Source organism: Halorubrum halophilum (assembly GCF_000739595.1).
GTDB classification, from domain to species: Archaea; Halobacteriota; Halobacteria; order Halobacteriales; family Haloferacaceae; genus Halorubrum; species Halorubrum halophilum.
In genome coordinates this window covers 1-44,587 of sequence record NZ_BBJP01000050.1, presented here as the reverse complement: position 1 = coordinate 44,587, position 44,587 = coordinate 1, and the positions used below count along the sequence as shown (strand labels likewise).

At 58.0% G+C, this 44,587-nt stretch carries 37 protein-coding genes and 4 pseudogenes; 23 read left to right on the top strand and 18 right to left on the bottom strand.

What is annotated here, in order from left to right:
- Positions 1 to 196: 196 nt before the first annotated feature.
- A complete protein-coding gene (locus ACP96_RS20050; RefSeq protein ID WP_449272143.1) occupies positions 197 to 388 on the top strand; it encodes a DUF7342 family protein in 192 nt (63 codons plus the stop codon).
- 66 nt (positions 389 to 454) lie between these two features.
- Here ACP96_RS20050 and ACP96_RS18805 read toward each other — a convergent pair whose 3' ends face one another.
- Complete coding sequence (locus ACP96_RS18805) at positions 455 to 1,513, bottom strand: DUF6166 domain-containing protein (protein ID WP_154020481.1); 1,059 nt, start codon at positions 1,511 to 1,513, stop codon at positions 455 to 457.
- Positions 1,514 to 3,255: 1,742 nt separating this feature from the next.
- Between ACP96_RS18805 and ACP96_RS13970 the strand changes: the two genes are divergently transcribed.
- From ACP96_RS13970 to ACP96_RS18800, 3 genes are all read left to right on the top strand, one after another.
- The gene (locus tag ACP96_RS13970) at positions 3,256 to 5,625 is read left to right on the top strand and encodes an ATP-binding protein (RefSeq protein ID WP_050033770.1); all 2,370 of its coding nucleotides are present in this window, start codon (positions 3,256 to 3,258) and stop codon (positions 5,623 to 5,625) included.
- A gap of 466 nt (positions 5,626 to 6,091) precedes the next feature.
- Positions 6,092 to 7,276, top strand: a complete 1,185-nt coding sequence (locus ACP96_RS13965; RefSeq protein ID WP_050033769.1) for an orc1/cdc6 family replication initiation protein — start codon at positions 6,092 to 6,094, stop codon at positions 7,274 to 7,276.
- A gap of 72 nt (positions 7,277 to 7,348) precedes the next feature.
- Complete coding sequence (locus tag ACP96_RS18800) at positions 7,349 to 7,567, top strand: hypothetical protein (protein WP_154020479.1); 219 nt, start codon at positions 7,349 to 7,351, stop codon at positions 7,565 to 7,567.
- A 638-nt stretch (positions 7,568 to 8,205) separates the two neighbouring features.
- On the opposite strand, the gene ACP96_RS13960 is transcribed toward ACP96_RS18800, so the two are convergent.
- Together ACP96_RS13960 and ACP96_RS13955 are read right to left on the bottom strand one after the other, a co-directional pair.
- Positions 8,206 to 8,544, bottom strand: a complete 339-nt coding sequence (locus ACP96_RS13960) for a HepT-like ribonuclease domain-containing protein (RefSeq protein WP_050033768.1) — start codon at positions 8,542 to 8,544, stop codon at positions 8,206 to 8,208.
- Positions 8,541 to 8,831 (bottom strand): nucleotidyltransferase family protein, encoded by a 291-nt coding sequence (locus ACP96_RS13955; RefSeq protein WP_050033767.1) that lies wholly within the window; start codon positions 8,829 to 8,831, stop codon positions 8,541 to 8,543. The genes ACP96_RS13960 and ACP96_RS13955 overlap by 4 nt, the downstream gene beginning before the upstream one ends.
- Positions 8,832 to 8,914: 83 nt before the next feature.
- Between ACP96_RS13955 and ACP96_RS18065 the strand changes: the two are divergent.
- Positions 8,915 to 9,082, top strand: a pseudogene (locus ACP96_RS18065) (zinc ribbon domain-containing protein); the annotation flags it as partial.
- A 46-nt stretch (positions 9,083 to 9,128) separates the two neighbouring features.
- Here ACP96_RS18065 and ACP96_RS18060 read toward each other — a convergent pair.
- Positions 9,129 to 9,629, bottom strand: a pseudogene (locus ACP96_RS18060) (RNA-guided endonuclease InsQ/TnpB family protein); the annotation flags it as partial.
- 182 nt (positions 9,630 to 9,811) lie between these two features.
- Here ACP96_RS18060 and ACP96_RS13945 point away from each other — a divergent pair.
- The 10 genes and pseudogenes from ACP96_RS13945 to ACP96_RS13910 all read left to right on the top strand — a co-directional run bounded on the left by ACP96_RS13945 (position 9,812) and on the right by ACP96_RS13910 (position 15,660).
- Positions 9,812 to 10,183, top strand: coding sequence for a MarR family transcriptional regulator (locus ACP96_RS13945; protein ID WP_050033765.1), 372 nt, complete (start codon positions 9,812 to 9,814; stop codon positions 10,181 to 10,183).
- Positions 10,180 to 10,509 (top strand): annotated as a pseudogene (locus ACP96_RS18055) (type II toxin-antitoxin system PemK/MazF family toxin); the annotation flags it as partial. The gene ACP96_RS13945 and the pseudogene ACP96_RS18055, both read left to right, overlap by 4 nt.
- A 96-nt stretch (positions 10,510 to 10,605) precedes the next feature.
- Complete coding sequence (locus ACP96_RS13940) at positions 10,606 to 11,139, top strand: DUF7342 family protein (protein ID WP_050033774.1); 534 nt, start codon at positions 10,606 to 10,608, stop codon at positions 11,137 to 11,139.
- 8 nt (positions 11,140 to 11,147) lie between these two features.
- Positions 11,148 to 11,582: a hypothetical protein gene (locus tag ACP96_RS19940; protein WP_082222570.1), complete on the top strand. Its 435-nt coding sequence runs from the start codon at positions 11,148 to 11,150 to the stop codon at positions 11,580 to 11,582.
- A gap of 915 nt (positions 11,583 to 12,497) precedes the next feature.
- Positions 12,498 to 13,118, top strand: a complete 621-nt coding sequence (locus ACP96_RS18050; RefSeq protein WP_161785365.1) for a hypothetical protein — start codon at positions 12,498 to 12,500, stop codon at positions 13,116 to 13,118.
- 178 nt (positions 13,119 to 13,296) lie between these two features.
- Complete coding sequence (locus tag ACP96_RS13925) at positions 13,297 to 13,599, top strand: hypothetical protein (RefSeq protein WP_050033772.1); 303 nt, start codon at positions 13,297 to 13,299, stop codon at positions 13,597 to 13,599.
- Positions 13,600 to 14,112 (top strand): hypothetical protein, encoded by a 513-nt coding sequence (locus tag ACP96_RS18045; protein WP_082222568.1) that lies wholly within the window; start codon positions 13,600 to 13,602, stop codon positions 14,110 to 14,112. It begins immediately after the preceding gene.
- Positions 14,113 to 14,285: 173 nt separating this feature from the next.
- Complete coding sequence (locus ACP96_RS13920; RefSeq protein WP_050033763.1) at positions 14,286 to 14,552, top strand: hypothetical protein; 267 nt, start codon at positions 14,286 to 14,288, stop codon at positions 14,550 to 14,552.
- 140 nt (positions 14,553 to 14,692) lie between these two features.
- Positions 14,693 to 15,220 (top strand): winged helix-turn-helix domain-containing protein, encoded by a 528-nt coding sequence (locus ACP96_RS13915; RefSeq protein ID WP_050033762.1) that lies wholly within the window; start codon positions 14,693 to 14,695, stop codon positions 15,218 to 15,220.
- Positions 15,220 to 15,660 carry a hypothetical protein gene (locus tag ACP96_RS13910; protein WP_050033761.1) on the top strand — a complete coding sequence of 147 codons (441 nt, stop codon included), beginning with the start codon at positions 15,220 to 15,222 and terminating at the stop codon, positions 15,658 to 15,660. The genes ACP96_RS13915 and ACP96_RS13910 overlap by 1 nt, the downstream gene beginning before the upstream one ends.
- Positions 15,661 to 15,997: 337 nt before the next feature.
- On the opposite strand, the gene ACP96_RS19620 is transcribed toward ACP96_RS13910, so the two are convergent.
- A complete protein-coding gene (locus ACP96_RS19620) occupies positions 15,998 to 16,426 on the bottom strand; it encodes a type IV pilin (RefSeq protein WP_082222567.1) in 429 nt (142 codons plus the stop codon).
- Between the two features lie 245 nt (positions 16,427 to 16,671).
- On the opposite strand from ACP96_RS19620, the gene ACP96_RS13905 reads away from it, so the two are divergent.
- Positions 16,672 to 17,439: a hypothetical protein gene (locus tag ACP96_RS13905; RefSeq protein ID WP_050033760.1), complete on the top strand. Its 768-nt coding sequence runs from the start codon at positions 16,672 to 16,674 to the stop codon at positions 17,437 to 17,439.
- 126 nt (positions 17,440 to 17,565) lie between these two features.
- Here the strand turns inward: ACP96_RS13905 and ACP96_RS13900 are convergent, their stop codons facing one another.
- From ACP96_RS13900 to ACP96_RS13880, 5 genes are all read right to left on the bottom strand, one after another.
- The gene (locus tag ACP96_RS13900; protein WP_050033759.1) at positions 17,566 to 18,939 is read right to left on the bottom strand and encodes an ATP-binding protein; all 1,374 of its coding nucleotides are present in this window, start codon (positions 18,937 to 18,939) and stop codon (positions 17,566 to 17,568) included.
- Between the two features lie 367 nt (positions 18,940 to 19,306).
- Positions 19,307 to 20,905: a right-handed parallel beta-helix repeat-containing protein gene (locus ACP96_RS13895; RefSeq protein WP_050033758.1), complete on the bottom strand. Its 1,599-nt coding sequence runs from the start codon at positions 20,903 to 20,905 to the stop codon at positions 19,307 to 19,309.
- 414 nt (positions 20,906 to 21,319) lie between these two features.
- Positions 21,320 to 22,276: a glycosyltransferase family 2 protein gene (locus ACP96_RS13890; protein WP_050033757.1), complete on the bottom strand. Its 957-nt coding sequence runs from the start codon at positions 22,274 to 22,276 to the stop codon at positions 21,320 to 21,322.
- A gap of 115 nt (positions 22,277 to 22,391) precedes the next feature.
- Complete coding sequence (locus ACP96_RS13885; protein WP_082222566.1) at positions 22,392 to 24,164, bottom strand: asparagine synthase-related protein; 1,773 nt, start codon at positions 24,162 to 24,164, stop codon at positions 22,392 to 22,394.
- A 40-nt stretch (positions 24,165 to 24,204) separates the two neighbouring features.
- Positions 24,205 to 26,748, bottom strand: a complete 2,544-nt coding sequence (locus tag ACP96_RS13880; protein ID WP_154020478.1) for a hypothetical protein — start codon at positions 26,746 to 26,748, stop codon at positions 24,205 to 24,207.
- A 744-nt stretch (positions 26,749 to 27,492) separates the two neighbouring features.
- On the opposite strand from ACP96_RS13880, the gene ACP96_RS18035 reads away from it, so the two are divergent.
- Complete coding sequence (locus ACP96_RS18035) at positions 27,493 to 27,960, top strand: DUF5518 domain-containing protein (RefSeq protein ID WP_082222565.1); 468 nt, start codon at positions 27,493 to 27,495, stop codon at positions 27,958 to 27,960.
- A gap of 171 nt (positions 27,961 to 28,131) precedes the next feature.
- Here the strand turns inward: ACP96_RS18035 and ACP96_RS13875 are convergent, their stop codons facing one another.
- Positions 28,132 to 29,265: an FG-GAP repeat domain-containing protein gene (locus tag ACP96_RS13875; protein WP_050033754.1), complete on the bottom strand. Its 1,134-nt coding sequence runs from the start codon at positions 29,263 to 29,265 to the stop codon at positions 28,132 to 28,134.
- A gap of 219 nt (positions 29,266 to 29,484) precedes the next feature.
- Here ACP96_RS13875 and ACP96_RS13870 point away from each other — a divergent pair, with 219 nt between their 5' ends.
- The 5 genes and pseudogenes from ACP96_RS13870 to ACP96_RS13855 all read left to right on the top strand — a co-directional run bounded on the left by ACP96_RS13870 (position 29,485) and on the right by ACP96_RS13855 (position 35,075).
- The gene (locus ACP96_RS13870; protein WP_050033753.1) at positions 29,485 to 30,615 is read left to right on the top strand and encodes a glycosyltransferase family 4 protein; all 1,131 of its coding nucleotides are present in this window, start codon (positions 29,485 to 29,487) and stop codon (positions 30,613 to 30,615) included.
- A gap of 354 nt (positions 30,616 to 30,969) precedes the next feature.
- Positions 30,970 to 31,296, top strand: coding sequence for a DUF7344 domain-containing protein (locus ACP96_RS20045; RefSeq protein WP_449272142.1), 327 nt, complete (start codon positions 30,970 to 30,972; stop codon positions 31,294 to 31,296).
- Positions 31,289 to 32,024 (top strand): annotated as a pseudogene (locus ACP96_RS13865) (RNA-guided endonuclease TnpB family protein); the annotation flags it as partial. The gene ACP96_RS20045 and the pseudogene ACP96_RS13865, both read left to right, overlap by 8 nt.
- Positions 32,025 to 32,301: 277 nt before the next feature.
- On the top strand, positions 32,302 to 33,363 hold the full coding sequence (locus tag ACP96_RS13860; protein ID WP_050033752.1) for a glycosyltransferase family 2 protein: 1,062 nt from the start codon (positions 32,302 to 32,304) through the stop codon (positions 33,361 to 33,363).
- Between the two features lie 200 nt (positions 33,364 to 33,563).
- The gene (locus ACP96_RS13855) at positions 33,564 to 35,075 is read left to right on the top strand and encodes a lipopolysaccharide biosynthesis protein (protein ID WP_050033751.1); all 1,512 of its coding nucleotides are present in this window, start codon (positions 33,564 to 33,566) and stop codon (positions 35,073 to 35,075) included.
- 125 nt (positions 35,076 to 35,200) lie between these two features.
- Here the strand turns inward: ACP96_RS13855 and ACP96_RS13850 are convergent, their stop codons facing one another.
- Together ACP96_RS13850 and ACP96_RS13845 are read right to left on the bottom strand one after the other, a co-directional pair.
- Positions 35,201 to 36,466: a nucleotide sugar dehydrogenase gene (locus tag ACP96_RS13850; RefSeq protein ID WP_237561670.1), complete on the bottom strand. Its 1,266-nt coding sequence runs from the start codon at positions 36,464 to 36,466 to the stop codon at positions 35,201 to 35,203.
- Between the two features lie 185 nt (positions 36,467 to 36,651).
- On the bottom strand, positions 36,652 to 37,686 hold the full coding sequence (locus tag ACP96_RS13845) for a DUF354 domain-containing protein (protein WP_050033749.1): 1,035 nt from the start codon (positions 37,684 to 37,686) through the stop codon (positions 36,652 to 36,654).
- 421 nt (positions 37,687 to 38,107) lie between these two features.
- Here ACP96_RS13845 and ACP96_RS13840 point away from each other — a divergent pair, with 421 nt between their 5' ends.
- Positions 38,108 to 39,094, top strand: coding sequence for a DUF1616 domain-containing protein (locus tag ACP96_RS13840; protein ID WP_161785364.1), 987 nt, complete (start codon positions 38,108 to 38,110; stop codon positions 39,092 to 39,094).
- A 21-nt stretch (positions 39,095 to 39,115) separates the two neighbouring features.
- Here the strand turns inward: ACP96_RS13840 and ACP96_RS13835 are convergent, their stop codons facing one another.
- From ACP96_RS13835 to ACP96_RS18025, 5 genes are all read right to left on the bottom strand, one after another.
- Positions 39,116 to 41,032: a hypothetical protein gene (locus tag ACP96_RS13835; protein WP_050033747.1), complete on the bottom strand. Its 1,917-nt coding sequence runs from the start codon at positions 41,030 to 41,032 to the stop codon at positions 39,116 to 39,118.
- A gap of 97 nt (positions 41,033 to 41,129) precedes the next feature.
- A complete protein-coding gene (locus ACP96_RS13830) occupies positions 41,130 to 42,104 on the bottom strand; it encodes a glycosyltransferase (protein ID WP_050033746.1) in 975 nt (324 codons plus the stop codon).
- An 839-nt stretch (positions 42,105 to 42,943) separates the two neighbouring features.
- Positions 42,944 to 43,294, bottom strand: coding sequence for a DUF7344 domain-containing protein (locus ACP96_RS13825; protein WP_050033745.1), 351 nt, complete (start codon positions 43,292 to 43,294; stop codon positions 42,944 to 42,946).
- A gap of 340 nt (positions 43,295 to 43,634) precedes the next feature.
- Complete coding sequence (locus ACP96_RS19935; protein ID WP_237561669.1) at positions 43,635 to 43,844, bottom strand: pentapeptide repeat-containing protein; 210 nt, start codon at positions 43,842 to 43,844, stop codon at positions 43,635 to 43,637.
- A gap of 346 nt (positions 43,845 to 44,190) precedes the next feature.
- A partial coding sequence (locus tag ACP96_RS18025; RefSeq protein ID WP_154020477.1) for a zinc ribbon domain-containing protein occupies positions 44,191 to 44,587 on the bottom strand: 397 nt, incomplete at its 5' end.

The window sequence follows — 44,587 nt, the reverse complement described above, 5'->3', positions numbered from 1 at the left end:
AGAGTGGACAACTAGCGATTATGAGAAAGTCCTGATTAAGACTAACGACCGCGTGGCATATCCGACTGGAATGTCGCCGGTGGATTGTCGGTCAAAATGTCGGATTCATCCCGCGCCTAGAGGCGCGGGTATTCTCCTTGCCCTCTATAATTTGCGTGGGAGTAGAACTATTTCTGTCGATCTAGTACCATAGCGTATGTCACCTGCGAACCCACCCGACGACCCGGACTGGATGGAGACCTGGAAAGAACACACATCGGCGTTTGATCGAGTGAAGTCAGTGACGATGATGCTCTCGGAGCCGCAATCCGCATCGTGGATCGCGGAGCAGGCTGCCGTTTCCCCGAATACGGCACGGGATCATCTCTGCCGGCTTGTCAATCTCTGAGTTGTGACAGCAACCGATGACAAACTACAACACCTGGACAGCTGACCACAGCAGAAAGAACATCACTTAAGGAGGGTCTTCTTCGGAATATTCATTGTACCACTCTAAAATCTCATCTTCGACGATGCGCCATTGATCACTCTCTCCCATCTTTTTGTTACAAAACTTTCTAAAGCTTATAATCATGTCGTGATTAACCTGATTCGCACCAATTACATCAGAGAGCATCGCTGCTGCCAATTGCGTTGGGCCTGCACCACGATACCCCCAACTTAGACTGCCGGATGATGAATAATCATACAGGTCAGTCCGTGGATCTAAGTGGTGACCATTCACTGAAACTATGCGCCGGTTTTCTGTTGTATATCGGCCGTCATACACCGATTTGAAATAGTGATCGGCGTCAAATTCAAGGCTGCTACTATCTCTGTTGATACGTTCTGTGGCTTTTTCGATGTTCTTCCGAATCGTCTGTGTTGATTTCTCTCGTTCTGTCGCCCAGTTTGGAATGGTCTTGTTTTGAATTTCGACCATCCAATAATCAAGCGCCTGTGTTGGGGAAATTCCTTTTTTGATCAATTCAGTTAGTAGTGTCTCCATGGACTGGGTCGCATGAGCCCAGTGTTGTGGTACGTTGATTATCCATGTATCTCCCTCTCGGGGGGGTTTCTCAGTGAAGCTCCTGAAAATCTTATTTGCCATTCTAGAATGGAGCTTGTGAATAAGTGAGAGATCACATTCAAAATTAATGTTGTCACTGAGCCCTTCAGTGAGTATTCCATCACGATCGTCAAAAATAACATAACTCGATGACTGCCAGAGAAGGTGAATATCATCACTGCCAGTCATCGTACACCCGAGAATATACTTCAGATTTTTTTGGAGTGTCTTTTGAGTATCTTTCAAATCACTGTTGACCACCTGTGATTCGTTGTTTAATTCCGTTTTAATACCCAGATCTGGATCTTCGGTGATGTCTGTGATGTGTTGACGAAGCGTATTCATGAGTGTCTCTTCGTCAATTGGATGATTTACATTCATACTCTCATCTTCTTTTCCACCTCCAAAAATATCGACGGTACGGTGGTTGAGTACAACAAGAAGAAGCCCCAGATATAAATACATATTTTATAGCATAAAATCAAGTACAATTCCGAACGAGAAAGGTGATTTTAATACTATTTCTGTATCATTCCCCTGCAAAAGAACTATAAGCCATACTGTAGTACGCATCTACTGCAAGAATGCAACAGGAGCATAATGCGTCAGTCGACACTGGATGTACAGTCAGCTCTGGGTCTCTCACAGATCCGGATCAAACAACCACGAGGAGCAATCCGACAGTAATCAATCCTCATCAGTCCACTCGGATCTGGTGCAATCAGGGAGAGTCAGATGAGTAGCACGGATGAAAGCGGACTGCCCCACTGGTTAAAAAACATCCCACCAGAGGTGGTTCTGCTGGGACTAGAACTCCTGATCTTGTGGATGGTGATACCCAGCACTGGCCTGTGGATCCTGTCCAAAAAGGCTCTCATTATCGTGGTGCTGGGGCTGAGTATTCTCCTAGCATCCGTGGTGTACGTCTATGCTGAGCTCATTCTGTGGCGGGGTGTCGGATTTATCACCTTGATTGGGCACGCAAAGCGCAAGAATCTGGCCCACCGGCGCAAAAATCCTAACCAGCCGTCACTCTTGGACGCATGCGTCAGCCGGGGTGTCTCGTGGGCACGTCACATCCGAGACAGAACCAACGCCGTGTGGACGAAGACTCGGCGTCGGATCACTCCAAACGATGAGTAACTCCCCCACATCTCTCAACCCACCGGTCGTACAGCTCAAGCCGGAGAAGCTCGCTGACTACTCGCTACACGACTTGATATTCAAGCAAGGGAGTTGTAACCTGCCGGGGAATTTGGCCGTTACACTCGGGTTTCACGCACCGCCGGGAGCTGGTCCGACCCCCGGCCAAACAACGACGGGAGTCGCACAGGTCATCCCCGAACAGAGTGACACCGCAGCCCACCAGTCGATCACCGCGGAGTCACCGCTCATCGACACTGCTCAGCGTCAAGACATCACTCATCCAGTCTCGCTGCAAAAGTCACTCGGTGACATTATCGCTGCCAGAACACTGACAGTCAAAACAACCCAGTCACCGCCGTCACGCATCCCTATTCCCGGCGGCTCCGAATCACTCGAGACACACATTGATTCCGCCGCGGGCACAATCGGTGAGGCCGTCTCGCGAATGCGTACCAGTCCGCATGACATCTATCTACAGGTGCTGATCGTATCACTGGGCACCACAGATGTCCCGGTACGGGAGACAAACCACGCTACGGAAGAGCACGGCCCAACACCGACACACGAGCAGTCCATTGACGAGGACGGTGACCGTGTCCGCACCACAGAAGAACGTATCTACGGTGTTGGCGTCACAGCCGCAGTCGGCCAACCAACCACGCAATCGGCACGGCAAGCCCGTCTGTCCCCGGATCGCACGGCAGCAAACGTGCTTGCTCCGTTTGGGACTAAACGGTCGGAAACCGGCTTCATTACGGTTGCGCGCGAACCAGCACATGTTCGTGAACGGCTGGAGAACCCGGATACGAGAGCGTTCGGAACTGGAATGTGGAGCGTGATACAGGCATCCAAAATCGCTCCAACAGAGATGCTCCAACGGTATTTTTCGCTGTCAGGAAGACCGGGAATGCCACGCGTCTGTGAGTCAGATCTGGGCTGGTTCATCGGTGGAGCAAGATAGATACATGACTGATAACGTGACGGTTGATTCACTACGCCATCAGACTCCCTCACCTGACACGTTAGCGCCGTATTTAGACGCTCCGTTACAGATCGGTGAGGTGTACACTGCAGACAGCGGGTCTCCTGTTTCAATCGGCGTCCCGCTCGACCGCCAACGCCGGCATATCGCCCACATCGCTGCTGCGGGCACCGGCAAAACCATCACCGCCCAGCGGGCAGTCCTCTCGAATATGCAAGCGACCGACGGGATCGACATCGTCGTCGACCCGAAGGGTGGCTTTGCTGATGGGTTCTTGCCGATGGCGTATCACGAGACGGGGACACTTGAAGACGTCACGGTGATCACAGCGTCGACCGAGATGCTGCGACTTCCCTTATGGGATTTGCGGCCGTTTCTCGACGCTGACCTCGATATCGGGCGCTCGCGGCTGATCGAGATCGTCGTCAACGCCGGCATGGAGGTGCTGAAGAGTGCAGCCGACTCTCCGGAGTCCTTCGAGAGTGCCGGGCAATCACTGGAACTGATCCAAACGTTACTGACGGCATCGTTCAGGGCTGGTGCTGATACCGTCTCGCTTCAGGACCTACTCGAACGGCTCGGTGATGTCGAAAACAGGGCGCTCTCACTATCAGTCTCCGACCCACTGTTCGCAGCGTATCTCGAGGCAGAGACAAGCGCCGATGCACGGACGCGTCGGGCGATCGTCGGTGGGGCTCGCCGCCGACTTGCGCCGTTGATTCGTGATGAGCTGCTGGCGAACGCCGTTGGCACGCCGCCTGATGACCCCACCCACCAGTTCGATGTCGTCGACGCGCTCGACCGCGATGCGGTCATCATCATCGATACGGCCGGGCTTGATGCGCCCCACCGGGAACTAATCATTCGGACGATCACCGCCCGCGTCTTCGCTGCCGGGCGCTTGCGGCAACTCGATCAGGGACGCGACGACCAGCCGCTCGCAAACATCTACCTCGATGAAGCGCACGTCCTCGGAGATAGTGACGTGTTGTTAGATCTGCTCTCCGAGGGGCGCGCCTTCGGCATCTCGCTGTATCTGATGAGCCAAGAGTTGGCACAGTTTGGTGAGGAAGCCCAATCGCACATCGAAACCAACGTTGGGACAGTCCTCACGGCACAATCCGATACCGCGATGGCACACGCAATCGCCAGAGGACCCTACAGCGCCCGACAAGCCGAACATCTCGTTGGCCGCATCCCGGCAGGTGACTGGCTCGTCCGGTTCCGGCCACACCGCGGGCACGCCGTTCCGGATCCGTTTGTCATCAGTGCGGGAGCACTCCCACAGAGCCACCCCGAACACCCAGAACACGACGCGCTTTCGCCGGCTCGCCGTGAGGCGTGTGCGGACGCGATCGATGCCTGTCGCACGCGGAGTCGTAACGACACCCGGGTCGTCACGGCATCGACGGAGACGCCGTCAACGACTGACACCGAAAAAATCACCCGCGGACTCACGCACACACTTTGGCTCCCAGCCGTCGATATTCCACCGGGCGCCACCTACGACGACGCCACAGACACACTGCGGTGTGCTGACTGTGGCGAGGAGTTCCTCGTAAGCTTCCCAAAACTGCGTGCGGCGATTCGGCACTGTGAGCCCGATATCGATCTCTCGACGTGTGATCTCCCGATCACCGAGATCGGCCTCGAGACAGTCACGACTGAGGCGATCGAGTTGTGCCCGCTCTCGATCACCGAAGTCATGTTTCTGCGGCTTGTCGAGCGGGCCCGCCGCCGGGCGATCGATCACCGAGCGTGGGATGTCCGCGATCAATCGATGTACCCGCTCCGTGCGGCGGTCGGTCTCACGGGTGCCGAACCGAAAGAAGCCCTCGTTGAGGCGGGCTATATCACGCTCCAGTCGGATCTCCAAGGCGATTATTATAACCTCACATCCAAAGCACGAACCCTCCTCGAACGGCTGCGAAATGGCGGGGATCCACCCGAGCCCAAACGCGGCGACCCCGCCGAGTCCGTCCTCCACATCAAAGGCGTCGAGTTGGCGGCACAGGCGCTAGAAACAGGCTGTGAAGACCCGGACCTCCCGATCGAGGAAGTGGAACGCTACTGGGTGCCCCCTGAATCGGAAGCCCGGATCGACGTCGTCGGACTCGATGCCGACGGCCAGCCACGTGTCTGCGTCGAAGTCGAACGCTCCACTCACGATCTGTCGACCGGTGTCCTCGAAGACGCCGATGCGATGGCAGCGTGTGACCCCGATGCGAGTATCTGGGTCGTCACGAACCGCTCGCTTGGACACACCGTCGTCGATCATCTCGCGAGCCCCGCATCGGGGCGCCCGCGGATCGACCTTGATCCGGCGGATCTGCTCAGTCCGAGCACGGCCCTTGCGAAATACGATCTTACTGCGCCGGGCTGTTCGGCGGTGATGACCTACGGCCAGCTCAACGTCCAGACGATCCGTGACGCATTCACTCCGTCGTGACAGGCCGCAGAAATCACGGAAAGCCGGGGAGAAATCCTCGCGCTTCAGCGCAGAGAGGATATCAAGTCATCACATGTTTCTAGGTTTGAGGACGAACCCAGAGACTTCGTGGAATACCCCCACCCCACTGGTTCCGCTGTTACGGTGGAAAAACGGGGAGTGAAAACAGAGCGTGTGTGTCCCCAAAACGGTAGTCTGTGATACTCATACTCACCCCACTGCTTCCGCTGTTAACGTGAATCTCTTTGGGCGGTGCGCTCGCGCACACAACCCCACTGCTTCCGCTGTTAGTATAGAGAGACAGATCCATCCACGAACCGAGTGAAGTACACCAGGGATACAGATGGATACGAGACACGGTGACGCTAACAGCGGAACCAGTGGGGATCAAGAGTACATAAATAAGCGTAACAACGGAAACAAAAGAAGTTATGGTTTTATACACTACTAACTAGATACTGTTCATATGGGTGACTTCTCGTTCACACCGAATAACTCCATCTTCGAGAATCGGGAGGCGCTTCTCGAAGAGTGGACGCCAGATAGTCTCGTCGGGCGCGACGAAGAGCTCACCCGGTACCACGCGGCCCTCCAGCCGGTCATCAACAACGAGACTCCCTCGAACGTCTTTCTCTATGGAAAGAGCGGCGTCGGAAAGACTGCAGCCACGCGCTATCTTCTCCGTACGCTCAAAAGGGACGCAACCAACGTGCCGGAACTCAAGCTCACAACGATCGAAGTCAACTGCGACGGGCTGAACACATCCTACCAAGTGGGTGTGAAGCTAGTCAACGAACTACGTGAGCCGGGACGGCAGATATCCAATACAGGGTATCCACAGGCGAGTGTGTATGAATTCCTTTTCGACGAACTCGATGCGAGCGGGGGGACGGTGCTCATTGTGCTTGACGAAGTCGATCACATCGGAGACGATTCGCTGCTCTACAAACTGTCGCGCGCTCGCTCGAACGGTGACATCTGTGATGCGAAGCTCGGTGTCATCGGTATCTCGAACGACTTGGATTTCCGGACACAACTGTCTTCGAAGGTCCAGTCGTCACTCTGTGAAAAGGAAGTTTCCTTCAGCGCGTACGATGCAGACGAACTCCGGCTCGTACTTGAACAGCGTGAACGGGTCGCCTTTCAAGACGGTGTCCTCGAAGACGGGGTTATCGCGATGTGTGCAGCCTACGGGGCGAAAGACTCCGGTGACGCACGGAAAGCCTTAGATCTCCTCTTGGAGGCCGGCGACGTCGCACGCGAGAGTGGTTCCGATGTTGTAACCGAATCGTATGTACAGAAAGCCCGGGAGCGTGTTCAGATGGATCAAGTAGTCGAGGGGATACAGAACTACTCCCAGCACGGAAAACTCGTGTTGTACGCACTAGCACTCCTCCACGAACGTGGTGAAACGCCGGCACGAACGCGTGAGGTCGTAGACACATATCGGAGAGTCGCTCATTCAGAAGGGGTGAGTCCGGTTTCAGAACGGTCGGTCCGTGACTACCTAGGCGAGTTGGCACAATTGGGAATCACGAGTTCGACAGAACACAATCGGGGGAAGGATGGTGGGAAGTACAACGAACACCGGTTGGAGCAGTCCGTTTCGGCGGTGCGAAGTGGATTATCGACATTATTGGAGTCCGCGTGAATCGGAGTTCCGTCGGTTGTCCTGATCACAGTGGTGTCCGCTCGTGCTAACAGCGGAAGCGGTGGGGTGGGTGTGCAGGATCTCAACGTGATCGGCATCAAGAGCTGGCGCGTCGACGTGGTGTATCCCGAAGAGTGGGATCGGGTCACGGAGTCGCTTCAGGCGAAAGACCTAGCAATTGACATCCTCCCCGCGCTGAAGCGGAGGATTCCTTCGTGGGACAGCACGCCGGTCGTGTGCCCCCGAAGGCACCCTGACCGAGACCACCGGGGTCTCGGCTGTGGTTTGTGAGTAGTGCGTCAGGCCTCCGAATGGAGGCGTGGTGTGCTTGGGTATCTGCTTGCACCTCACAGGCCGTGCCATCGACCTGACTCACCCGCGAAGGGCGAGTAGAACATCCGACGCAGGGTTGCTTTTTGTTGACGGAGACCCCAATCCAACTCCAATTTTCGCCTGGTGTGCTTACGTTACAATATACTGTCAAGCGTTATAAAACTCGTGTTTAGTGTCTCTGTTGTCGGATTCATCCCCGCGCTAAACAGTAGTTGCCGAACCTCACAACACGTCTCATATCGAGGATACTGGTCATCAAACTCGGTGTATTCTATTTATATATCTCTTTATTACGTATATAACTGAAGACCGTTGTTCACACCCGATCGGTGACTGATACGGGCCGATTCGGCAACCACTGTAAAGCGCGAGGCTTTCTCCTCGATTTTCCGTAACAACCGCGAGAAGGGGCGCTCTAGGGAGGACCCTCCGACGTCTCGATCGAGCTGTTTTTGGCAGACTCTGGATGTACCGCAAACCATGCCTGCGCTTCCGAGATGGGCGTAGCATTCTCGGATTGTGTAGCCATGGTCGGTCCTGAAGTGTTCACTACGAACGTCATGGAGGACCTCACTACATTACTGTGCGTTGCGATGTCATTCAATTTCGTCTCGAACGGACTCGATCTGTGCTCCTAAGGTTGGCACCTCTTCTTGGATAGTTGTCCAGACAATTTGTAATTCGACGGTTGCGTATCCGTGGATCAACTTATCACGCATTCCAGCCATTTCTGACCACGGCACATCATCATACTCTTGACGGATATCATCAGGAACGTTCTTCGCTGCCTCGCCGATCACCTCAAAATTCCGGAGTACTGCGTCGACTGTCTTTGGGTCGTCAACGAACTCTTCGTAGGTCATCCCTCTTGTATATCGCTTGATCTTCGCAACGCCGTCAAGAATATCATCTAGATAGTCCAGAACCGCTGTCATACCAAGACGAGATCGTCACTAACGCGAGTCTCTATCCGTGGCTTCAACGAATCTTTCGTCACCAGATCGACCTCGATACCAAGCTCGTCCGTCAGTTCGTTTTCCAACCGAACGAGATCGAACAATGTCACTGGTTTTTCGAACGCGACGAGTATGTCGAGGTCGCTGTCGGGCTGTTGTTCACCACGCGCATACGACCCAAAGATACCCAGCTCGCTGATCGGATACTCCTGCTCAAGTTTCGGCTTGAGCTGTGCAAGTCGAGTTGAGATATCTTCGGTTGCCATGGAATACCTACGGTTGCGCTGGGTAATTACGTTTGGGCAAAAATGACTCTTCAGATTCGAAACCGACATGATCGCCCGCCGGGACAAACTGGGGCAAGACCGGGAACAAGAGACTGCACTCGTGGCCGTTCGACCGTCTCTACCAGTACCTCGAATACAAAGGTGAGATGCGCGGTGTTGAGGTGCTGAAAGAGAACGTGTGGAACACCTCGAAAACGTGTTCACGGTGTGGGGACGACACAAAATCGAACTGAGTTCGGATTGTCGCTCGGGGAGACTCATGTGAACTACCCCGACCTACTCACTTGCCGCTGGCGCGGCTCGTTCCTTGAGGTCGGGGCTTCCTGTTTCCACGACGCGCTTTGCAGATACGGATGTATCCACAGGGAGCGCAGTCTCCACAGGCGTTGATTCGGAGTATCCCACTTCTACATCTTCGAGGCCGCGAGAAAGAATGTTCCACGCCGCGTTCGCGTCCCTGTCCGCCTCAAACCCGCAGGCAGGACAAGAGTGTTCGCGGACCCACAACGGCTTGTCCGTCGAGACGCCACAGGACGCGCACTCCTTGGTCGTCCCTCTCGGGTTGACCGCCACGAAGTGCGCCCCCTCTCGCTTGCACTTGTATTCGAGCAACGAGAGGAACGTTCGCCACGCCGCCGACGCCGTGTTGTGGCTGTTCGACGGCGACTCCATCATCCCCTTCACGTTCAGGTCTTCGACCGCCACGAGGTCGTACTCTCGTGCGTAGTACGCCGAGAGTTTGTGTAAGAAGTCACGGCGCTTCCGTCGGAGGTCGGCGCTCGCTGAGGAAGGGGGCTTAGCGCCTCAATTCAGCTAAACCCTCTCCAGACAGCAGTTGGGTCCCGTCAGATTCGAGATTGTCTCCCCATCCAACGGGGTGGATGAGTCATCCCTTTCAACATTTTCATTACTTTCACGCCGAACGCTTTTTACAGTCGATGCCGTATTCCTAGTCAACAATGTCGATTGACCGAGACACCTTCGAAAACACGAGCAAGGAAGAGCTTGCGGGCCTTTCGGTCCCAGATCAGGTTCTCGGGTTTCTCGCTGCCAACGAGGATCGGGCGTTCAAGGCCCGCGAAATCGCCTCCCAGATCGGCGTCGATGAAGGGGCGGTCAGCACCGCACTCTCACGGTTGAAAGACCGTAGTCTGGTCGAACACAAGGCGACGTACTGGGCGGTGACTACCGACACAGAGCGCCTCGAAGGATACAGCGGGTACGAGCGGGCGACCGCCCTGTTCAACGACCAACTTGGTGCGGAAGACCCGGAGGCGTGGCGTGAGCATGCACCTGATGAATCTCACCCAAGCGTCGAGGACGAACAGTGACCGACGAAAAGGCTCCAATTTTCGAGCGTGGCGACATCGTCTATGGAGATGATCCGTTCAACGGTGAGGAGGACGCTCGGCCCTGGCTCATTCTCTCGAACCACGAAGGCCGTCCGTTCCACGGCGACCAATATATCTCGCTAACGTTGACATCGAAATCTTGGATGGATGGACTGATGGAGATTCCAGAGACGAGTTGGGTTCGTGGTGGAACACCAGATGAAAGTCGGATCGTTCCATGGGCCATCCAGTCGATTGACCACGAAGACATCGACTTCTGGCAAGGCCGTATTGACAGCGACCTTGTTGACCAGGCGGTAGCTGCACGCCTCGGTTCCAACCAGCAGGTACTAGAACAATACTCGGCTCAGGAAATTATTCCTCGAAGAAAGAATTATATCTGTAGCCTCGAAAGAGCGCGTATGCCCGACACAGCGTCCACAGACGGGCCCCCCTCTTTCGATGACCCGTTTAGCGGGGACGACGTCGAACAGCGTATCTATGGAACTATCCTCCAGACTCGGGAACCATCGACGGCGAGTGCTATCGCCGAGCGAGTAGAGTGTGACCCGAAAACCGCCCGAAAGTACCTTAGCTGGTTCTCGGATCTCGGCATCGCGACACGCCATGACGGTCATCCAACCACCTATGAACGCAACGACGCATACTTCGAATGGCGACGCATCAACCAACTCGCCGCAGACCACTCTATCGAAGAACTACAGGCACGCGTACACGAGCTGACGACGCGAGTTGCTGAGTACGAGGACACGTACGATGCCGCAACACCGGCTGCGGTTGACGCCGTGGCTATGGCGGAGGCGAGTGACGAACGAACGATCGACGCCGTGTACAGTGACCTCGCCGACTGGGCAACCGCACGGGAAGAACGTGAGCGTTACGAACGCGCTCGCCAGCAACGTGCCAGCGCCGACGGCGAACAGGCCTCGGGGTAGCTCGCTGGATGGTGCCACCAACAGGCGATGGCGGGAGCCCTGCTCCCATCGATCGGCCGATACTCGAGTTCCTCCAGACGCGTCTCCGAGCGACACAGCAAGTCGAACAAGCGACTATCACGAACGCCAGTGGCCACCTCGAACTTCATGTTGCATTCGTATCATCGTACTATCCAGCGACCGTCAGCGAGGCGGTCCTGGCTGTCCGCTGGTACACGAATGACGACTTCAAGATTCAGTATCGAGAGACGCACCCCGAGAGTGCCTGGGAATGCCGGTGGGACCGCCATCCGAATCCCCACAACACACGAAACCACTTCCACCCCCCGCCCGCTGCCCCGACGCCCGGTAACGACGCCTCTTGGCCGACAGACCATCGCGACGTGCTGACGCTAGTCCTCGACGAGATCGAAGAGCGGATCGTCGCCATCTGGAGCGAATGAACATCGACCGCCACGAGGCACGTTCCGGACTCGCCAAGAACCGCGCGTGAGCGCCGTTCACGTTGACGGCCACCGGCAATGGATCGTCGACGACGCGTCCACGCGGGCCACGGCACGTTCACTATCTGCGGCGGGGCCATCAAACAGGGAACCCACCAGCGCCCCGCTGGTGACGCCTCGACAGCCCTCGACGCCCAACCGAAACAGCGCTTCGACCACCGTCCGTAGCGGGTGTAACCACGGCGACACAGCGGACTGGTTGGAGATGCAGCAACGCACAGCGACAGCTACAGCACTCGACAAGGGAACAGCCCACCACACTGCACTTCCGATTGCTCTGTTGAATAGCGGTGCCATCAGCAAATGCCGGAATGAGAAGCAGCGTGTGAGGGGTTGCTGTAGGTGATCCTAAAGTGGAGGACACTTTGTTTCGACTCAGAGGACGCTATTCAACACAGCAACGACTCAGCTACTTCGGCACCTACTGTGAAGCCGTGGGAGGATGTCAATGGAGTCACTCGTCTCGATCCCGCAATATGGTGTATCTGGATGGAGACGGTCACGTGTGCTACCGGAACTCACTGTACACGCTACAAACAACACCCGGCTATACGTTGAACACGTATGGAAACTAGTGAGACAACAGGGACCGAGTTGGCAGCCGATCCGAATACGCGACAGCGTCTTGCGCTGACACTCACTCCAAATGCTATCCCTCCACGAGTTGGAGAAGCACTCTTGTTGCAATTCGTGAGTGCGCCAGTACCAGCTGTCACACAAGAGAGACGCCCGCTTCATCTCGGTCTCGGACTCGACAGACGATACTCATCGAGGTCCATAGCTGCCGAACTGCGTACCGTCACTGATGGTGCCGTCGGTCTCATCCCCTGTGAAGCGGCCGACCGAACCGCTGCCATGTACACAAACGCTGGCGGCCCCCTCACAGATCCACAGACCGCGTTGACGGTGTATTCGACGATCAGATTTGCTGACCCAGAACTCCAGACAGCAATTTCACAAGGGATGCGGACTGGCAACGTCCCGACATGGACTGCTGAGGACACCCACTCGGCGCCGGGAGCCATCACCATGACCTGGTGTACTGGCCCCCATCAGCGCGATGATAACTACGCCGAGATCGTCCCACAACTAGCGACGGCACTTGATGTTGTGGTCACCGCTGATCTCACAACCGATCGCTGGCTCAACAGCGCCACACCGAATCAGATTGAGCCGGTTGAGCCCGCGTTCGCCGGCGCGTATCTCAACTACGCCCGACAGCTGACAACAACACTCACCACGGAGGCCCGCGACCATCTTGAGCGGGAGTATACCGCATCTGAAGCCGCAAGGTGTACCGGAGCCGATAACACAGGGTCATCGATGCGGACCGCCACGACAGACATCCTCGAACGACTCGCTATTGCGAGTGCGCGACTCGAACACTCCGAAACGGTCACCCCAGCACACGTTGAGACGGCGAGGCGACTGTATGCCACCACCGTACACGAGATCGAAGAGAAAGCCAACGCCTGAATAGTAGGTGCCGAAGTAGCTAAGTCGCCGTTTTCGTTTTCGGCGACCAATCTATGGTATGATCCACGCAACTGAGGCGAAACAACTGTCTCGTGCTGCTTCTTCGCTGCTATTCACAAAGTGGCTCACATCGTACACACGAAAACACGTAAGTACGTTGGCTCACATTGTACACATAATGAGCGCCGAGAAAAAGCGCGTACAATTTCGAGCCCCCGATCGTCTCATCGATCGGGCTGATGCACTCGCCGCAGTTCTCGGAGAAGATCGGACAGACATCCTCGTCACTGCGCTTCGAGAGTATCTCCAAGACGCGACGCACGACGATACACTCATCCAAGAGATCGCTGCTGCGTACTACGACGACGAGATCGCCTACGAGCAGCTCAAAGCACTCGTTGGGGCCGAAAAAGCTGCCAATCTCCGTGTGTTGAAACAGCAGCTGGACGACGGTTTCATTGACGAGGTCGCCGACGCATAGATGGTAGCGCTTGTCGCAGACACATCTGCTCTCGTGAGTCTGGGTATCGTTTCGAACTCCGACCCAACTCCACTCTCACTCTGTTTCACCCACTATGATGTGTTCATCCCGGCAGCGGTCGTCGAAGAACTCCAAGAGATTGCTTCGTACGATGATCAGCATGGGCAAGCGGCAACCGCAGTCCTTGATCGAACTACTGAGCTCACAGTCCGATCAGTAGATCTGGATACCGAGTTCCCACTCGATGATGGCGAAAACGCTGCCATTACACTTGCAAACGAAATAGATGCCACGCTCTTCCTCTGTGATGAATTCAATCGTCTTGGTCTCATTCACGCCTCACTGGTCGATACGCGACTCGTGACGACGCCAACACTGCTCTCGGTATTCGTTCGAACAGAGCAATTGACGCCTGAGAAGGCACGCACTCTCCTCGAGAACATCAGCATCGCTCGAAGTTGGAACGCGAACAGCTACGTCCAGCGAGCACGCTCACTACTTGAGGACGTCTAGCGGCAAACCCTCGGCCCACTGCCACTGGAAGTGCCAGCCAAGGTGACCGGGATCAGAGAATATCTACGCCGAGTCGGTATCTGCAAGAGTGTCGATATCGCCGGACTCGATGCCGACAGCCAGCCACGCGTCTGTGTCGAGGGCGAACCCTCCACACACGATCTGTCGCGGGCGTGCTCGAAGACGCCGATGCGATGGCGGCGTGTGACCCCGATGCGAGCATCTGGGTCGTCACCAAACGCCCGCTTGGACACACCGTCGTCGATCACCTCGCGAGTCCCGCGTCGGGGCGCGCGCGGATCGAACTTGACCCAGCGGACCTGCTCAGCCCGAACACAGCGCTTCCAAAGTACGATCTCACTGCGCCGGGCTGTTCGGAGGTGGTGACCGACGGCCAGATCGACGCCCAGACGATCCGTGACGCACTCACTCCGTCGTGACTAGTCGCAGGCATCCGCCTTGCTGTTCGGTGAAGCGTCCGTAGTCCCTGTCGCTGTCTCAAGAATACTGGAGCCACCTACTGGCACAACAATAATTTCTCCGAGAAACATATATTATGATCGAGCACGGACTTTCCCCTATGGGTTCCGACTCCGATCCTGAGACGCTCAGTAGCGCCCGTGACGGGTGGAAGCGGTCGACAACAGCATTAGAGCGTGTCCACCAGACGATTGAACAAACGACATCGCCGAAAACCGCGGGCGACATTGCCGATAAAGCCCTTGTGAGCGAGCCGACTGCGCGAAAACATCTCAACTCGCTCGTAGAGGTTGGAACGGCGACTGCAATAGAAGACGGTACTGGAACGAAGTACACGCGCAACGAGGACACGCTTCTCTACCAGAGGCTCCGGGAGCTATCGACAGACCACAGTAGAGAGGCCCTGATCGAAAACGTCCAGACAATGAAACAGCGAATTCGGGACTTCGAGGAAACGTACGACGCCGTGTCTCCGGAGGAACTCGCGACTTCGCTGGAGAGCAATCCCTCTACAGGGGCATGGGAGGCAGTCTCTGAGTGGCAGACGACTGAACGGAACCTCCACATTGCTCAAGCCGCGATCAACTACAGTCGAGCCCGCGACCTTGGCGCGGCGACACAGGACTGATGGCCGGCGACATCGCCGGCCCTGTTGGGCCCGTCGATTCCGTTGTGCTTCAGCAGATTCGGGACGTACTCGTGAACGAGGAACCACTTGTCGACTCTGCGGCAGTCGACGATCCGGTGAATCCGACCGAACTCGTCGTTGAATTTTCGTCCGGGCTGGATACACCGGGCCGAATGGAGATTACGTGGTGGAAGAGTGGGACATACCGCTATCACTACACGGAGCCCGACGGGATCGATTTTCGATTCGACAACCACCCGAAAGAGAACGCACCCGACGCGCACTTCCATCCACCACCGGACGCCGGAGCTGCTGAGCCATCGTTTCTCGGCGAAGAAACCCAACTTCAGGTGATCACCCGAGCGGTGATCACCCGTTGGCACAAAATAGCGGTCGAGGGAGCAACTCTGGGCTCGCTCAACGTAGGTACTGGAGATTGAGTTCTCCCGCTACACACTCGTGGGGGAGAGCTATCGGCGTCGTTGTGATCGGTGAGCGGATTGATGGGACCACACAGCCCGCGCCGCCGGACGCCAACCCCGATGCCGTCGGCACGTTCGATCCGATAGGAAACTCCCGAGAAACGTGTCTGACGCGGGATCGTTCCGGGATATATCAAGAAAAAGAGTTGTTCCGTCGACTACGTCAGAAAAATCGGTGCTCACCTACTCCTCGTCGACGCTCAGGTTCGGGGATGTCGCACCCAATCCAGTAGCAGAGGCAACACGGGAATTCGGCCGTCGGCTTCAAAAATGGTCAGCAGACCAGGCTGGTTGATTACTCTGCTTCTGCTGCGAGAGTGAACGAACGGAGAACTGACTGCTCTCCACCCGGTCCAACCGCAACCACGTTGTAATCTCCTGGATCGTTAGGGTCGGTGGTAACGGTACTATCGAATGAAGCACTAGCTCCAGTACTGTTAAGCGAATCAGATCCGCGACTGGGAGTAACTGTACCACCGCTATTATTAACGACTTTTATGCTTTCGGCTGTCCCAGTGTTGGTGAGGGTGACGGTGACATTAGTTGTACCATCGCCATCAACAGTGACGCCGGCAGTAGCTGACCCGCCAAGTTGGTCACCGAGCCCAAGTACGAACGTCCCGATCACAGCCGCTAAAATTACAGTTATTGCGACCATGAGTATAACGCCTATAACGGGGCTGACGGCCCGTTCACTGTCCTGAAATGCTGATTTGGGGTTCATAGTTTCGTTGTGTCTCCAACGAGACAGATACGAAGATTAACCATACTCGGGCGCAGAGAAACAGGTGCCCATTGAGGCGCCCTGCACTGTGCAGCCGAGTCGGGTGGTCCCGCCACCCTGATCCTCGCTTTGTCTGTTGGTATGGATCAATTAACGCCGAGTACAGGCATAAACACATCGGCCCGAATCTCCGGTTTGAGAACGAGCCCGGAAGACGTATCTCTCAGGCTGTCAACAGACTGCATATGGAACCGACGGCGCGCTCGATCGCGCGGACCTACTCCGACCGCGTCTACCCCGACCCGTGGGAAAAGGTCGAGGACTACCAGCGCGTGCAAGCGTACGCCGCCGAGCATCCAAAGGCCGGCCGGACGGCCGTGGGGACCGCACTCGAACTACCGGCGGGGCGGGTTCGACCGTGGCTCAGCGGCGGGAAGCCCGATCCGGTGCGCGGGATCGAGACGGCGAGTGCGAATGGCTGGCTCGATCCCGACTGTGATATGGCCGGTGCGCTCGTCGAGCTGCTCGCGCACGTCCTCGCAGGTGGGAGTGTCGACCAGCGATTCGTCCCGGCAATCTCGACCGGGCGCCGGGTCGATCACGCGACGATCGAGGACGCGTTCGCGGCGGTCGGCGTCGACACACAACAACGACACGTCAACAGTGACGGACGCGCGACCGAACTATACCCAGCGACGGATGCCTCCGTCCTCGGCCGGTGTCTCGTCGCCATGGGCGCACCGCATGGCATGAAGACGGCTCTCGACGCCGTCCCGGCGAGTGTCTGGGAGAGTCCCGAGCCGATCCGGCAGCGATTCGTGGAGACGTACGTCGCACACCGTGGCGCACACCTCGAAGGGAAGGCGACGACGCGCGTCCAAGAGGAACGCCCGGCGTCGTACCTCGAAGACCTCTACGCGCTGATCGGCGAATGTGTCGAGGGCAACGTGTCGATCGGCGAGCGAGCAGTGACTATCTCGGCGGACGCCGCTCGCGAACTCGGCTTGTCGTAGCTCGATCGGAAGGTCTGTGCGCCAATTTCTCACCGACTCTTCAGGGCAGAGAGAATGTCAATGACTTGAGGATCTAAGACCCTTCCTCAAGGAACGAGCGAAGAGGATGAGAAGAGTGAGAGGGTGTCACTCAAACAGGCCAGCGAGATCGTCCAGCCCGTACAGAGATAAGTCAGGACGCTCATCAGCGATTGACTGTAACTCGTCGGTGAACCCGGCACGCGAGAAGAGCACATACCTCACGTTCCGGTCGTCTCCGTGCCACCGGACCGCTGACTCGAGTGCTGTGAGCTCGTCGAATAACGCACGACCGACGGGTGCTGACGTCCATTTGCACTCACCGAGCAACAGGGTATCTGTCTGTTGATCGATCCCAACGACGTCAATCTCCTCGCCGTCGTACCACCAGCGACCGACCCGCGAACAGGAGACGGGAAATCCGGATGTCTGAACCGCCTGCTGGCAGACAGTTTCGAAGGTCCGACTCGTGTGTCTCGGGAGTGTGTCGGCGATCGCCGCCCGGACTGGTTCCGTCCGTCCCTGCTCGAGCGTTCCCTGATTCGTTGCCACGTACCGGAACCAGAATCGAAGAAAATCATCTGTCAGTCGATACAGCCCACGACCGTCTGGATCTGTGACTGGATGCTCTTGCTCAAGGATCGCCAACTGTGTGAGGTTCTGGAGGTATCGAGAGAGGCTGCTTGCATCGTGGCCGATCTCGTTGGCGATCTCGGTGACACGAGTCGCTCCACCGGCGATAGCTTCGAGGATCGCTATGTATGTCGCGGGCTCGCGAAGCTCTTGCCGGAGCAGGAACTGTGGCTCCTCATAGAGGAACGCACCTTTCGAGAGGATAGCCTGTTCGATGTTCTCGAAGAGGCTCTGCTCGGTATCAAACTGTTCGAGATAGGCTGGAATCCCGCCCAGAACACTGTATATCTGGATCTGCGTCTCAATACCTGTGTTCGGAAAGAATGCGCGAGCATCTGAAAATGACAGCGGAGCGAGCTCCCACTGCCCGGTGCGGCGACCGTACAGCGGGCTCTCGTAGCTCAATACACCATCTTCCATCATCGAAATCGATGACCCCAACAGCACGAGAGAGATCTTCGTCTCGTCGAGGACTTCGTCAATAATTGTCTGAAACACCGAAGGAATGGTCTCGTCATCTGCTACGAGATACGAGAACTCGTCCAGTGCGACGACACACGGTCCGTCAACACGGGTTGTGAGATACTGAAACGCCTCTGCAAAATCCTCGACAGCCGGCGTGACATCATCGAACGTCTCGGCACACTGAGCCGCAAAACGCCGCGCATTATGATGCGACCCACGCTGATCACACAGATAGTATACCGAAGTCACCTCCAACTCCTCAAGTGCAGTCGTCACCAGCGTCGTTTTTCCGACTCGACGTCGACCATACAGCACGAGTAGCTGTCGTTCTTTTCGAGAAAGATGTGACGTGAGCCACTGCAACTCTCGCTCTCTGTTGATCATTATGCATTCGATAATATGATCGCGTTCATAATTAGTGTTCGGGTGCCTCTTGCAGACGTTGAGAAAAAACGGACACTCTAGAGAGACCCTCTGATGTCTCGATCGAACTGTGTTTCGCAGTCTCCAGATGTGCCGCGAGCCATGCCTGTGCTACCGAGACGGCCGTATCAATCTCGGATTGGCTGTGAACTATCCCATCCTACTCAGCCACAGGCGTTGCCTCGGTGAGGATCGGGCTTCCTGTTTCGATGATGCGACATCGACGCTGGCGAGGCGATCGTCGCGACACTCGACGCCCACGGGTTCGAGAACCGTGTGCGGTTCAAAAACGGGTTCGGGTTGATCGACGAGATCACGTAAAGCACAATTATGTTTCGATCGAGACGACCACAGAGGAATCGGCAGAGAGTCGCCTGATATCGCCAGAAAATTCAAATCTCACGGTGGCGTCGTCCATCGTTCCGATCACCTGCGTGCCGACGCTGCTCGGTGAAAGCGATACGTTCGAGAGGGTTCCGAGCGACTGCAAGTCGCCCGTAACCAACAGGGATAGCTCTCCGGGGCCGTCGTCGACCCTCTCGAGTTCGATGGTGTATGGAAGTTCGGACAAGGACCGGTCGGCATCGTCGATGGTGATACATTCGCCCGGGACGGAGACCTCCGTCGCGGCCATCGTGATGCCACTTCCCGGCTCCATCTGGATTCCGTCGCCCGATTCCGTCTCGATTCGACAGTTCCGAATGGTGGTGGCGTCGCGACCGTTTTCGACGCGGATGGCGGCGCCGCGCCCGCCCGTCCCCGTGATCGTTACGTTCTCGATCTCGAATCCGTCACCGCTTCCGTCCTTCAGCAGTATCGGATAAATCTCGGCGTCGTTCACCGAGATGCGGCAGTCGCGAATCGTCGTTCCGCCTCCGTGAGTGCTTTCACCCGTAATGGCTCCGGCGCCCTGGCCGATGTCGTGAACGAACTCGCAGCCCTCGATGAGGACGTCTTGGCCGTGTTTGAGTCGGATCGATCGAGTCTGGATGACATTGCTTCGCCCGTCCCAGTGCCGCCGTGGAATCGGGTTCTCCCACGTGACGGTCTCGCCCTGACGAGTGTCCTGCTTGACCGAGACGATGTTTTTGACCGTGGAGCCCGCGCTGCCGACGCGGACGTCACAGTCGTTGTTGTTCTTGTACAGTCCGCCCTCTACGTGGACGGTTCCACCCTCTCCGACATCGGGGTGGGCGGGATTGGACGCGTAGATGCCCTTGCTGGGGAAATGCCAGATGTCGCAGTTGCGGATGTGGATCTCGCCGGCGTGTGACGGGCCGACGAATATCCCGGTCGCCGACTGACCTTCGACGGCTCCGTCGCGCATATTGACGTTGTCCACCGTCGCAACGCCATCCACCGAGTGTGCTTCCACGCGGTAGCCGTCGACGTTCCCGGCCAGTTGTCCCTTCGTAGTGACATCGAATACGGAGACATCGCCGCTCTCGGCGATGAGTTGGACACGTCCGCCGTAGTCCGAACCGCGGGTGAAGTCCAGATCGAACCCGCCGAACAGGATGTCCGACCCTCGGATGTTGACGAGAAGTTCGTCGTCCGTGAGCTCGGAGACGGGTCGGTCAGGAACCAATGTCGGCGTCGCGCCGTCCGCTGCGACGAGCCCGACGTTCGACATGTCGCGTTTTGTGATCGATCCGATCCGGTGTCGGCCCCCCGGCACGGTGACGAGCGTGCCGTCCGTGAGGTGCGAATCGATGGCGGTATCTATCGGTTCGTCACCCTCTATGTCGGCGGATACGTCTTCGAGTTTGACGACCGTCTCGAATTCCGAACCCGAAAGCCGGGACGGTGTCGTCTCTGATTGAGAGGTCTCCGTTCGGTCGGACCCGGAGTCGAACAGCGAGCAGCCGGCGAGGAAACTCGTGATCCCGACCGCCCCCGCAGCTTTCAACAGGTTTCTACGTTCCATTCCTCTGGCACCGGGTCACCGATGGTCTGTGAGGCGGACGCGCGTCGCTCTCGATACGCGTCATCGTTCCCGATCCCGATTCTCAGGCACCTCTTGCGTCCCATATCGTTGACCTCATCGAGATCGCAATCGACGATCACGGCGTCGCACGCGTACACGATGGCCCATTCAGGGGCGCGTTTCTCCGATCCTCTCCCGATCCCACACGGTTCGCACGGTCGTCGTCTCCCGTCCGAGGAGGCGCGTGCTGATCCGTCACGGTCGGAACCGTGGTAGATCCGGTACATGTGTCGCTCTCCTGCAGACGGTCTCCGAACGAGCCCGTTCGAACCACCATACTTGTTCGAAACAGTCGTCGTAGCTTAGTTACAAAAGTGGTAACACAGCTAATTGCGCCGTAACCCGAGGGGTCAGTCACTCTCTGAGCTGGTTGACCGAGCGGTACACCGCCCGCGCCGGTTCAATCGTCGATTTACCGCCGAGTGCGACGATGAAGTACAGATACGCTGAAACCTCCGTCGGATGATACCGAATTGACCGAAGCAGGTACTTCCGAGCGTCCCGCGCGTAGCCGTGTCTAACTGCCGATTTTCCAAGTTCTAGCGACTGGGAAGCGACGAGTCGCCGTTCGTACTTCTGGCCGTACGTCGCCGCTAACGGTCGAAACGTCTCCAAGAACAGCGGGTACGCGGTGTCGCGCTTGGTTTCGAAGTCGTCGCTGATCTGTTCGTGATCCGTCGATCGTCGGACGACCACGGACTCGGAGACAACCGCGAAATCGTACTCCGTGGAGAGGCGAAGGAGCCACTCGCGGTCCTGCCAGCAGGGGAACCGCTCGTCGGGACCGCCGACTGTCTCGTACACCTCCGACCGCACCATTATCGCGGAGAAGGTCGACATAGTCGCCCCACAGAGTATGTCCTTGGTAACGTCGCCTTCAAGCGTCGGGCGGGAGACGCTCGTCACCTCGCCGTCGACGACGAACTGCTGTCCCGTGTAGACGACGCCGACGTCCGAGCCGGCACGCTCGAACGCCTTGACCTGCCTTTCGACCTTGCTCGGCAGCCAGTAGTCGTCGTCGTCGAGGAACGCGATAAACTCGCCTTCCGACGCCTCGATTCCGGTACTCCGGGCCGCGCTGGCCCCCCGGTTTTCCTCGTGGCGGATGCAGCGTAGCGTCCGATTCTCCCCGACTGAGACGTCTTCAAGTCGGGGTTCGATCGGGTCCGGCGAGTGATCATCGACGACGACGATTTCGATTGGACCGTAGCTCTGGCTATCGACCGACTCGACGGCATCGACAAGGAACTCCGGACGGCCGTACGTCGGAAGGACGACGCTGACGAGCCCGTCGGTGCGATCCGCGTTCATCTACTGTCTCGGTCGTGCGTCGGGTACGGCCGTACGTTTCTCTCACCGGCAGTGAGTGTTGTCCTAGGGGTGCCGATATCCGGACCGGCGTGAGCAACGGAGTGGGAGACAGTCATCAGGCGTCCACCACCCGTTCGGTCGACCCGAGGCGAGCCACCTCCGAAGCTAAGGTGAGGAGCGTGAACGCCTGCTTCGAGTTGTAGGCGGCGCGGTCGTTTGCGATATCCTCGACGACAGTCGGCGAAAAGTATCGCTCGACGGCTCGGTCTGACAGTCGGCGCGAGAGGAGATGACCGGCGACATCGTCCTCGGAACGCGAGCTCCCGCCGTCGTGAATCGTTTCGACGATCCGTTCGAGACGTGGATAACCGTCTATCAGATCGAGCCCCTGCTGCACGGCGTAGTACACCGGCGAGTCGAGCGCGAACCCGAAGTCAGCGTGCTCGATGCCGGTGGCCGCCGGCCACAGCTCGTCCAGGAAATACCGGTAGAGACGGTAGCCGGACTTCTGGGACGCGGGGACGTTCATCGCGTACTCGAAGAACCGTAGCCCGTAGAACGGGCTCGTGCTCCAGAGGTACCCGCGGTTGCGGTCCTCCCCTTCGAATAGCCAGTTTTGCCCCCGCTCGGCGACGAGGAAGTGAACGTACAGGTTGTTCCACTCCGACTCGGGATACGCCGAGGTGACGGCGGCGATCTCCTCCCTGAGTGCCTGCTCCTCGACGCCGGTCAGCTCCTCGACCGTCGCCGGGTCGAAGATGGCATTCTTCGAGCAGACGTACGAGACGAACTCCTCGAGCGAACGGATGTCGGCGCTCGGGCTCAGGTCGGGAATCGCCTTGTCGCCGCCATCACCCGTTACGTACGTTGTGCCGTGACCGTGTTCCTCGAGCAGACGCTCGAAGAACTGGAGAATGAATCCCATCTGGACAGGGTTCAATCCCTCTTTCATCCGGAGAAGTTGGTTCACCTCGGCCTCTCCGAATGGTTCCAGCGTATACGTCTTCCAGTCGAACTCCGCCGCGTCCGCGACCTGACGAGCGATCTCGACATCGTCGCTCGTGCTCCCATCGTCGTGCATGAACGTCGCTGCGACGAACGAGATGTCCCGCGCACGGAAGCCGCCGGCGACGGCGCGAGAATCTAGCCCCCCGCTGAGCGAGAGGAGGGTTTGCCCTCCCGGGCGGGTTCTGCGGTCACAGGCATCGGTGAAGAGCTCCGCGAGATTTCGAGCATTCTCCTCGACGGATTTGTCGGTGTGTCGCTTCTCGCTGAAGTCAAACTCGTAATGGCGGGTGCGCTCGGATTCGCCATCGCTGTTGACAACGACATGCGTTCCGCCGGCGAGTCGCTCGATGTCCTCCCACAGCGTCCGATCTCCCAGCGTGTAGCCGAATAGCAGACTCTGTGCGAGGCCCATACGGTCGAACTCGTTGTTCTCTCCGTTGCCGATGACGAACCGCGGTTCTCGCGAGAGGACGAACCCGTCGGCATGGTCGTCACAGTAGACTGGAAGTCGCCCGAAGGCGTCGTTGACCACGGCGACGCGTCCACTCTGGCGGTCGATGCCGACCACGAGGAACTCTCCGTCCGTTTCCCGAACGAACTGGGCAACGTCGTCCGCCGTCAGATCGAACAACGCAGGTGCCAGCGAGCGCAACCGCTCGCGCACGTCGCCGTCGTCGTAGCAGTACCCTTCGAAGTACACGATATACTCCTCCGTTTCGAGGGTGACAATGGGGTATCCGGGGTAGTGCGTGTATCCGAGAAAGCGCTCGCGATCCGCGCTGATCGTCTCGTGCGCGTAGGTATCGAGATGTAAAAGTGAATTGAGGGAGTGACGCGGCACCTTCCCTCCTGGATGCACGTCTAAACAAACGCCAGGCATACGATACGCGTCGAATAGAACGCAAATAGTTATTCAGCGCTTACTCGAAGTTCACCTGTGCGTTTCCGTCGATGTTCAGTTGGGTCAGATCGCCGGAGAACTGGTAGACGTCGATGCCGTCCCACACCGAGCCGACGACTTCGCTACCGTTGACGGTGTCCTCGCGTTCGTCCCACTCGTGGCCTTGTTCGGGAACTGTACTGGCGTTGTCATCGCGAACGAGTTCGTCGGTCACTTCGATGGTGTACTCCGCGCCCCCATCGGCGACCTTCCCATCGACCTTGAGAACGTTAGGGAGCGAACCATCGAACAGGGCGGTGTCGACCTCCTCGCCGTTGATGAAGAAGGTGGCGTCCGCGCTGAGTTCGAGACTCTGGATCTCACCACTGAACCAGAACCAGTCACCGGCACCGTCGGCGAGAGTTCCGGAGATCGTGTTCGAGACCGAGGAATCGACGGTTTTTCCGTCCGATCCGTCGACGATACCGTCGCTCACAGTGATGGTGTAGTCTACAGCGCCACCGGTCGCGCGGAGCGTAGAAGTGTCCGACAGCGTCTTTTCTGTCGTGCCGTCTTCCTCTTTGGTCGTACCGTCTTCCGAGGCAGTCTCGTCGTCGGCCGTGTCTTCGAACTGATCGGTGTCAACCTCCTCGCCGTTGATGAAGAAGGTGGCGTCCGCGCTGAGTTCGAGACTCTGGATCTCGCCACCGAACCAGAACCAGTCACCGGCACCGTCGGCGAGAGTTCCAGAGATCGTGTTCGCGACCGAAGAGTCAACAGTGCTCCCGTTCGATCCGTCGACGATGCCATCGCTTGCGGTGATCGAGTACTCCACTGTACCGTCGGTCGCTCGGAGCGTACACGTGTTCGACAGCGTCTTCTCCGTCGTGTCGTTTCCCGAGGAGTCTCCGTCGTCGGTCGTGTCGTCTCCCGAGGAATCGCCGCCGTCAGTCGCGTCGTCGAACTGAGCGGGATCGACCTCCTCACCGTTGATGAAGAAGGTGGCGTCCGCACTGAGTTCGAGACTCTGAATCTCGCCGCCGAACCAGAACCACTGCTCGTCGCCGTCAGTGATGGTTCCCGAAACGGTGTTCGCGACCGAGGAATCGACGGTCTTCCCGTCCGATCCGTCGACAATACTGTCGCTCGCGGTGACCGAGTAGTCCACGGTACCGTCCGTTGCGCGGATCGTACACGTGTCCGAGAGCGTCTTCTCCGTCGTGTCGTCTTCCGAGGAATCCCCACTGGGAGGTGCATCGTAGTCCGTCGCATCGGGGAGTGGACAGCTGTCCGTGTAGGTGAGGCCGCTCGTCTCGACGCTCGCGTTCCTGTACTTGACGGCTTCGCCGTCGACTTTGATGTTCGAGTCGGCCACGACGCAGTCGTTCGAGCCGATGATCTCGACGCCGCATTCGCCCGCCCCCGTGAGATTGATACAACTGTTCCGGACGGTGGTGCCGTCGCGGCCGTCTTCGACGCGGATGGCGGCGCCGCGCCCGCTCGTCCCCGTGATCGACACGTTCTCGATCTCGAATCCGTCACCGCTTCCGTTCTTCAGCAGAATCGGATAGACCTCGGCGTCGTTCACCGAGATGCGGCAGTCGCGAATCGTCGTTCCGCCTCCGTGCGAGCCTTCGCTCGTAATGGCTCCGGCGCCTTGGCCGATGTCGTGAACGAACTCGCAGCCCTCGATGAGGACGTCTTGGCCGTACTTGAGACGGATCGACCGGGTCTGGACGATGTCGGTTCGCCCGTCCCAGTGCCGCCGTGGAATCGGATTCTTCCACGTGACGGTCTCGCCCTGACGAGTGTCCTGCTTGACCGAGACGATGTTTTTGACCGTGGAACCGGCGCTGCCGACGCGGATGTCACAGTCGTTGTTGTTCTTGTATAGTCCACCGTCCACATGGACGGTTCCACCCTTTCCGACATCGGGGTGAGCGGGATTGGACGCGTAGATGCCTTTGCTGGGGAAGTGCCAGATGTCGCAGTTGCGAATGTGGATCTCGCCCGCATGTGGCGGGCCGACGAATATTCCGGTCGCCGACCGTCCTTCGACCGCGCCGTCACGCATGTTGACGTTGTCTAGCGTCGCAACGCCGTCCTTCGTGCGCGCCTCCACGCGGTAGCCGTCGACGTTCCCGGGCAGCTGCCCCTTCGTAGTGACATCGAACACGGAGACATCCCCGCTCTCGGCGATGAGATGGACGCGTCCGCCGTAGTCCGAACCGCGGGTGAAATCCAGATCGAACCCACCGAACAGGATGTCCGACCCCCGGAAGACGATCAGATACTCGTCATCTAAGAGGTCGCTCGTGGGAGCGGCAGGGACGAGCGTCGGCCGAGCTCCTTCAGCGGCCACGAGGCCGACGTTCGATAGGTTCGTGCCGATGAGTGTATCCTCGATCGTGTATCGACCGTCGGGGAACTCGATGAGCGTTCCGTCCTCTAAACTGTCGAGAAGCGCCGAATCGATCGCTCGCCCACCGGAGTTGTCGAGCCCGAGATCGTCGACCGCGTTGAGGACGCGATCGAACTGTATCCCGTGCCGCTCTACCGAGGCCGACCCCAACCCCGAAGACACGAAAATTCCACCCGCCGCCGCCGCGCCAAGTTTTACGTACTCCCGTCTGTTCAGCAATCCACCAGTGGCCCCAGGGTCACCGTTTTCTCCGCCCGATTCTTCGGTATCGCTATACCTGTCGCTATCGCCGTCCTCGCTTACCAGCTTGCGTGCCATGCAGATATTAATAAAACATTAGCGGTGATAAACATGCCGTTAATTTAATGTTCTATCTTATGTGAATATCATAAGATTACATATGAATAAGATATACAGTTGACTGAATCAACAGTTCTATATCGGCCCATAGTGTCCCAATTGGGCCGAATCCGTGGCTCTGGATATGAGTTAATATCGTCTTAACAGCTCTGACGCCGTTGTTCGGGACCGACTGACTCGCCTTGAAACCGATCCGAGACAATCTATCTTTCTACGAGGAGAGAATCCCGGCGTTTACGCCGGGAGTGAATCTGACAACGCTGACACAGTCAACCGATAGCTGGAATTGACCCCTTCCCATGACTGAAGTCGTGGGCTCTCTCCTTGTTCTCTGTAGACCGGGTAGGAGTTGTCGGATTCGCCCCACGCCCTGAAGGACGAGGCTTTCGCTTCGAATTTTCCGGCTCTGTTGAAATCCTCAGCAAGTGATATATTCTCACCCAGTCGCGGTCAGTACAGGTGAAGGACACCCCATTTAGCACGATGACATTTCCCGTAAGGGGGGAAACAGATTTATATACAGAATGAAATTATTAATGAACAGATATGACCCCGCTCAGCAGATTCCGTAAGAACATAAATTACGGACAGTTTCGCACAGCGGTCCTCCTCGGAATCGCTTCGATTCCATTTACTTTCGGGATTAATTGGGTACTCACGCCTGACCCGGTTTCAGCAACGCCAGTGTTCATTGCATCCATAATTTCAGGGTATCTATACCAGTCACAGCCAATCAAAGGAACCCATGCAGGCGTAGTAACCGGGCTAACTGGGGGTATCCCGATTATCCTCTGGCAGAGTGGAGTAACAGTCGTTGACTGGTGGGGACATTCAATCCTCGTGGATGCTGTCGGAGACTCTTGGCTGATGGTTATCTCCTCAGTTGGAGCAGGTGTGGCCACCTTAGGTATTATGACGGTTGTCATTATGGTAATTGGAGTAATTGGTGGATTCATTGGTGAATGGATGAACAATCGCATGGACCGAACGCCCACGCTCGGGTCAGAAGCATAATCGTTTCTGAGGGAGTCAAAATCTACCTATGCATTGATTCTATCTACGTCTACAGAGAATCAGGTGGTAAGTAAGCAGTTTTCATCGACCGGCTGTTTCAGGCGAGAATATATCTGAAGAATAGGATTTCAACAGAGCCAATTTTCCGTAATCTCCGGACGATTTCGATACTCAATCTCGACGGTACCAAGCATCAACGTGACAGTCGGGCCCGTACGATTTTCCGACAACGTCGAGCGAACCGTCACCAGTGAGGTCGGCTGTCTTTGCCTCGTGAGTCGCGATCCCCCTACTGATCTTGACGCGCTCGAATCCCATGCCGGTGTTCCGGTAGACGAACATCCTCGGGTCCTCTGTGCCCTCCAGACCCATCTCGGCGACGAGCAGGTCCGGTCGGCCGTCGCCGTCGAAGTCCTCAATCTGGATTGTGTGTGGATTGAACAGGTCGTCGTCGAGCGTCGTCAGGGACCAGTCCGGCGGGTCGAACACGCCCACACGCCCTCGTCGATCGCCTTGGTACGGTAAGTCACCCTCAGTTAAGACGATCTCTCTGTCGCCGTCACCGTCGAGGTCTGCGATACCGACCCGCGTCCACTGCCAGTCATCACCGAGGCGTTCGCGGTCCCAGTCGTCGGCGGACCCGTTCCGACGAAACACGTTCGGTCCGGCGACGAGTTCGGTAGTCCCGTCGTCGTCCAGGTCGGTCACCGCAACGCCTTCGACGCTCAGGTTCTCGGCGATCATGTGTCGGTGATCGTCGGGCCAGGGAGAGACAGTGGGGTCTTCCGGAACGTCGTAGTAGCAGACTGTCTCGCTCTGTTGTGAGAGAATGACGACTTCCGGCTCGCCATCGTCGTCGACGTCGGCGATCTCCGTGTCATGGTACTTCCGGAACTCGTCGGTAATCAAGTGACGGGACCATGTGTGTCGCGGGTTCGACGGAATATCGAACCAGTAGAGATCGGTCTCACCGTTCTGTCCGACCACGAGTTCGGGCGTCCCGTCGCCGTCGAGGTCACCGATCGATCCGCCGACCGAGAGCTCGGGTATCCGTGCGACCTCATGGCGCTCCCAACCAGGGTTCTCGTACCAGAATATATTGGATTCTAGATGCTTAATCGCACTTCCGACGACCGGCAGATACCGGAGTATGATCCGTTTCCCGAGTACGTTCACCTCCTTCTTCGCGCCCATTCCGCCGACGATCACGTCGGGTCGCCCGTTTCCGGTAAGATCGGACGTGAGGCAGAACGTGAGCCGACCGCAGGGAGGGTCATCGTCGATGCGTTCGTGTTGGAACTTCATACAGGAATTCCGGACCGCCCGGGCAAGAGTAAACACATCTTAAACGAGATGTATTCACCCGATCCGCTCCACCCATTTCTCGGCCTGCCGACGAGTCCGAAACTCGTTTCGCGGATTCCGGGGCAAAACGTCGATTGCTGCCTATTCAAAACTTCATAACAATATCCGTGGTCAGTCTCGTCTGCCGTATGACGTTGGAGAGCACGACCGGACGGTGGCATGATTGATCCCGACGACGACCGAATCTCGGTGTTGATGTGCCCGGATTACAGAGGTTCGAACCCGTATCAGTCCGAACTGATCGCGGCGTTAGAGAACCGAGGTGTCGAAGTCACGGCGACGGATGGTGGTTGGGCGTTTCCGCTCCTCGTGGGCGTTCGTCGTCATGGGGTGCCGGATGTCTTCCACATTCACTGGTTGGACCGCTTCGTCACCACCAACCGCCGGTTTCCTGCTGTAATTGCTGTACTGCTCGGTGTGAGGCTTATTTTCGAACTCGTCCTGTTGCGAGCACTCGGAGTCCGGATTGTCTGGACCGTCCACAACCTCCTCGACCACGAACGAGCTACCCCGCGTAGCGAACTCGCGGTCAGACACGCAGTTGCACGTCTCGCCGATAGGATCGTCGTTCACTGTGAGGAGGCGATCGAATCCGTCGAAGAGACGTACCGACTTCCCGACCGAGTCGCGAACCGCGTTCGCGTCGTTCCCCACGGACACTTCTTGGGCGTCTACGAGAATAATATCTCGCAGTCGACAGCCCGTGCTCGACTCGATCTTCCACCCGACGTGCCCGTTGTAGCCTTCTTTGGGTTGATCCGACCCTACAAGAACGTCCCAACGCTGATCGAGACGTTCAAGCACGTTTCTGGGGACGCGCGACTCCTCGTTGTCGGGAATCCGTTGAACGAAGACGTGGAAAACCGCGTTGAAGAGGCTAGTACCGGTGCTGATCGAGTACACACGGTCCTCGAGTACGTCCCTAATGACGACATTCAGCTGTACATGCACGCTGCGGATGCGGTGGCACTTCCCTTCGACTCGATACTCACCTCCGGTAGCGCGGTACTGGCGATGACGTTCGAGCGCGCCGTCGTGGCGCCGATGCTGGGATGTCTTCCCGGACTGATCGGCTCCGACGGAGGGCACCTGTACGATCCGAAAGACTCTGCAGGACTCCAGATTGCGCTCCGAAAGGCGATAGATGATCGCGAGCAGCTCCAAGAGATGGGACAGCGGAACCGGGAAATGATCCAAGCGTTCGACTGGGACCAAGTTGCCGAACGGACGCGGAACGTGTATACGCTCGATGTAGAGGGGACGTGTCGATGCACAGAGGATACCGGATGATGGAATTACGGAAGTTCGAGGAGGAAGCCTCGCGCTTCAGCGCGGGGAGGATGTCAATTTGGTAAGTGATACATTTTGACATGGTTCCGATCAGTACAGGGGACTCACGTACCCCTTTGCTGGTTGAACTGCTCAACAGGTATCAAGAACACTGTGCGAGATACAGACCGTGTAGTCAGCATCAAAATGTCCTCGTTTCACAAAAAGAGAACACCTCTCGGCATTTCAGTCGGGGATCACTCGCGTTTGACTCTCTCACCCGCCAGTAGAGCGACTCCTGACTATTCTTCAGAAACTTCAATCAACCAATAATTATATGACAATGGGAGCAAATGTCGCAGGTGAGGCGAGAGCATGGGTGAATACACCACGGAAGAAATAAATCAACGATTCGCACTATTAGACCAGTACGAGCGACGGTGTATTATCTATTTCCTCCAAGAAACTGAGACAGATCACGTATCGATCAGCGACTTGGTTAGTCACCTCCAAAGGCAGGATCCGACACCAGACGAGCGTGACAAACTCGCAATCGCCCTACACCATAGCCACCTTCCCAAATTCGGTACAATTGATACGTTTAATTTCGACTCCCGTTCCGAGATAGTCCGGTACGACGGTGACGAACTTCTTGAAGCACTTCTCGAACCGATCTCGGAGACCCACAGTCCAAGCATCTGATACCGCCGATACTGTGGTTGGCGTGGACATCAACGAGCGCAATGTCTCGCTCACCGCTCTCGACCGCGAGATGATGCGGACGAAGGGTACGCTCGTCCTCGATTATGGACGAGTCAAACAGGAACGTCAACGCTACCACACGATCACGAAACGCTGTCAGGAACACGGGAAGCCGAGTATCCACCGGAAACTCGGTGACAAGGAAGAGAGGTTCACCAAGTGGGTGTTGCATCGTCTCTCCCGTGCTGTCGTGGAGTTCGCAGAACAGTTTTCGAATCCGGTTATCGTGTTCGAGGATATGAGCGGTATCCGCGACGAAATCAAGTACGGGTCGTATATGAACCGCCGATTGCACAAACTGCCGTTCCACAAGTTCGAGAAGTTCGTTTCGTACAAGGCGACGTGGCGGGGGATTCCGACGGATACCGTAGAGGGTTACTACAACTCGAAGACGTGTTCGTGCTGTGGTGAGCGGGGCAGTCGTCAAGGGCCGGCGGTTCCGGTGTACGAACGACGAGTGCGACGTGGTGCAAGACCACGCCGACCGGAACGCGTCGGTGAACATCGCATGGCGCGAGAAGGCGAAACTCAACGGTAACAATACGAATTACCGGACTCACAAAACCCAACCGCAGGTTCGGTTGGTGCGTCTGTCCGGGTCGGGGCGTGTAAGCCGCCCACCCTCATCCCGCTCGCTTGCCGAGCAGGGAGTGCTAGCGCACGGCTGAGGAAATTAGAAAAGTCTCGGGCCACCGCGCCCGAGGCTGTTTACGATACCCATAACGAAGTCCGGCACCCGGATGATTTGCTAAGATACTCATAACAAAGTCCTCCACTCGCTCTGGGAATACGTGAGGCCGGATCGATACACTGCGGTCCGCCGACGGCGACCGAGAGAAAGCGATCCGGAGTGCGACGCTACGATCGGCTAGCGTCGGCCGATGGCTCGGCCTAGCCGTCCCCGTAGCCATCTGCGCTTCAGACCAGCTGCAACGGGCACCTAGCATGTACGAATCCCACCCTGTCGGCGTTATCATCCCGGCATACAACGAGGCGGACTTCGTCGGCGATGTCATCCGCGACATCCCGGAGTACGTGGATCGCGTGTACGTCGTTGAAGACTGTTCGGACGACGAGACACCGGAGGCGATCCGCACTGCGGCGGAAGCCGAAGCAACAGACGCGTCATCCGACGCCGACCGCCGTGACAACGGCCTACCGAGCATCAGCGAGCTGCATCTCGAAAGCGATGAACTCGCCGAGAATGTGGACGAATTCTACGCCATCGGGCGGACCGTCGCGATCCATCACGAGGAGAACCTCGGTGCCGGTGGGGCAATAAAGACCGGGTATCAGTTTGCACTGGAGGATGATACCGCCATCGTCGCGACGATAGACGCCGACGGGCAGATGGATCCTACCCAGCTTTCGCGGTTCCTCGATCCGATCGTCGCCGGGGAAGCCGACTACACGAAAGGAGATAGACTGTCGAACGACGAACACAGCCGCGAGATGCCCCAATTCAGACTGTTCGGAAACTCCATACTGACGCTCCTAACGCGAGTGGCGAGCGGCTACTGGGAGGTCACAGATCCGCAGAACGGGTACACCGCGGTTCGAACCGACGTTCTCGAACGCGTCTCCGTCGAGGAGATGTACGAGTACTACGGCTACTTGAACGACCTCCTCGTGAGGCTCAATATCGCCGGAGCGGATATCGCCGACGTTCCGCTTCCGGCTGTATACGACGAGGAGGACAGCCACATCCAGTACGAGGAGTACATCGTCAACGTCTCGCAGATGCTACTGCGGAACTTTCTGTGGCGGCTCCGGGTCAAGTATCCTCCCGCAAAGGGTCACCCAATAGGATTGTTGGCTGCCTTCGCTGGCGCGACCGCGACAGCCGGAACGGTCCAACTCCTTCCGTTTTCGACTCGTCTGGGCGATGCTGACGAACCGAGGGGCATGGTCGGCGCAGTAGTGATGTATATCGTCGCCGCGGTGTCGGTTCTGCTCGTCTTGGCCTTCGACCGTGCTGTCCACACGGACGGACCCAGTTACCAGTGATCGCCCCGCAGAGGACTTCGCGGCCGGACAGAGGACGCACCGGTGTCGAGCCGGTCGAGAGTTTCTTTCGACGACATCGGAGATTAGGAGAGCAATTACATAGTGCTGAACAACGCTTGTTCCGGTAAAATGGGGCGTTCGAGGTCGTCGAATATCGATGCATCACTGCACAGTCCGACATCTCGTTCGGAGCGGATCCAATGAGTCTACTCGAACGCCTTCTCGTCCGGATCAAGGGGCTGAAACCGGAGGGGACGATCGCCGAACGGACCGTGAAAAGCGCGGGGTGGCTGATGGGGCAGAACATCGTCGGCCGACTGCTCCAGTTGGGGATGCTCGCGGTTCTCGCCCGGCTCGTCGGCCCGGCCGAGCTCGGCCTCGTCGGTATCGCGCTGTTGACGCTGAGTGCGACCAAGAAGTTCACCAACATCGGGTTGAATAAGGCACTCATCCAGAAGACCGAGGAGAACGTCGACAGCCACCTCAACACGACGTGGATGCTGGAGGTCGGGCGGGGCGTTCTCATCGCCTCCCTCCTCTTCGCGATCGCCCCGCCCGTGGGAGAATGGTTCTTTGACGAGCCCCGGGCAGTCGAAATAATCCGTGTCATCGGGCTTTCGCCGCTCCTCCTCGGGTTCCGGAACCCCGGCATCGTCTACTTTCAGAAGAACCTCGAGTTTCACAAAGAGTTCGCCTACAAGATCGGCGGCGATTCCGCTCAGTTCCTCGTCGGCGTCGGATACGCGCTGGTCAATCCGACCGCGTGGGCGTTCGTCTTCGGGTTTCTCGCGGCAGACGTCGTCAAGTTGGTCCTCTCGTACGTGATCCACGGGTACCGGCCGTTCCCGTCGTTCGACCTCGACGTCGCCAAGGACCTCGTCAACTACGGGAAGTGGGTCACGGGTTCGTCGATCCTCTTTTTTATCTATGGCGAGGGTGACGACGCCTTCGTCGGGTGGTTGCTCACGCCGACGGCGCTAGCGTACTACCAGTACACCTATCGGTTTTCCAACGCTCCGGCGACCGAGCTGTCTCAGGTGATCACTCGCGTCATGCTTCCGGCGTACTCGAAGCTACAGACCGATGAGGAGGTCCTCCGAGGTGCGTTCCTGAAGACGCTCCGCGTCACCGCGCTCGTCTCTTTCCCTTCCGCGATCGGCATCGCCGCCATCGCGCCCGACTTCGTCGTGGCAGTCTTCGGCGAGGAGTGGACGCCCGCCGTGCCAGCCATGCAAGTCCTCGCATTCTACGGGCTTTTCCGCGCGCTCGGCAAGACGTTCGGTCCGATCTGGGAAGCCATCGGCCGTCCGGACTACGTTACGAAACTGTCCGCGCTCCGTGTGGTTCTGATCGCCATCTTCATCTACCCGATGACCAACACGCTCGGCATCGTCGGAACGGCGCTCACCGTGACCGGCATCTACGTCTTCCCGATGATGCCGCTCGACATCTACGTGATGTCTCGTTCCATCGACCTCCCGATGGGTGAAATCTACTACGAGTTCGTGTACCCGTTCATCGCGAGCGTTACGATGGGCCTCACCATCTGGTACCTCGGAACGGTCTCCCCGTTCAGTCCGCTAGTGAATCTCGTAGTCCTCATCCCGGCCGGCGTCGTCGTGTTCGTCGCGCTGGCGTGGATCCTCGAACTGGTCACTAACTGGACCGTCAGGGACAACTTCGAACAGATATACCGGAACCTCACGGCATGAGCTCGACGGCACGTTGACGACTGACGCGCGCCGCTAGGTCTGTCTCGTTCCTCGATATACCCACCCGCGGCGGGGGACGGAAGCGAGCCGACGGCACAGATCGACGGTGGGTCGGGGCGACTACCTCACAGCTGCTTGTAGACGAATCCGTTACGCTCCGCGTCCTCGGCGTCGAATATGTCCTCGATGTCGACTAAGAGCGGTGTTTCGTTCATCTCCGAACGGGCGTCTTCGAGGGACAGGGATCGGAACTCGTCGTGACCCGTCGCGAGAATGACTCCGTCGATGCCGTCGAACGAGAGCTCCTCGCAGATGGGAACGTCGAACTCGGATCGCAACACTCCGTCGTCGACTTGCGGGTCGTACCCGGCGATCGAGATGTCGTACCGTCGCATCTCCGAGATGAGGTCGTCCACCTTCGTGTTTCGGACGTCGTCCACGTTGGCCTTGTACGAGAGGCCGAGTATCAGCAGCCGGCTCTCTTTCGGTACCTTCCCGCAGTCGTTGAGCCCGCGAATCGTCAGTTCCGAGACGAACTCCGTCATGAACTCGTTCATGTCGCGGGCCGTGTTGACGACCTGCGGGGAGAATCCGGCGACCTCGGAGCTGTGAGCGTAATGCGCGGGATCGACCGGGATGCAGTGACCGCCGACGAGCCCCGGGGAGTACTCGTGGAAGTTCCACTTCGTCCCGGCGGCCTCGAGTACGTCGTCGGTCTCCATTCCTAGGTGGTCGCAGGCGACCGCCAGTTCGTTTACGAGGGCGATATTCACGTCGCGCTGGACGTTCTCGAACACCTTCGTCATCTCGGCCACTTCGATGCTGGGCGCGGTGTGAACGCCGGCGTCGGTGACATCGCTGTACAACCGTCTGACGCGTTCCCGCACCTCCTCGTTCTGCCCGCTAACGACCTTCACGACGTCCTTGATGCCGCTGTTCTGATCGCCCGGTGAGATACGCTCCGGCGAGTATCCGACGTCGAACTCCTCGCCCGCGGTGAATCCCGAGGCCCGTTCGAGCGCCGGAATAAGCACCTCGCGCGTCGCTCCCGGGAACACCGTCGACTCGAGGACGACCGTCGTCCCCGGAGAGAGGTTCTCGCCGATCGTCTCGCCAGCCGACTTCACGTAGTCGAGGTTCGGTCTCTCCCGATCGTCCGTCGGAGTCGGCACGGCGATGATGACGAACTCGGCTCCCGAGGCGAACCCGGGGTCCGTGGTGAAGTGGACGTCGAGCTCAGAGAGCTCCCGTCCGGAGACGACGTTCGAAGACGGGTTACCGCGCTGCAGGCGATCGACGGTCGACTCGCTGATGTCGTATCCCACCACGTCCCAACCCGCCCTGTCGAACGCCGCCGCCACCGAGAGCCCGACGTACCCGAGACCCGCCACGCATATCGTCCCGGTCGAGCGTTCGACATCTACTTCCGATAACACCCTCGCTTCGTTTTGAGCCATATTAATTGACTAAGACTGACACCGGCGACGTATTGTTATAGATTCGTTAGGGTATCAGAGGTCCACATTTGGGAACAGACGGCTTTTTCGACGGACGCCGAGGAACCAGCTGATGCCGGTCAGTTACGAGACGCCATCTCGCGGATCTGTTCGACGATGACGGACGTGGTGTCGACCTTGTCCGCGAGCAGTTCCTCGCGTCGGCGTCGCCACGTGTCGACCGCGTATCCGTCGAGTATCGACACCGCCTTGGACAGCCCGCGCGACTGACGGTCGTCGCCATTGAACTGGAAGACGAGCCCGTACTCGTCGGCCAGCTCGTCGATGTATCCCCGACGGAGCTGGCTCACGAAGACTGCCGGTGTGCCGAGAACAGCCGATTCGGCCGCCATCGTCGCACTCTCTCCGATAAATAGGTCCGCGAAATGTAGCACATGGTGGACCTCTTCTGGCGCCGTCGGCATCAGATAGTCATCGAATCGGTCCGGGAGCTCACCTTCGGACGTGATGATGACGCGGGTACCCGTCGATTCGAGCCGCTCGATGACTGCTTCAAGCTCATTGAATCCGGCGCTGCCGATGTCGTGAAGGGCGTTCCAAGCGACGAGGCGAAGCACCACGTACTTCTCGTTGGGGTCGACGTCCGTGTCGTCGAACACCGATGGATCTGGCGTAAACCGGTCGGGATGCAGGTACGCCAGCTCGTGGTACCCCGGATACCTCCACTGCTTCTCCCCGAGGTCGTCTCGGTAGCAATCGGGGGTACAGATCCGATCAGCGAGCGGGAACGCAAGCATGTTCTGTATCGTCGCATCCTCCGTATCCGTGAATATCAGCCCGTTCGTCCCCAACAGCGTCGAGACGTGTGACACACCTGGTTCGCCCATCCCGACGATGACGTCTGGGTCGATCTGTCGACAGTTGCGGAGGAGACGCAGCTCGTAGAGGGTTTGCGCGACGGCGAGTCCCGCGAAGGACTCCGTTTCCGGCGCCAGTCGGTTGTATTTGATGCCGTAACCGTCAAGAAGGTCCGTCGCGACATCGTTCTCCCTGACAAACACGAACACGCTGTCGTCCGATTCGACGAGCTCTCGGATCGAGTTCCTGAACAGGTGTACGTGTGCAGGATGCTGGATCGTGTAGGCGACGCGCATGCTCAAGCACTCTCCGTGGAGACTCTGTTGTGAGAAGGGTATACACGAATGGTTCCGGATCGATATCTCGTGTGCATTTCGCGATCGTGCCGTCTATCGGGTTGTGAGAGGCGAGTATTGTTATATATTCGATAATTAATGAGTCTGGTTCGAGACGCAATCCACAGCGGTGAATTGTCCGTTTTGGAGGTCGTACCGTCGAAAAAGGTAGCTCCTAATTATACGGTATCGGTTCTACACTCGAAGTAGACTCGAAGTAGAAGCTCGCAGCGGTCGTCTTGAACGAATGAAAAAACGCGAGCGGATGACCCCACCGAAAACAAAACACGACACACATGCGAACACTCACATACGTTTCATTCACGGTCGGCATGACGATATCAGGAAAACGTCGCGACGGTCGACTTCGGACGATCGGCGGATGATTCGGGACATTTCCGACGACGTATGGGCCTCGCTGGCCGCGATCGTCGTTCTGGCCGCGGCGGTCACCCTCGATCCGGGATCCGGTATCAGAGTCGCTATCGCACTTCCCATGCTCTTAGTCCTACCCGGATACGCTCTTGTGACCGCCCTATTCCCTGAGGAAGGCGGAAACGGTCCGAACGTTCTCAGCCGACGCGTCCCGAGGAATCTGACCACATCTCTGATGGGCGAGGATCCGGTTCGGCTCTCGCCGACCATACGATTCGTCCTCTCCGTAGGCACCAGCGTCGCACTACTCCCGCTGTTGGGACTGCTTACGTCGGCCGTAGCCGGAACGATCACAGCCGAGACGGGAGTGGTAACCGTTGCGCTCTTCGTCTGCGTCGCCACCGCCGTCGGGACGGTGCGCCGACTCCGAATGCCCGTCAGTGACCGCTACGCGCCGTCGTTTGGCGGGGCAGCGTCGGCTATTGGAGAGAGTCTCTCCGGACGAACGCGGCGGGAATCGATACTCAACGCCGCCCTCGGCATCTCCATTCTAGTCGCCGTCCTCACCACTGGGTTCGTTCTGACTGTCCCCAACGACGGCGAATCCTACTCAACCGCTTCTCTGTACGGAACGAGCGACGACAACACGCTCGTCGCGGGAAACCTCCCGAACGAGATAACCCTAGAACAGACTGAAGAGTTTGTCTTCGTGGTGGACAACCATCACGACCGGAGCGTTGACTACACGGTGGTCGCGAAGTTACAGCAACAGAACTCGGACGGAACGGTGATCGCCGAACGACGGCTCGACACGTTCAACAGAACCGTCGCGGCGGATCAACGATGGCAGCGTTCACACGATCTGAGTCCGACGTTTACCGGTGAGCGAATCCGCGTCGTCTACCTCGTGTACGAGGGAGAGCCGCCGGAAACGCCAATACGGTCGAACGCCGACGCCGAAGTGTACCACCGGCTGACCGTCACGGAGCAATAACGTCGCGACGACCGCGCCCCGCTATCGAGTCGGCGACGGTACCGAGAACGTCGGCCGTTCAGGCCCGGAGACGGCGTCGTTGGGGCCTACCGTCTCCGTTTCGTTCGCCGGTTCGATGTAGTAGAGCTGGAAGCCCTTGTTGGAGATGAGTTTGCTCACGCCGGATAGCTCGTCGAGCTGATCGAATCCACGACTGGTAAACCGGAACCCTTTGTAGACGACGACTTCACGGTCGTAATCACGTGGCAGAACGACAAGATAGTGCGGATCGTCGTAGTACGTCGTCATGTTTCCCCGGTTGAATACCCCCTCCGGAATCGGCTCATCAGCTCGGTTGATATCCATCTGTTCGCTCCCGTTGCGGCCGTACACCGCATCAGAGTAGCGTGACGTCCCGCCGCGGATTTTTGTGAAGATTACCTCGTCGCTTCGGTGGTCGATAGCGGTCTCGTACCCCGTCAGTTCCATCTCCGTGATGTGGGCCGACTCCTGATAGATATAGGGCGACTGATACACTGAGGCGGCCGATAGAAGTAACATGACCGCGAGGAGGGGACCGGCGATCCCGACGACCGACCGGACGGAGAACCGATCGGCGAGCGCGGTCAAGCCGTCCGACAGCATAACCGCGCCGAGTATTGACGCGACCATCGCGAGGAGTCCGAGCTGTCGGTAGTGCTGCGTCGTCACGCTCGACAGGAAGTACACCGCGAATATCGCCGTGAGAGCCGAAAACGATATCGAGAGGTACTTGATGACGGCTCGTTTGTCCACGTCTTTCCAGTCGATGCGGCCAACATAACTGAGTAGCATCAACAGTCCAGCGGCGATGAAGAACAGAAGCGTCACGAGAAACAGTTTCACGAAGAGTTCCTCGATGCTGCCACCGATATCGCCTAGCGACCTCCCGCGCTGTGCGGCACCATCGACCGGTGATTCACTGGTTCCGGTGACGAACTGGATGACTCGGTCGATGATGATACTTCCCGGTCCGGTCGCGCGTCCGTGTTGTGGCACCCACAGTCCGAAGAGGACAGCGAGGAAGATGGCAGGGAAGTAGGCGAGCCGCTCCGTGACGATATCGTAGTCGCCGAGCCGATCACCGGCAGCCCTGTATATCGTCTGTACGACCGAAATGGTCACGAACACGACGAGGAGGTTCGCGGCCTGCTGTGGGTGGACGAAGAGGAGGGACGCCATCACGACGTACAGGAGCACGCTCCACGAGCTGGCGGAGAAGGGGAGCCACTCGGCGTCAGGGGGTGCCCTGAGATATCGGAACGTCACGAAGAGCACGAGCGGGAAGAAGAGAATGGCCTGCGTCGTCGGATGCATCATCCGGAAGACGCTCACGTTGTTGACAGGCAAGAGGAGGGCCGCGGCGAAGAGACCGAACGGGATCGCCCAGTCGCTATCCGAGAGGTAACCGACACAAAGCGGGAGAAACAGGAGGTACACCACGAAGTAGACGACGACGGTCAGCTTTCCCGCCCGCGGAAGTTCTATACCGCCAACTTCGCCGAACAAGAGCGCGATGACGTGCGTTGCCGGATAGAGAATGTCGAAGGGTTGCAAGGCCCCGGTACGGAAGTCGCGTATCCAACCGAGGTGGGTCAGCGAGTCCGCCGGACCGAAGAACTGGTAGTTTCTAATGACGGGTATCGAGATGACCGCAACGAAGACACCGACGGCGAGCAGGAGCGCTATCGTCCGCAGGCGCGGCGATCGGTCGCGATCGAACGCGACGACCAGCGAGACGAAACCACTCAGCGCCGTGCAAGCCCAGAAGGGTATCGGCGTCGAGGCGTACGGTGACAGTTCGTACCCCGAGGCCGGTTCGACGTACGCTGCGAGGAGCCCGATCGTGAGCAGTACGAACCCGAGTATGAGAACGATCTTCGGTCGAGGAGCCCCGCGCCGGCGTTGCCTACGGGACATCCGAATAGATCACATCTGAGGAACCGTCGCTGTCGGATACGACTCGACCCATTTCTGCTGCGGTACTACCGTGGACCCACACTTTGTTACGCCCTAGTTATTGGTTCTCGGAGCGTGCGTATTGGTCAATATCGGGACACTGCACGCCGGCAGACTCATAGACATCCAGAATGCGTTCCCGCATGTTGGTGAGGCTCGATATGTTCCCCGACTGCCGGCCGTCTGACCGTTCGCCGGCGGCAAGAACCGAAACAAGCGCGTTCACCAACTCCTGATCGCTCTCACAGACGTGCGAATAAGAGACACTGTTGAGACGTTCAGCGACGTCGCCGACATCCGTGGAAACGATGGGTAGGTTACACGCGAGCGCCTCGCGGATGGCGTTAGGCGACCCCTCCCACTTCGACGTCATGAGAAACGCGTCTGCGGCGTTGATATAGAGTGGAACTCGTTCGTGTGGGATGTTGTAGACGGGCTGTATCGCTACGTCCTCGTCCACCTGACCAGCCACCTCAGTGACGATTCGCTCCGCACGCGGGAAGTTCTTGACATGTCGGTCCGGATCGTATGGAAAGAGAACGTGTTTCAAATCGGCGTCCCAGCCCACTTCGCGTCTGGCCTCCATCCGCGGCATCGGCTCGAACAGATCAAAGTCGATACCGTGCGGGATAACGTTCGCCTCCACGTCCACTGCGTCGTTCATCTCCTCGGACATGACGATGACGGCGTCGGTCCACCGGACGAATCGGTCCGTGACCCACCCGTACTCGCCGAAGACATCGGTTCCCCAAAGGGAGACAACAACTGGTCGAATCGGTTGAGCGAGTGCAAACGGGAGTGTGAGCCCGAAGTTCGCATGGACTAAATCGTACGTTCCGGTCGCCAGTTTCGAGAGGATCTGTCCGTAGAACACCGCGTACTCGTGTCCCAACCGGCGCCCGTCCGCAGGCGGAACGCGAACGACGGTCGACGACACGCCGCTCTGCTCAAGTACCTCTACCTGCTGCCGGAAAAACGGTCGCGGCGTTGTTACGAGCTGTAAGACGTTAACCGACTCTTCGTCTGACCTCATCGGTTACGCTCGATCGTTCTCGGAAGGGCCCGCCGCCGGGTGGTCGACGGTGCGGACTGGAACCCCTGTTTGAGGCGGTTCGTACCGCCCCATCTCAGCAGTGGGCAGATCGGTTCGAGACCGATCTGCGGAGACGGGTTGCCCTCGGTGATACGTGCTCTCGAACTATCGTCCATCTCCTCTCCGTCTTTTTACTCAGGTGTTATTGTTATGAGTTGATTGCGTCGACTGCCAAGCACACCTCATCAGTACGTGTAATGCGACGGCAACCCGCGACTGCGACGGACCCCGATACCATACTGCTAACAAGCAATTAATACCTCTTTTTCGGTAGACAGTCCGGTTTCGACACGTTCGATCACTCCGGGATTGTATACCCGCTGAGTCACCGTGCTATGCTGAGGGATACGGGTATTACGAGAACGAACCGGACCAAATTGCTGTGAACCACTTCGGGGTCAACCCACGGCCGTAGCCGGTTCGTCTCGACTCCCGTCTGCGGTGGGCCCGTCTGGGCACCCAGATCGGTCCTTCAAGAAACAGCCACACCACACACTCCGCACGCTCACCGAAACCGATCTGAGGCGGTATCTAGCCCCCGATGTCGACGGGCCAGCATCTCCGAGACGATACAACCCCACAGCTATCAGGGTGAGACGCGCCGAGTCTCACCCTCCGATCACCGATCGGGCTGTCAGTTAGATCTGTCGTCGATATCGAGCAGCCGTCCCGGAGCGAACGCGGGCCCACATGGCTCGACGCGACCGGGTCCGAGCTCATGAACGGCCACGAAGCACACGGCGCACACACCAGACAGCAGGCGTCCGGCCGAAGCTGATTCAGTCCTGAACGCCGAGCATGCCGACGACGATCACCGCAAGTGCACGCGGTAACATCGGCCCCGGATGGAGCCGATCAGCGGCGTCCAGTGTGAGACACCCAGTATCACGTAAGCTGTCGAGATGGCTCTGTTTGATGTTTGTTTGAACCTCGGTCACCGACCGAGTTGCGGCGTTAGTCGGCGTCACGTCGTGTTCGACGGCATACAGCGTCTCCGAGATGGTCCGCAGCTGAATCCCCGTCTCGGGAGCGCCGGCGACGACCAAGAGGATGAATCGGCGCCGTCGGTGCGACAAGAGATCGAACAACGCCGCCACGCTGGGGGGCGTCTCGTCCGGCTCCTTACGCATGATTCACCCCAGTACAGCAGGCGTCAGTGAGCGGTTCACGGCCGATGATCCGCCACGTACAGCCGGTCCACTCGTGAGTGATGCGCCACCAGCCGTCGGCATCCGTCCGTGGTTCATACCGCACTCGACGTCGGGGCTCACGCTCCGGCGTGAACTCGACGGCAAAGCCGTCCGGTGGCTCGGCTCCCGCAGGAGTGGGAGCGGTCGATTCGTCAGTCGTCGCTGGTTCGTCACCAGATGGTCGCTCAGTCATGAAATCACGGTCGAAGGAACACGACCGCACCCATTCCGGCACATAAATGACCCTGACACGCGAGTTCGCGCCAACGACAGCCGGATGTCAAGGGAGGCGCGCACCGGAGATATCAGCACTGTCGAGGTCAGCGCCAGAGAGGTCAGCACTGGAAAGATCGGCGTTGGAGAGATCGGCTTGCTCGAGTTGGACGAAGCGAGAAAGGGTGACGAGTAGACCCGCTGCGGAACGACGAACGTGCGGTCGTGCCGCCGAGCAAAGCGTTCGAGAGCGGTGTACGTGTTGTTCTGACGGCACCAGCCGGTAGGGCTGTAGCCCAAAGTGGCCGCCGCTTTGTCCAACTGCCCCGGGCTACCTGGATTGTTGGTGTCGCATCCTCTTTGTCGACGACTGGTGGTCGAGTATCACGTTTAGCGATCCACTCACAAATTTGCTCAGCAAGCTTTTAGCACAATGAGCTTAATTGCTCGGTGAGCATGACATCTTCGTCTGTTACGTCAGCTATCCTCTCGGTCCTCGAGGAAGCGGAGCCGAACGCAGCCGTGAGCGTCGGAGAAATCGTAGATCGCGTCATTGACATCCTCCCCGCGCTGAAGCGCGAGGATTCCCACGGCACCGCACCGCTGGGTTGGGATAGTGTGGTTTACGACGTAACCCGTTCTTGAGGTGCGAACGCACCAGTTTCCTTGTCAAACAGGAACGTCGATGGCTGTGCCAACCAGCCGTTACTCCTATCACCGCCATCCGTGGCGGGACTTGGAGATACTTTCTGCCGAATGTTCTCAGCGCCGTTCACATCTGCGTTCGCTACTGTACCGCACTCATCGCAGACAGACAGTCCGCGTTCAACACGGTTGGCTTCATGCTTCCGGCCACAGCACGAACACGATTTCGAGGTATCCCGCTCAGACACTTGCTCGACCGTGATACCTTCCATCTCGGCTTTGTATTCGAGTAGGTCGCTGAACCGGTCGAACGCCCACGAGTGCAGGTCAAGATTACCGTGCTTGCCCCAGTCCTTCGCCTTCCCACTCCACACA

Coding starts and splice junctions, on each gene's coding strand:
- ACP96_RS13960 (WP_050033768.1), bottom strand. CDS start 8,544: ATGACAGCGGTTCTGGACTATCTAGATGATATTCTTGACGGCGTTGCG.
- ACP96_RS13915 (WP_050033762.1), top strand. CDS start 14,693: ATGGGTTCCGACTCCGATCCTGAGACGCTCAGTAGCGCCCGTGACGGG.
- ACP96_RS18045 (WP_082222568.1), top strand. CDS start 13,600: ATGGTAGCGCTTGTCGCAGACACATCTGCTCTCGTGAGTCTGGGTATC.
- ACP96_RS13840 (WP_161785364.1), top strand. CDS start 38,108: ATGATTCGGGACATTTCCGACGACGTATGGGCCTCGCTGGCCGCGATC.
- ACP96_RS18050 (WP_161785365.1), top strand. CDS start 12,498: ATGTACACAAACGCTGGCGGCCCCCTCACAGATCCACAGACCGCGTTG.
- ACP96_RS18035 (WP_082222565.1), top strand. CDS start 27,493: ATGACCCCGCTCAGCAGATTCCGTAAGAACATAAATTACGGACAGTTT.
- ACP96_RS13890 (WP_050033757.1), bottom strand. CDS start 22,276: ATGAACGCGGATCGCACCGACGGGCTCGTCAGCGTCGTCCTTCCGACG.
- ACP96_RS13965 (WP_050033769.1), top strand. CDS start 6,092: ATGGGTGACTTCTCGTTCACACCGAATAACTCCATCTTCGAGAATCGG.
- ACP96_RS13835 (WP_050033747.1), bottom strand. CDS start 41,032: ATGTCCCGTAGGCAACGCCGGCGCGGGGCTCCTCGACCGAAGATCGTT.
- ACP96_RS20045 (WP_449272142.1), top strand. CDS start 30,970: ATGGGTGAATACACCACGGAAGAAATAAATCAACGATTCGCACTATTA.
- ACP96_RS20050 (WP_449272143.1), top strand. CDS start 197: ATGTCACCTGCGAACCCACCCGACGACCCGGACTGGATGGAGACCTGG.
- ACP96_RS13895 (WP_050033758.1), bottom strand. CDS start 20,905: ATGGAACGTAGAAACCTGTTGAAAGCTGCGGGGGCGGTCGGGATCACG.
- ACP96_RS13875 (WP_050033754.1), bottom strand. CDS start 29,265: ATGAAGTTCCAACACGAACGCATCGACGATGACCCTCCCTGCGGTCGG.
- ACP96_RS13900 (WP_050033759.1), bottom strand. CDS start 18,939: ATGATCAACAGAGAGCGAGAGTTGCAGTGGCTCACGTCACATCTTTCT.
- ACP96_RS13905 (WP_050033760.1), top strand. CDS start 16,672: ATGGAACCGACGGCGCGCTCGATCGCGCGGACCTACTCCGACCGCGTC.
- ACP96_RS13855 (WP_050033751.1), top strand. CDS start 33,564: ATGAGTCTACTCGAACGCCTTCTCGTCCGGATCAAGGGGCTGAAACCG.
- ACP96_RS13910 (WP_050033761.1), top strand. CDS start 15,220: ATGGCCGGCGACATCGCCGGCCCTGTTGGGCCCGTCGATTCCGTTGTG.
- ACP96_RS19940 (WP_082222570.1), top strand. CDS start 11,148: ATGGTGCCACCAACAGGCGATGGCGGGAGCCCTGCTCCCATCGATCGG.
- ACP96_RS13860 (WP_050033752.1), top strand. CDS start 32,302: ATGTACGAATCCCACCCTGTCGGCGTTATCATCCCGGCATACAACGAG.
- ACP96_RS13955 (WP_050033767.1), bottom strand. CDS start 8,831: ATGGCAACCGAAGATATCTCAACTCGACTTGCACAGCTCAAGCCGAAA.
- ACP96_RS13925 (WP_050033772.1), top strand. CDS start 13,297: ATGAGCGCCGAGAAAAAGCGCGTACAATTTCGAGCCCCCGATCGTCTC.
- ACP96_RS13940 (WP_050033774.1), top strand. CDS start 10,606: ATGCCCGACACAGCGTCCACAGACGGGCCCCCCTCTTTCGATGACCCG.
- ACP96_RS13845 (WP_050033749.1), bottom strand. CDS start 37,686: ATGCGCGTCGCCTACACGATCCAGCATCCTGCACACGTACACCTGTTC.
- ACP96_RS13825 (WP_050033745.1), bottom strand. CDS start 43,294: ATGCGTAAGGAGCCGGACGAGACGCCCCCCAGCGTGGCGGCGTTGTTC.
- ACP96_RS18805 (WP_154020481.1), bottom strand. CDS start 1,513: ATGTATTTATATCTGGGGCTTCTTCTTGTTGTACTCAACCACCGTACC.
- ACP96_RS13885 (WP_082222566.1), bottom strand. CDS start 24,164: ATGCCTGGCGTTTGTTTAGACGTGCATCCAGGAGGGAAGGTGCCGCGT.
- ACP96_RS13945 (WP_050033765.1), top strand. CDS start 9,812: ATGTCGATTGACCGAGACACCTTCGAAAACACGAGCAAGGAAGAGCTT.
- ACP96_RS13870 (WP_050033753.1), top strand. CDS start 29,485: ATGATTGATCCCGACGACGACCGAATCTCGGTGTTGATGTGCCCGGAT.
- ACP96_RS13830 (WP_050033746.1), bottom strand. CDS start 42,104: ATGAGGTCAGACGAAGAGTCGGTTAACGTCTTACAGCTCGTAACAACG.
- ACP96_RS19620 (WP_082222567.1), bottom strand. CDS start 16,426: ATGAACCCCAAATCAGCATTTCAGGACAGTGAACGGGCCGTCAGCCCC.